Source organism: Novosphingobium sp. CF614 (assembly GCF_900113255.1).
Taxonomy (GTDB): Bacteria; Pseudomonadota; Alphaproteobacteria; order Sphingomonadales; family Sphingomonadaceae; genus Novosphingobium.
Genome location: NZ_FOOR01000003.1, coordinates 1 through 57671, shown reverse-complemented (window position 1 = coordinate 57671; position 57671 = coordinate 1). Strand labels below are relative to the sequence as shown.

Sequence of the window (57671 nt, the reverse complement as noted above, 5' to 3'; positions counted from 1 at the left end):
GACGATCACCGGCAGCCTGAGCGCCGGATATTCCGGCAGCGCCCTGATCGGCGTCGCCCTCTGACCCGCGGCGCCGGTCGCGCGTGGCCGGCGTCCGATACTTCCCCGTCCTTTTGGAAGAGTTCATCCCATGTCATCGCTTCATGCTTCCTCGAGCCTGGGAGCGCTGGTCCTTGCGCTCGTTTCGGCGCCGGCGCTCGCCGACACCAGCGTTTCCAGCGACACCACCACCGCCCTCGCCACGTCGAGCGCCGGCAACGTCACGGTCACCGAGGACGGCTCGATCACGCTGGCGAGCGGTTCGGCCATTACCGTGGACAGTGACGCCGCCGTCGACGTGGAAGGTGCGATAGACCTCGATGATGCCGACGGCGCCACCGCGATCGATGTCGCGGCCGGAACCGATTCGACGATCACCGTGGGCGAGGACGCGGTGATCCACGTTCTGGAGGACTACGTTCCCGACGACGACGATTCGAACTCGATCGCGGACGGCGCCATCGCCGAGGCCAGCGGCCGCTACGGCATCCACGTCAACGGGAGCGCGTCGGGCACCATCCTCAACGAAGGCGTGATAAAGGTGGAAGGCCTGAACTCGGGCGGCATCGTCCTCGACGGCGACTACACCGGTTCGCTCATCAATACCGGCACGATCACCGTGATCGGCGACTATTCCACCGGCATCTCGACACAGGCCGTCGATGGCGACGTGACGGTCGAGGGCACGGTGAACGCCATCGGCGAAGGGGCGAGCGGCCTTGCCGTCAACGGCGATGTCACCGGCGCCGTCACCATCCAGGGCACGGTCAGCCAGGCCGCATCCTATACCGACGACGATGGCGACACGGTCTACTTGTCCCGCGCGGCACTGCGTACCGGAACCGCCGCGGTATCGGTTACCGGCAATGTCGATGGCGGCATCTATGTCGCCGCCCCGCCCGCCGATAACGATGACGACGATGATGACGAAGACAACGACGGAGTCGATGACGACGAGGAGGGCACCGGTTCGGTCGTCGCCTATGGCAATGGTCCGGCGATCCAGGTGGGCGGCGCCAGCGACACCACTATCGGCGCGGTCACCGGCAACGCCGGCGCCTACTCGATCGCCATCGACGGGTCGGTGGCGGGCAATGCCTATTACAGCAATACCGACGCCTATGGACTGGTCATCGGCGGGCAGGGCGGCAACGTTACCCTGACCGACGGCATCGGCGTTACCGGAACGCTGCGGGCGACGACTTACGATTCGACCGCCACCGCGCTGCTCATCAACGCGGGCAGCACTGTCGATCATCTCTACAACAGCGGCACGATCACGGCGACCATCAGCTCGCCGGGCGAGGGCACCACCATCGCCGTCCAGGACCTGTCCGGCACTCTGACCACGATCGAGAACACCGGCTTCATCACCGCCAGCGGATCGAGCACCGACACGCGCGTCGCCATCGATCTTTCCGCGAACACCACCGGCGTCACCATCAGCCAGTATCTCAACGACGCCGACGCGGAGACCAGCGCCGAGTACCTCGAAGACAACGACGTGGACGTGGACCCCACCGTCTACACCAAGATAACCGGCAATATCCTGCTGGGCTCGGGCGACGATACGATCGACGCCTCTTCCGGGGCGATCGCCGGCAACACGCTTTTCGGCGCGGGCGACGACAGGCTCGATCTCTCCGGCGACACTGCCTACACCGGTAACGTCTACTTCGGCACCGGCACCGGCACGGCCACCATGGCCGGCACTTCGAGCTTTTCGGGCACGATGGACTTCGCCGGCCAGGCGGGAAGCCTGACGATCGGCGATTCGGCCACCTATTCGGGGGACTTCGGCAACGCGGCGAACCTTTCGGTCACCGTCAACGGCGGCACCCTGATCGCGGGCGACACCTCCACCGTAAGCTTCGGCAACCTCCATGTCGGTTCCGGCGGCACGCTGGGCATCAACATCGAAGGCGACGAGAGTTCGACTTTCGACGTGACCAGCGCCACGTTCGCGGATGGCGCCGGCATCACTGCCACGGTGAGCGACCTTGCCAGCGCCGAAGGCACCTACACGGTCCTGACCGCCGACACCCTCGATGTGGAAGGCACGCTCGATTCCTCGCTCGACCTGCCCTTCATCTACGACGGCAGCGTCACCAGCGACAGCAGCAGCATCTATCTCACGATCGCCCGCAAGACCTCCGACGAGCTGGGCCTGACCGCTTCGACCGCCGCCGCCTGGGACGCGGTCTACGCGACTGCCCAGAATGACGATTACCTCTCCGAGAGCCTGCTGCAGGTCGAGGATTCGGAAACCTTGCAGACCCAGGTCGCCGGATTGCTGCCCGACCATGCCGGGGGCGTCTTCGATGCGGTGACGCGCGGCGATCGCCTTGCGGCGCGGCATTTGAGCGATGAGAGTTCGCTGTTCGACATCTCGGACGTCGACGGCTGGCTCGAGCCGGTCTATTGGCGCACCACCCATGATGCCGGCGATGCAGCCGCCTACAAAACGAGCGGCTGGGGCTTGTCGGGCGGTTTCGAGCGCCGCACCCCGCTCGGCTATTTCGGCCTCTCCTATGCATGGCTGCAGAGCCAGGTCACCGACAACGGCGGCACCGGCAAGCTCGACGTCGGCCAGCACGACGTCGGCCTGTTCTGGCGAACCGCCAAGGGCCCGCTGATGGCGTGGGCCCGGCTGGGCGGCGCGCGCGTCTCGATCGATTCGTCGCGCACTTTCACGGGCACCATCGACGATACCGACTTCACCTATGGCGCCGACGGCAAGTGGACCGGCTGGCTGATTTCGGGGCTTGCCGGCGCTTCTTACCGCTACCAGGCGTCCCGCCGCTTCAGCCTCAGGCCCAAGGTCGAGCTCGAGCAGATGTGGCTCAAGGAGAACGGCTATTCCGAGGACGCGGACAGCGATGCGATCGCGCTGACGGTGGCCGGCCGCACCAGCAAGACGCTGACCGTCACGCCCACGGTGACGGCGGCTTATTCGCTGGGCACGATCTCGCCCGACTGGCGCCCGCTGACCTTCCAGCTCGAGGCCGGCCGCCGCGAGGTCCTTACCGGAACCCTCGGGAACACCACCGCCTATTTCAGCGGCGGCGACAGCTACGACGCGGGCGACGCCTTCACGATCGTCGCGGACGGCCCGAAGGGCGCGTGGATCGGCGAGGCGAGCGTGTTGGCAGGGGGCTACGACTTCACTTGGAAGCTCACCACCCGGGTCGAGCAAAGCGCCGCGAGCACCGATGTTTCGGCCCGCGCATCGCTCAGTGTCGCTTTCTGAGGCTCTTCTGCCGGCGTTCAACCCCGGTCTCCCGGCCCTGCCGGGAAACCGGGCGCGGGCGGCTGCGTTCCTCCTGGTCATGGTGCTGGCCGGGTTCGTGCTCGGCTGGCGGCTCGATGCGGTGAAGGCGCCGATCTGGGACGAGGCCTATTACCTGACGGCCGAGGCCCGGGTCCACCAGGGCCGTCTTCAGTTCGCCTCGCACCCGCCGCTGGGCATCCTGCTGATCGCGGCGGGCGATGCCGCCAGCGGCCTCAATCGCGACGTCGACTGGGGGAGGATCGCCGCGGCCAAGTCGATCCGCGGTGAGGACATGCCGCCGGGCTTCGACTGGCGTGGGCCTCGCCTTGCTCCTGCGGTGTTCGGCGCGCTGGCCGCCGGCTTGTTCTTCCTGCTGATGGCGGATCTTGCCGGAAGCACCGGCGCGGGCCTGCTGCTGACACCGCTTTTCCTCTGCGATCCCGCGCTTGTCGCGCAGTTCCGGGCCGGGCAGCTCGATGCCTTCCAACTGGTCTTCGTGCTGGCCGCGCTGCTCTGCGCCGTGCGCGCCTTGCACAGTCCCGCGCACGGCGATGGCGGCATGCGCGGCCGGGCGTGGACGGCCGGGTTCGGCGCGGCGGTGATGCTGGCGGCGATGGTCCGGCTCAATGCGCTGATGTTGGCGCCGCTCGGCCTTGTCCTGCTCTGGCCTTGCCTGCGTCAGGGCGACTGGATCCCGGCGCTGGCGCGGGCGGCTTCGGGCCTGGTCGCGACGCTGCTGGCGGCGGGCTGGGTCACGGCGGCGATGCTGGCCGCATCGCCGCTGCCGCCGGACGCCGGCACCGCAGCGGGCCGGATCGATGCGGCCCACGTTTCCCGCGACTATACCCGGCAGGGCCTGATCCCGGCGCTTGCCACTTACGCGGTCGACTACGCCGGGTTCATGCGCGCGGATCTCTCCGGCATGGCGCGCGGCGACGATAACGCCTCGCATCCCGGGCAATGGCTGCTGGGCGGCGGCGCGATCACCTACCGCTGGGACGCCTCGGACGCGCGCGTATCGACCGTGGCGCTGGTTCCCAACCGCGTCGCCTGGCTGATCTCGCTGGCGGGCGTGCTGTGGGCCGCCACGCTGGCCTGCGCGAGCCGGGGGCGCAGCCTTGGGCAAGCACCGGTCGCAGTGCTGCTGCTTGCCGGCTGGCTGCTCAACATGGCCGCGCTCGCCTGGCTGGACGGCCAGCGCGTCATGTACGCCTATCACTACTTCATACCGTTGATGCTCGGCCACGCGCTTGCGGCCTTGGCGTGGCGGCAAGCGCGTTGCAACGAGCGGCTGGCGGTGCCGGCGCTGGTCGGCCTTACGCTCTACGCGATACTCGCCTTGCCGCTGGCGCTGCACCAGCCGGTCTCGCCGGAACATTGCCGGGCGCTGCTCGACGATTGCGGCGGCGCGACCTGATGCCGGCTATTCCCCGCGAAGCCCGGTCAGCTTGCGCTCCCATGCCAGCGCGTGTTCGACGATCGTCGGCAGGTCGGCATAGCGGGGCACCCAGGGCAGGGTCGCCTTGATCCGGCTATTGTCCGAAATCAGCGAATCCGGATCCCCGGCGCGGCGGCCTTCCATGCGCCTTTCGATCGTCTGGTTGGTCACGCGGTCGACCGCGTCGAGCACTTCCAGCACCGAGAAGCCGCGCCCATAGCCGCAGTTCATCGTCAGCGATTGCCCGGGGTTCTCGATCAGCGCCGCCAGCGCGAGGACGTGGGCGTTGGCGAGGTCCGAGACGTGGATGTAGTCCCGCACGCCGGTGCCGTCGGGCGTATCGAAGTCCGTGCCGAACACCGCCACGTGGCCGCGCTTGCCCAGCGCCGCCTCGACCGCGACCTTTATCAGGTGCGTCGCGCCCGCGGTCGATTGGCCCGTGCGTGCCTGCGGATCGGCGCCGGCGACGTTGAAATAGCGCAGCGCGCAGTAATTGAACGGATGCGCCCTGGATACGTCTGCCAGCATGATCTCGGTCATCAGCTTGGACATGCCGTAGGGATTGATCGGCGATCTTGGGCTGTCTTCGGTAACCGGGGACACTTCGGGGACGCCGTAAGTCGCGGCGGTCGAGCTGAAGATGAAATGGGGCACGCCAGCCTTCACCGCCGCTTCGACCAGCGCGCGGCTCTTGGCGGTGTTGTTGTGATAGTACTTGAGCGGGTTTTCCACCGATTCGGGCACGATGATGGAACCGGCAAAATGCATGATCGCGCCGATGCCGTTGCCCATCCCCTGCTCGGCGAAGATGCGCGCAAGCAGTTCGCCGTCCTCGATATCGCCTTCATACAGCGGCACGCCTTCGGGAATGGCGAAGCGAAAACCGGTGGTCAGATTGTCGATCACGGCGACCGGCCAGCCGGCGTCTTTGAGCGCGAGCACGGCATGGCTGCCGATGTAGCCGGCACCGCCGGTAACCAGGACGGGAAGCTTGTCTGACATGGACACCCCTGAGGCTGAATGAACTGCGTTGGCGGCCGCCTCGCAGTCGGGGGAAATATGCCGCGTGCTGCGGTGCGTCAAATAAAAGGGATGGCATTTCCGTTTGAATATTCGTACTTCGCTGTTGCCTGATCCTCGCGTATTCCCCTAGATATCGCTCGTGCGAAGTTTGGGAGCGGGCGTGCATGATCCGGTGTTTCCATGTCTGGCAGGAAGACCCGGGTTCTTGTGCTTGGCGTCGGCTGCAACCCGCCATTCGCGTTGACCGAAATACCGGACAACATTGCCAGCTACCCCGTGAACGATATCGACCTGTCGGAGCCGGATCGCACTATGGTGCCCGTGCTTTATGCGCTGCCGTTCCTGGCCGACAAGTACTTGCCGGAGCTGCCGGCCGATCCGAGAAGGGCCACAACCACCGGCGAAGCGTCGCGGTTACGAACTGTCAGGCTTGGAGTGCGCACGGCGCGATACGTCAGCGGTAGCGGGCGAACTATTGATTGCCCGGCGATGGTTCCGTCTGGGGGGCGAAGTAATTGTCCACCGCATGCGCGAAGGATTGCAGCGTGAACGCGCGTGCCCTCCTGCTGACGGCGGCCTTGGGCGCGATCAGGTCGAAGCCGTGGAAGCAGCCGTCGAAGAGTTGGAATTCGACGGAGACGCCGGCTTCTTTCAGATGTTCCACATAGGCGATCGTTTCGTCGCGAAATGGCTCGAGGTTTCCGACATATGTCATGGTCGGCGGCAGGCCGCTGTAGTCGGTGGCGCGAGCCGGGGCGGCGTCATAGGGAATCGGCTGGCCCCGTTCCTTCAAGCCCCTGAGATAATAGCCCCAGGCCAGCGCGTTGATCTTCGAGTTCCATAGCGGGCCGTCGTTCATTCGCGCGGATTCGCCTTCCATGCGGTCGTCGATCATCGGATAGATCGGCATCTGGAACGCAATCTTCACGTCGCCGCGGTCGCGCGCGCGCAATGTCACCGCGGCAGTCAGTCCGCCGCCGCCGCTATGTCCGCCGACCATCAGTTGATCGGAGCGCACTCCCAATGTCTCGGCGTTGTCCCTGATCCAGAGCAGCGTGTCGTAGCAGTCGTCGATCGCCGCGGGATAGGGCGCGGCGAGCGACTTGCGATAGTCCGGAGCGACCACGACGCATTTGCGCGTCTCGATGAACGATCGAATGATGCTTTCCGATCCCTCCGGCGTCGCCAGTGCATAGCCGCCGGGATGAAGGTAGAGAAGCGCGGGGAGGCGTTCGCCATCGGACAAGGGGCGGTAAACGCAGGTCCGGATCGGCGGTGCGCCGCCGGTGCGCGGGATCGAGATCTCTTCGTGCCGCATGCCTTCGATCGGGCGTTTGCGGCGCGGGGGCTTCGTCGATACGCGGGCAAGCATGCGGACGAACCAGGGTTCGGAACGCATCAAGAGCCAGCAGAGCCGCGCGGGCCAGCGCAGTTCCCGGTCGATACTCGCGAGTGTCACGTGCATGGCGTTTGTTCTCCTGATGCCCCTGTTCCGAGGGCCTTGTTCCGAGAGCCGCACGCGGGCCCGGTCGCCCTCGCCGGATGATGCCACCTGGCCTAGCCGGCCAGATCGAAACCCCTCATGGCGCAGGTTTCGGCGATCTCCTCGTAAAGCGCGCCCGGGATGGAGAAAGTGCCGGTATCCGTTACGGCGCCGAGGTGCGCGGCGATGTCTTCCACGTCCGGCTTGGTGCCTTCCGGCGCCAGCCAGCCTTCGCCCAGGCCGACGAAGACGCGCGAATAGCGTCCCGCGCAGGCGGCGAAATTGTGATGGGTCAGCGTGCAGTCGCGGCTGGCCAGGTAGACCACCAGGGGCATGACCAGGTCGGGATCGATCGCCTGGTAAAATGCCCGCTGACCGGCGGAAATCTCGCGGTCCTGGATCTGGTCGCTGACCAGGCGCGAATAGCCGGTGGGCAGCACGGCATTGGCCAGGATTCCGTGCCGGGCCCCTTCCAGCGCGAGCACGTTGGCAAGACCGACAAGTCCGGCCTTGGCGGTTCCGTAATGGGCATTGCCGGCCATGCCGAACATCCCGGCGGACGACGATATGAACACGAAGCGGCCATAGCCCTGCGCTTTCATCGCCCGGAAGGCGGGCTGGCTGACATGAAAACCGCCGTCGAGATGAACGTTGAGCATGCGCTTCCACGCCTCGACGGTCATGTCCTCGAACGGCGCGAACTCGAAGATGCCGGCGTTGTTGACGACGACGTCCACCCGGCCGAAATTGTCGAGCGCGGCGCGGACGATGGCATCGCCGCCGTCCGGCGTGGAAACGCTGTCGTGCGAGGCTACGGCGCGCCCGCCTGCCGCGGTGATCTCGGCCACCACCTGATCGGCCACGCTTTCGTCCATGCCCAGGCCCCGGCTGGTGCCGCCCAGGTCGTTGACCACCACGGCGGCTCCCCGCCGCGCCATTTCCAGCGCATAGAGCCGCCCAAGGCCCCGGCCGGCGCCGGTCACGACCGCGACTTGTCCCTTGAAATCGATCATCGTCCGCTCTCCCGTTTTTTCCGGCTTGTCGTGGAAGCTTTCGCGCTCCGGCGATTATTCAACGGGCACGGCGACGGCGCCGTGCACCACGCGCCGGCCGCGCGGCAGCAGCATGCCGATGGCCATGGCGACGAAAGTCGTCGCGGCGATCCAGCCCATGGTCAGGCGATAGCTCTCCGCCGTCGGGAACAGCGATCCATCGTCCGGCGCGGCGATGGTGAAGGCCGAAAGCGAGACCGCGATGAGCTGGGCGCCGACGGCCAGTCCGAAGCCACGCACCACCAGCATCGTGCCGATGGCCTCGCTGGTGCGGTCCTCCGGCACGGTATCGACGATCGCGTTCGTAACCGCCGTCACCACCATCGTCGTGCCGTAGGACGTGACGGTCAGCAACAGGATGATCTCGAGCAGATGGCCGGGCAGCAGGATCGCATAGAGCCAGCCCGTCACCGCCACCAGGCACGAGGTCATGACCGCCGCGCGGTGGCCGAAGCGATTGGCCTGCCAGCTGACCAGCGGCCCGGCGGTGACGGTGACCATGTGCGAAGGCAGCTTGGCAAGGCCTGCCGCGGTTGCGCTCATCCCCAGGCCGACACCGGTCCACAGCGGCGACTGGATATAGGCGGACAGGATGTAGACGATCTGCATCGTCCCGGCGGCCAGCAGCACGGTGGCGGCATTGCTGACCGCGAAGTTGCGGATGGTGAACAGCCGCAGGTCGATGAACGGATTGCGCGCCCGCAGCGCCCGGCGCCCCCACAACGCGAAAAAGAACACGCCCGCACCCGCCGTGAGCAGCACTTGCGGGGACAGCAGGCCGTGGTTCTTGGTCATGCCGATGGCGATCATGACGCAGGCGATCGCGGGCATGGGCAGCAGCGCCTCGATCCAGTCGATCCTGATCGGTCCGCGCACGATCTTGCGATTGGGCAACCAAAGCCAGGACAGCAGCACGGCAAGGGCGATCAGCAGCGAACTGGCGACGAAGAGCCAGTGCCAGTTGAAATGATCGACGATCATGCCGCCGAAGATCAGGCCCGATGCCGCGCCCACGCCCTGCGCGGTGGTCAGGAAGCCGATGCTCATGGGCAATCGCTGCATGTCCAGGTTTTCACGCAGCACGCCGATGCCGAGCGACAGCACCGTCACCGAAAGGCCCTGCATCGCCCGTCCGATCAGGACCATCACGAAGTTTTCGGATACCGCGCTGATGACCGATCCGATCAGCGCCAGGGCCAGCAGGATCAGGATCATCGGTTTGCGGCCCCAGAGATCGCCCAGCCGCCCCACCACGGGTGCGGTGGAGGCCGCGACCAGGGGATGGATGGCAACGAGCTGGCCCGCCATGAAGGGGTCGCCGAACGTGCGGATGAGTTTCGGCAAGGCGGCGAAGATCATCGAGGTTTCGAACGTGACGGTCGATTCGGCCAGGCAAAGCGCCAGCAGCAGGCCGATCGGATAGGCTTGGCGTTCCTTCACGGGATGATTGTTCCTCTCATGACGGGCCGCGCGGTCTCTGGAACGGGCAACCCAATGGACAACCCGGCCGGCCGGCGGACCGCCGCCAGAGGTGTAGGAGCGCAAAAGTCTAGTCAATGGTGCGATTCGCGCCGCGGTGTTTTCCCTGCATCGATGCAGGCGGCGAATCGTGCGCGCGGGTGGGCCGCATTTCCGGATCGCGATCGCGCCCGCCCTTGCCCGGGAGGTGCCCGGCGGGCGCGGAAAGCCCAAGTCAGGGGTGTTTCCCCGCAGGTCAGGAGATTCGATCCGGACCTTTGGGCGCGCCGTTGAAGAACCGGCGTGTCGGCGTGACATCGAAGAGCATCGAAGGGCATCGACCGGGGCGGCGGGGCTGGGGCCGGCGGGCCGCGATCCGCGCCGCCCGGCGCCTGTTTCGGGAAGCTGGCGCGGGCGGAAACGGCTGCGAATCCCGCGCGTCAAGGGATTCTTTTCGGGGATTCGAGCGCTGCCGCCTTTGTTCCGTGCAATTCCGGAAAGTGGCTAAATTGCTGGACTTTCGGGCATTGACATGCGGTAATGGCGAGATTATTTAGTCAGTCGACTGACAGTTTTGGGAAAGCAGGATAATCATGCCGGAAACGCTGACTCTGGATAACGCCGGAGAAGCCATGAAGCTTTATCAGGTGAAGCCTCAGGGCGCGATCAAGGGCGCGGTGATCGTCATCCAGGAAGCGTTCGGCATCACCGATCACATCATGGACGTCTGCCAGCGCGTGGCGGACGCGGGCTATCTCGCGGTCGCCCCGCACGTCTTCCATCGCACCGGCGATCCGGTCATCGCGTATGACAAGATGCAGGAAGTGATTCCGCACATCATGCAGCTCAATCGCGAAGGGATCGAGGCGGACGTCAAGGCGTGCCTCGATTACCTCGAGTCGCAGGGCTATTCGGGCCGCCAGGTGGCGATCATGGGTTTCTGCATGGGCGGGACCATCGCTTTCTTCGCCGGCGCGAAGTGGGAACTGGGCGCGGCGGTGACCTTCTACGGCGGCGGCATCGTGCAGGGCCGCTTCGGCCTTCCCACCCTGCTCGAACTGGTCCCCGAACTGAAGACGCCCTGGATGGGCAACTACGGCGATCTCGACCAGAGCATCCCGCTTACCGAAGTGGAGATCCTGCGCAAGGCGGTTGCCGCCGCCGGGATACCGCTGGAGGTCAATCGCTATGCCGATGCCGACCACGGTTTCCATTGCAACGATCGCAGCGCCTACCACGAAGCCTCGTCGAAGGACGCCTGGGCCAAGACGGTGCAATTTCTGGATAGCCACGTCGCTCATGATTGAGTGTAAGGGTCTGAACTGATCGGACGGATCGTCCGCAAGAAATTTTCGCTGGCTGCCCCGGTGTTGCAAGCCTTGGGCCGGATCAGGATGTGGCAGCGAATTGAGGAGAACGAACATGCAGTACAAGTCGATTTCCGCCGATGGCCACATCAATGAGCCGCCGGAGCTGTGGATCAAGAACCTGCCGGCCAAGTTCAAGGATCGTGGTCCGCGCATCATCGAAACGCCCAAGACCAAGGGGCACGCCTGGATCATGGAAGGGCAGAGCCGTCCTTCGCCGATGGGCTTCAGCTCGATGTATTCGCGCGGCGCCAAGCGGTTCGATCGCGGCTCGCTGATCGACAGCTTCAAGCAGATCCGCGATCGCGGCGTGCGCTATGAGGATCTGTTCCCGGGTTCGTGGGACCCGGCCGAACGCGTCAAGGAGATCATCGAGGACGAGACCGACGCCGAAGTGATCTACAACGGCGTCCAGACGGTGTGGAACGGCATCAAGCTGTGCCCGGACAAGGAACTGAGCCTGGCTTGCTACAAGGTCTATAACGACTGGATGGTGGAGTTCCAGGAGCACGATCCCAAGCGCTTCATCTGCAATGCCACGCTGCCCACCACGGGCCTCAAGGATTGCATGGAAGAGCTGCGCCGCTGCGCCGACATGGGCCTGCGCACCGCGCAGCTGGAATCCTACCCGAGCGGATCGTTCACCGACCCTTCGCCCGAGGATGACAAGTTCTGGGCGATGTGCGTGGAGATGGACTTCCCCATCAACATCCACACCCAGTTCTTCTTCCCCAGCGGCGATCTCGGCTCCAAGATTTCGGCCGAAGGCGTCGCCGACCAGAAGAAGCGCGCCGACAAGCGCGGGATCGACATCGCCGCCGGCACTTTCCAGGTGATCCTGTCGAAGCTGATAAGCTCGGGCGTGTTCGAGCGTTTCCCCGACCTCAAGATCATCGGTTCGGAAGTGCACACCGGCTGGGTGCCCTACTACCTCGAGAAGTTCGACGAATCGGTGCTGCGCAACCGCCGCGAATGGAAGCTGCCGCTGCTGCCGAGCGAGTACTTCCGCCGCAACGTGTGGGTCGTCTACATCGTTGACGAGATGGGGGCCGAGAACCGCTATCAGATCGGCGTCGACAAGATCATGTGGGGGCCGGACTTCCCGCACTCGTCGAGCAACTTCCCGCTGGACTACCAGCTCGGCCGCGAAATCCTCGACCGCGTGGGCGCTTCGAACAGCGAGATCGAGCGGATCATGTGGAAGACCTGCGCCGACATCTACAAGCTGCCTTACGAGGAACCGGCGACGTTCAGCCTCGCGGCTTGAACCGCGGCGCCGCAGCGGTGCCGCATTGAATGCGATACTCTAACGATTGGGAGCTGGGATTATGACTGGAGCTTGCGCGGGACTGAGGGTGCTCGATCTGAGCACGCACGACGCCGGTTCGCTCGCGGCCATGGTCCTGGCCGACTACGGGGCGGAGGTTATCCTGGTCGAATCGGCTCGCGAGGGCCATCGGCGCGAGAAACCTTCGTTCCTGCTGCTCAATCGCGGCAAGAAAAGCATCAGTCTCGATCTCGAGACGGCCGAGGGGCGTGCCGCGCTGCACCGGCTGATCCCGGCGGTCGACGTGGTCATCGAGACCATGTCTCCCGCCGAGGCGGCCCGCAAGGGCGTGACTTACGAGGCGCTTCGGGCGCTGCGCGGCGATATCGTGCACTGCTCGATCACCGGGTATGGCCGCAATGGGCCCTTCGCCGAGGTCAAGGCGGATGACGCCCTGGTCATGGCCAAGGCCGGCATCTTCCGCGATCAGCCCGGCTGGCACCAGGACGGTGTCCGTCCGGTGTTTCGCTCCACGCGCGATGCCACCATGTTCTCCGGCATGCTGGCCCTGCAAGGCGTGCTCGCGGCGATCCGCCTGCGCGACCTGACCGGCAAGGGCCAGCACGTGGACCTCAGCATGCTGGCGGCGCTTTCCTGCCGCCAGAATCCCAAGGTCCGCTGGTTGCTGCGCGAGGGCGAGGAACTGCCGGCGGAAGGCAGCGGCGGCACCGAGGTGCAGAGCGAAAAGCACGTGCTTCCCCATCACCTCGATCCGCGCCAGACCAACCTGATCGGCATGCGCGTGGAAACCGCCGACGGCCGCTGGCTGGTCCATTCGCATACCGAGCCGCATTTCTTCCCCGCCTGGATCGAGGCGATCGAGATGACCTGGATCTGGGGCGACGAACGTTTCAAGGGCGCGCCGCACAAGTTCGATAAGGACGCCGACCGCGTCGAGCTGACCGAACTGCTCAAGGCGCGGATGAAGGAAAAGACCGCCGCCGAATGGATCGATGCCTACCTCGCCAATGGCAATGTCTGCGGCGACATGGTGCAGACCACGCAGGACGCGCTGCGCCATCGCCAGTCGGTGGGCGCCAATCTGGTGGTGACGGTGGAGGACCCGCAAGTGGGCGCGGTTCTCCAGATCGGCCCGCTGGCGAAGATCTCCAACGCGCCTGCTTCGGTTCTCCGTTCCGCCCCGGCGGCGGGCGAGCACGACGCGGAAATCCTGGGGCAGGAACTGCAGCCGTTCCCCCGCAGGGAAACCGCGGGCAGCGCCGCGATCGCCCGGCCGCTGGAAGGCGTGACGGTGGTTGAGGCGGCCTATTATTACGCCACCCCGTTCGCCACCGCGTTGCTGGCCGAAATGGGCGCCCGCATCATCAAGATCGAACCGCTGCGCGGCGATCCCTATCGCTCGCTGGCCAATGCCGGCCGCGGCGATCCGGTGCTCAACCTGGGCCATAACAACATGGTCCGCGCGATGCAGGGCAAGGAAAGCATCTCGCTCGATCTCAAGTCGGCGGAAGGCAAGAAGATCCTGCGCGGCCTGATCGAGAAGGCGGACGTCTTCATCCACTGCTTCCGCAAGAGCGTGCCGGAATCGCTCGGCATCGACGAAGCCTCGCTGCGCCAGATCAACCCGGACATCGTCTATCACTACGGCGCCTCCTATGGCGCGATCGGGCCCTATTCGCGGCAGCCCGCGATCGACCCGATCATCGCCGCCTATGCCGGAACCACGGCGCAGCAGGCGGGCCGGGGCAATGCCCCACTGTCCGAGACCGGCGCCGATCCGGTCGCCGCGACCGGCCATGCCTCTGCCATGCTGCTCGGCCTCTTCGCGCGTGACCGCACCGGCAAGGGCCAGTCGGTCGAATCGGCGATGATAATCTCGAACATCTTCCACAACTACGAAGATGCGCTCAGCTATGCCGGCAAGCCCGATCGCCCGCAGCCGGATGCCTACCAGTTCGGCATGAACGCGCTGTACCGGCTTTACGAGACGGCGCCGGCCCCGGCCGGCTCGGTGTTCGCGCCCTATCAGAACCAGAACCCGCGCTGGGTCTTCCTCTCGGCCGAAACCGACGCGGAGTTCAGCCGCTTCTGCACGGCCGCCGGCCGTGACGATCTTGCCGGCGACGCGCGCTTCGCGACGGTCGCCGCGCGCCGCGCCAACGATGATGCATTGGCCGGGGAACTTGCCAAGGTCTTCCAGGCGCGATCGGCGCATGACTGGCAGGAGCTGCTGCTGGCCGCCGGGGTGGGCTGCGTCCAGGCCGACGCGATGTCCAACTTCGCGTTCCTGTACAAGGACGAGCAGACCCTCGCCAATGACTTCACCGTCCTGACCGAGCATCCGAGCATCGGCCGCTACTGGCGCCACGCGCCCTTGCTGCGGTTTTCGGAAACGCCCGGGGCGGTCACCAGCACTTCGGTGCAGGGGGAGTTCACCCGCAGCATCCTTGCCGAGCTTGGTTACGACGAGCCGGCGATGGAGCAACTGCGGACTGACGGCGTGGTTTCCTGGCCCGAGGGGGCGGAGGCGCTGGCTCCGGCTTGAAGCTTGGAATTGAAATGAACTTTGTCAGGAGCGGGCCCCGCAACGGGTTCGATCCGGCTGTTGGAAGGTAACGCACATGGCGGACAAGATTACGTACACTCTCATTTCGGCGGACTCGCATGTCCTCGAACCTGCGGACATGTTTGAAAAGCGGCTTCCGGCGCACCTGCTTGAGCGCGCGCCCAAGCTGAAGCCGTTCGAGGGCGGCAGCGCCTGGTTCATCGGCGATCTCGATCCGGTGCCGCTGCCGCCGACCGCGCGCACCGGTTCGGGCTATCGCCTCAGCAACATGGCGGGCGTCGATGCGGTCGCCTATGAGGACGTGCTGCCGGCGCTGATCGATCCCGCCGAGCGCATCAAGGCGCAGGAAGCCGACAGCGTCGACGCCGAAGTGCTCTATCCGACCCCGTCGCTCTGGGACGCGATCAAGCTGCTCGACGATGCCGAACTGCAGCTCGCCTGCGTCAAGGCCTACAACGACTGGATCGCAGAGTTCTGCGCTTATGCGCCCGATCGCCTGATCGGCATCGGCAAAGTGCCGACCACTTCGGTGGAAGATGCCTGCGCGGAAGTCCTGCGCTGCGCCAATGAGCTGAAGCTGCGCGGGTTCGTGCTCGATTGCTTCCCCAGCGGCGCCAAGGTCGGCGGCAATCCGGCGGACGATCCGTTCTGGGAAGCGGTGAACGAGACCGGCCTGCCCGTCAGCCTGCACATCGCGGTCGGCCCGACGGCGAACACCATGCCCGAAAGCGGGCCGACGCCGGGCATGCGTCCGCAGATGGCCGAAGCGGTCCTGCCGATGGTGGCTTCCGGCCTGTTCGACCGTTTTCCGAACGTGCGGGTCGTGCTGGCCCATGGCGATGCCGGCTGGGCGATGCACTGGCTCGAATTCAACGACATGTATTACCTGCGCCACCGGCACCTCAACGCCTACACCCTCAAGGACGAGAACGCGCTGCCGAGCGAATACATTCGCAGCCGGGTGTGGTTCACGTTCCACCACGACCAGACCGCGGTCAAGAACCGTCACAACATCGGCCCGGCGCATCTCATGTGGGCCAGCCATTTCCCCTATGACGATTCCAACTGGCCGGATAACCGCCAGCAGGCGACCCGCGTGACGGCCGAGGCTCCGGCCGGTGCGCGCGACGGCTTCCTCGCCGCCAACGTGGCGCGGCTCTATGGCCTGCCCGGTTACGAGGCCGGCTTCGAGGACGCGGCGCTCAAGGAATTCGTTCCGCTGGTTCATTACTGAACCGGCACGTTTCCGGACCGGAAGGCAAGACGATGCGCGTGATCGATATCGACCCTGGGCTCCTGCGCGACTACGCCAAGGCGTCCATTCACTCCGGCGTGGAGTCATGGACGCACATGGAGGCGGAGTTCGTCGGGAACATCGACGGGCTGATGGAGACACTGGTGCCCGAGGGCCCCTATGCCTACACGATCGTGCCGCGCGTGGCCGAGGACGGGAGCGTCAGTTCCCCCCTCATCACCACGGCGGAGGAAATCCGCGAATGCTACAAGTTCGTGCGCGGCCGCAGCGACCTGATCTCGGCCGAGCCCCTGGTCGATATCCGGGGGGGGTGGTACAACTTCACCGCCGCCATCAACCGCGGCCGGGTGCGGGGCCAGGACCAGATCACCGAAAGCTTCACGATCGCCATCTTCCCGGTTTCGACCGGCAAGGGGATCACCGGCGAACTGGTCTGGGCCAGGGTCCCGCGCACGAGGCTTGGCGCCGGGCCGGATCCGGTGGAACCGATGCTGGAAGGCGATGCCGGCCGCCGCCATCTCCTGGCGCTGCACAACGCCTATCTCGAGGCCATGCGCCGCCAGGACATCGAAGGCATGCTGGCGGGGATGCACGACGGCGTCCAGGCGAACATCCGGGACTACGTGAACGATACCGGCACCCTGATCGGCATCCAGAGCAAGGATGACTATCGCACCTACCTCAAGGGGTTTTTCGGTAAGTACGAAATCCTTTCGGTCGACTATCTCCATCGCGCGATGGAGGATTGGTATCTGTTCGCGGAAACCCGGGTGACCATGCGCGACCGGGACGGGAGAGAACTGGCGTACAACAGCGCCGATTTCTTCGTTCCGGCGAAAGACAATCGCGTGATCGTCCAGACCGGCCACGGAACCGATCTGGCCTAAAAACAAAACCGCCTGGTCGGCCGCCCAGCCCGCTGGCGGACCGATGAAATGGCGGACCACAGGAGTCTGGAATGCGAGAGCGCCCCGGTCGGGTCGAAGGAAAAGTTGCCGTTGTCACGGGCGCCGGATCGGTGCCGGGGCCGGGGTTTGGCACGGGAAAGGCGATCTCGATCGCGCTTGCGCGCGAAGGCGCCAAGCTGGTGCTGGTCGATCTCTTCCCCGAACGCGCCGAAGACACCAAGCAGGCGATCGAAGCCGAGGGCGGAGAGGCCATCGTCGTAAAGGCGGACTGCACCAAGTGGCGCGACTGCTCCGACATGGTGCTCAAGGCCATGGACGCGTTCGGCACCATCGACATCCTGGTGAACAACCTCGGCCTGGCCTCGCCGGGCACCGTCACCGAAATGTACGAGCGTGACTGGGACCGGGTGTTCGACATCAACTTGCGCACCGTGTTCCTGTGCTGCAAGTACACGATCCCGGTGATGCTGGCGCAGCAATCGGGATCGGTCATCAACCTTTCGTCGATTTCGGCGCAGCGGCCCGGCCGCACGGTAGCCTATACCGCCGCCAAGGCTGGCGTCGAGGCGATGACCTTCGACATGGCCTATACCTATGGCCGCAAGGGCGTCCGGGTGAACTGCGTGCTTCCCGGCAACATCAACACGCCGATCGCGTCCAATGTGCTCAAGGCCTTCCCGGGTCACGAGCAGATGCAGAAGATGCGCGAGAAGGCCGGCATGCTGGGCATCCCGGGCGATGCCTGGGACATCGCGCATGCGGTGCTCTACTTCGCCAGCGACGAATCGCGTTTCGTGACGGGCGTGACGCTGCCGGTCGACGCGGGCGTGCTGCGCACCACCGCGTCCTCGATGGCCGCGGAGATCCGGGCGATGGTCGAGGAAGAACTGAAGGGGGAGGCCTGAGGCCATGGCCGGCGGGGAAACGGAGACGGTAAGCGGCGGACGGCTGGTCACGCGCGAGCTGGCCGAATGGGTCGCGGGCCTGCGGTACGAGGATCTGCCCGCCGAAGTCGCGGCGGAGGCCGGCCGGGCGCTGGTCGACTATCTCGGTGAATGCCTGTTCGTCGGCGGGACCAAGCCGCTCGGCCAGCAGATCGCGCAGTTCTGCGCGGTGAACGGCGGCGGCCAGCCCGAAGCCACGATCATCGCGCTCGGCAAGAAGACACTGGTCTCGCGCGCGGCGCTGGCCAACGGCACCATGGCGCTGGGCTTCGAATATGCCGATTACGGCGCGGGCAGCCGCCCCTATCCTTTCGCCGTCACCGGGCCGCTCTGCCTTGCCGAGTTCCGCAAGCTGTCGGGCAAGCAGCTCGCGCTTGCCATCGTCATCGGCTACGAGGTGATGTGGCGCACCTTCCGGGGCATGCACCCCAAGGGCATGACCGGCTTCTACACCCCGGCGGTCTACGGCACGCTCGGTTCGGGCGCGGCCTGCGCCAATCTTCTGGGCCTCGACGCGGACCGCACGCAAGCGGCGATCGGCTTCGCGGCCGCGTTCACCGGCGGGACGTTCCAGGGGCACGAGGAAGGCGCCTGGCAGCGCTGCCTCAACGGCGGCATGGCCGGCGAGCGCGGCGTGACGGCGGCGATGCTGGCCGAAAGCGGCTACCAGGCGACCAAGATGGGGCTCGAGGGCATCCAGGGATTCGCGGCCATGTTCGGCGACAAGACGATCCGCGCCGACGACATGTTCGAAGGGCTGGGCGAATCGTTCGTCATCACCAACCGGTGGGTCAAGGCCTACCCGATGAACACCACGCTGCACGCGCCCACCGAGGCGCTGCTCAAGGTGATGAAGGCGAACAACCTGCACCACGGCGAGATCGCCGAGATTTCCGCGGCCTGGCAGAAGGTCGAGCCGTTCCTGGCCAAGCACAAGGTTTCCACCGTGGTCTCGGCCCAGGCCAGCCTGCCTTTCGCGCTCGCCATGGCGGCGGTGCGCGGCAAGGTGACCGTGGACGAATTCACCGACGAGACGGTGGCCGATCCCGATATCCAGGGCCTTATTCCCAAGGTCACGGTGACGCAGGATCTGGAACTTTACCAGCGCGTCAAGAATTCCATGCCCGGCCGCGTGACCGTGCGGACCAAGGACGGGCGCGAATTCACCGACGAAGTGCTTTATCCGCGCGGGAATCCCGGAAATCCCTTGAGCGAAGCGGAGTTCAAGCACAAGTTCATGGAAATGGCCGAGCGCGTCCTGGGCAGGGAACAGGGCGAAGAGCTCTATGCGCGGGCGATTGCGCTGACGGACATCGCGGATGTTTCCGAACTGGCGCCGTTGTTCGCCCGAAAATAGGTTTACTCAGGAGTTTGTCCGATGGGCATGAACGCGATTGAAAAGATTCTGGCACGCCGCTCCGGCAAGGACGCGGTGAAGCCGGGCGACGTGGTCGTCGTCGATGTCGATACCGCGGTGTCGTTCGACTACGGCAAGACCAACATCCAGAAGATCCACGATCCCGACATGCTGGTGCTGCTGCACGACCACGTCGTGCCCTCGCCGACGCTTTCCGCCGCCAACGGCGCCAAGGCCATGCGCGAATTCGTCGCCAAGTTCGGGGTGAAGAACTATTTCCCCGTCGGCCGCCACGGCATTTCGCACGTGCTGGTCGCGGAGGAAGGGCTGGCGCTGCCCGGCACCATCCTGGTCAACGGCGATTCGCACACCTGCTCGTCGGGCGCGCTGAACTGCCTCGCGCGGGGCATGGGCCCTTCGGAGATGACGTACATCATCTGCAAGGGCAAGACCTGGTACATCGTCGGCCCGACGACCAAGATCGTGCTCGAAGGCACGCTGCCCGAAGGCGTGTATCCGCGCGACGTGATCCACTACATCGCGGGCCAGTACGGCGATTTCGCCGGGCGCAACCTCGAATGGTATGGGTCGGGCCTGGAGGCGATCGGCATGGACGGGCGCCTGACCATGGCCACCATCTCCGCCGAGCTGTCGGTCGAGTTCTCGCTGTTTCCCTATGACAAGGTGCTGGCGGACTATCTCGACGGCCGCGCCAAGCGTGCGTTCGAACCTTCGTTCCCGGACGAGGATGCGGAATACGAGCAGGTCATCACCATCAACCTGTCGGAGCTGGAACCGCAGGTGGTGCTGCCCAACAAGGTGGCGTGGAACGCCAAGCCGATCAGCCAGGTGGTGGGCAAGCACGTCGACCAGGCCTTCATCGGCTCCTGCGCCAATGGCCGGCTGAGCGACTTCGCGATCGCCGCGCAGGTGGTGAAGGGCAAGAAAGTGGCCGATGGCACGCGTTTCATCATCACCCCGGGCAGCCAGGAAGTGATGCGCCAGGCGGTGCGCGCGGGCTATGTCGAAACCCTGCTCGAAGCCGGCGCGGTCGTCACCAATTCGACCTGCGGCGCCTGCTATGGCGGACACATGGGCCTGCTTGCCGACGGCGAGGTCTGCATCACCGCCTCGACTCGCAACTTCAAGGGGCGCATGGGCAGCGCCGAGGCCGAGATTTACATGGGTTCGCCCGCGACGGTGGCGGCATCGGCGATCGCGGGCGTCATCACCGACCCGCGCACCGTGCTGAAGGTTGAGGAACTGGCATGAGCAACAAGAAAGTCACCGGCAAGGTCTGGAAGTTCGGAAGCGACATCAACACCGATCTCGTCATTCCCAATTTCGCCATCTACATGAAGCGCGAGGAGCAGCCGGCGCACTGCTTCGTGGCCAACCGGCCGGGCTGGGTCGATGAAGTCAAGCCGGGCGATATCCTGATCGCCGGCACCAACTTCGGCGTCGGATCGGGGCGGCCGATCGGCGACGTGTTCGTCGACCTGGGGGTTGCCGCCGTGGTCGCCGAAAGCTTCAACGGGCTGGGCCTGCGCAACTGCGTCAATGCCGGGCTTGCCTCGCTGCCGTGCCGCGGCATCCTCGACGCGTTCGACGAGGGCGACATCGCCGAGGTCGACTGGGGCACCGGGGAAGTGCGCAACCTGACCAAGGGCACGACCCTTACCGGCCAGGCGTTGCCGCAGGAAATCCAGGGCATCGTCGAAGAAGGCGGCGTGGTGGAGAAGCTGACAAAGGAGGGCTTCCTGGCCTGACGGCCCGGAACCCGGAGAAGGAAGCCAGACGATGACGAAGTCCGTTACGGAAACTCTCGCGGAATGGGTCGTTTCCACGCGGTTCGACCAGGTTCCTGAACTGGGGGTCGCGCGGGTCCGGGAACGGTTCATCGATTCGATCGGCGTGGCCTTTGCCGGCATGTCGGTCTCGACCGGCCAGATCATGGCCCGCTGGGTGCGCGAACAGGGCGCGCGCGGGCATTGCACCGTGCTTGGCGCCGATTTCCAGACCAGCGCGTCCTATGCGGCGCTGACCAACGCCGCTTCGGGCCACGCGCTCGAATTCGACGATATCGCGGTCGGCAGCGGGCACTACGCCAACCCGATGACGGCGGCCACGCTGGCGCTCGGCGAAAAGCTGGGCGCGTCGGGCGCCGACGTGATCCTGGGCTGGATGGTGGGCTATGACATCATCGCCCAGACGTCGAAAGTCACCGCCGATCCCAAGGGCAACAGCCTGCTCAATCGCGGCTGGTTCAACCAGGGCTTCCTTCCCGCCATCGGCGTCGCGGCGGCGGCCGCGCGGATGATGAAGTTCGACGTCATGCAGACCCGCATGGCGATGGGCCATGCCGCCTCCACCATGGCGGGCGTGCTGAAGAACCGGGGCAGCGACACCAAGGGCTTCGTCGCGGGCAACGCCGCGATGCACGGCATCATGGCGGCGGAACTGGTCGCGCTGGGCTTTACCGCCAATGACGAGATCATGGACGGGGAAATCGGCGTCGGCCGGCTGCTGGGGCTCGACAATGGCGATCCGCAGAAGATGCTCGATGGGCTCGGCGGCTGGACCATGGCCAAGCTGGGCTCGACGATCCGCCTCCACGCCTGCTGCGGCGCCAGCCACTGGAGCCAGGATGCCTTGCAGAAGATCGTCCGCAAGCGTCCGGTCCAGGCCGGGGAGATCGTGCGGATCGATGTCGAGGTTCCCGAATTCCTGCTGCCGATGATGCCTTATGAGGCGCCCGAGACCGGCCTTGAAGCCAAGTACAGCTTGCAGTACGATCTGGCGACGATCGCGCTCGACGGCAAGGCGGGGCTCTATCAGTACACCGACGCGGCGGTGCAGCGGCCAGAGGCGCGCGCGCTGATGAAGAAGGTGGCGGTCCATCCCACCAATGCCGGGCTTGCGAGCAAGGTCACCGTCACTCTCGCGAGCGGCGAGGTTCTTGAAGAAACCGTCACGAAGACGCATGGCAATCCGGCCGACCCGCTGAACCGCGAAGAGGTTACCGGCAAGTTCCACGAATGCGCCGAGGCGCTGGTTCCGCTCGCACAGCGCGAGCAGGTGATCGCGCTGTGCGACAGGCTGGAAGAGGTTGAAGATATTCGCGAGTTGGGCCGCGCGCTGCGCGTCGCCGAACCGGTCAGTTGAATGCATGCCGGTGTCCGCGGCGCCGATGCGCGCGCGATGCACACCGGCGGCCAGAACGATGAAGGAGTGAAGGACAATGTCATACGACCTGCTCATCAAGAACGGGACCATCGTCGATGGCACCGGCAAGCAGCGTTTCAAGGGGAACGTCGCGATCAGCGGCGGCCGCATTGCCGCCGTGGGTGACGTCGATGGCGAGGCCGCGCGGGTGATCGATGCCGGCGGCCAGATCGTGGCGCCCGGCTTCATCGACTGCCATACGCACTATGACGCCCAGATGTTCTGGGATTCGACGATCGACCCGGCGACCTGGCACGGCATCACCACGATGGTTCTGGGCAACTGCGGCTTCACGCTCGCGCCCGTCCGCCCCGACGACAAGGACTATGCGCTCGGCCTGTTCAGCGCGACCGAGGAAGTGCCGCTCGACGTGCTCGAGGAAAACCTTCCGCTCGAATGGGAGACTTTCCCCGAGTACATGAACCGGATCGAGCAAGTCCCCTGCGGCGTGAACTTTCTCGCGCAGTTCGGCCACGCCGCGGTGCGCCGCTACGTGATGGGCGAGGATTCGCTCAAGCGCGAGGCCACCGAAGAGGAAATCGCCGAGATGGTCCGCCTGGCCGAAGAGGCGATGGACGCCGGCGCCTGGGGCGTGACCACCAGCTTCTCGCCCCATCACATCGACGGATCGGGCGGGCACGTGCCTTCCTATTTCGCGAACTACGAGGAAACCGAGGCCCTGGCCAAGGCGGTCGGCCGTTCGGGCAAGCGCAGCTTCGCGCTCAATCCGAAGAGCAAGCGCGAGGGTATTTCCGACGAAGACAAGACGATGATGACCAATCTCGCCAAGGCTTCGGGCGTGACCATCTCGTGGAACGATTTCGGTGCCGGCGCGCCGAACTGGCTCCAGACGATCGAATACATGGAGGAGGAAATCCGCCAGGGCCGCGACGTGCGCGTGGTCGCTCGCTGCCAGCCCGCTGAATCGCGTTTCACCGCCGGCCAGATCTCGCCGCTCTATTCGGGCGATGCCGACTGGCGCGAGTTCTGCGGGCTCAGCCGCGAGGCGCAACTGGCGGCCATCGCCACGCCTGAATGGCGCGAGCGCCTTGGCCAGTACTGGCGCAAGGTTCCTTACGTCATCAACATCATCGTCGAAAAGGTCAGCACGCCGGAGCTCAAGCCGCTGCTGGGCAAGTACCTGACCGATATCGCCGCCGAGCGGGGCGTGGACCCGATCGAACTGATGTTCGATATCGCGCAGCAGGACGGCATGGGCACGATCTTCCTGCTTCGCGGCCGTCCCAAGACCGACGAATCGGATTTCGAGCGCATTCTCAAGAGCCCGTCGACGCTGATCGGCGTCTCGGACGGCGGCGCCCACCTCCAGACGTTCGCCGGCGCCGACTTCCCGACTTATTTCCTCAAGCACTGGGTGCGCGAGAAGTCGACCTTCACCCTGGAGGAAGGCGTCGCGGCGCTGACCTCGGAAGTCGCCGACTTCATGGGCATCAAGGATCGCGGCGTGCTGGAGCCGGGCAAGGCCGCCGACGTGGTGATCTTCGATGCCGACACGGTTCAGCCCGAGCTGCTCGAGACGCTCCAGTTCCCGGGCGGAAAGGCGATCCGCCTGGCCAAGCGCGCCCGCGCCGTTCCCTATGTCATCGTCAACGGCACGCCGATCATCGCCGAAGGCGAGCGGACCGGAGCGACCCCGGGCCACCTGCTGCGAGCCTGATCGCCGGTGTTTCCGGCCCGGGACATGGGAAACCCATGCCCGGGCCGACCGGCGCTTGGGTTGGAGAGGGCAAGGGCCGTGCCTGAAGCGCGCCGTTCGCGGCAAGGCCCACCCGCCCGCCAACCGCATCGAACTCGGGGAGAGTGACGCCATGAGCCTTTATACCACCATCCACCTGCACAATACCGTCCCCGGGCGCGAGGCGGACTATGCCGACTGGTTCGACGGCAAGCATCGCGGCGACCTGGAGCGGCTGCGCGGTTTCCGCAGTGCCGACCGGTACGAGGTCTCCCCCGAGCAGGTCATGCCCGATATCCCGCAGCCCTGGCGGTTCCTGAGCGTCTACGAATTCGACTACGCCGCGCCGGAAATCGATCTGCCCGCGCTGGGGCCGCTGCTCGCCGAGCCGCGCGACGCGGGCCTTACCGACGATTCCACGCAAAGCGAGCGGATCTACAGCTATCGGCTCTATTCGGACTGGCGGTTCAGCCCGAACCACCAGCCCGGCAAGCCGTTCTCCGGGGTGTCGATCATCCTGGGCAACATCACCGCCGGCCGCGAGGCGGAATATCACAAGTGGTATGACGAAGTGCACGCTCTGGAAGTGACCGGGGTTCCCGGCAAGGTCGCGATGAAGCGCGGCCGGCTTGCGGACCTGCAGATCGAGCCGCGGCGCTATTGCCCGGGCTGCGAGCTGGTGTTCTGCGCGCAGCAGACCGATAACCTGGCTTTCACCGTCCAGGATTTCATCGACCGCGCGCGTGGCAACAGCCCTTCGGGCGTGGTCTTCCAGCCCAGGTCCAAGGCCGGGTCCTTCGCCCGCACGGTGCACTATTTCCGCAAGATCAGCGGCACCGAATTCTGGGACGGCGGGATCGCCTATGACGGGGATCTGTCCGTCTATCCCCTCTGAACGGCGCGTCGAAGGGGCGCCGAAATCCAGGGCGTGGTCAAACCGCTTGCGGAAAGTCAGCCGGACGCCCGGCGATCAGCGTGGCAGGATGCCCTGGCAGACGAACTTGAGCACTTTGCCGTCTTGCGAATCCCAGTGGACGGCCTGGACCGCGTTCGGGGTCGCCCACTCGCCCGCCAGCACGCCGGTGGGGTATAGGATGCGGGTGTGGGTGGTGGCCGCCAGGCTGCCGGCGCAATCGACGCTGCGGTCCTGGAGGACGGTGGTGCCCCTCGGGTACTGGCGCTCGGCCCGGAGCAGCACTTGCGCTTCCCGGAATTGCCGGCCCAGCCCGCCCGCCGTCACGCTCGCGGCATCGACGCTGATGCTGCGGCCGATCGCGCGTTCGATGTCGGGGGCGAAGACCTGATACCACTGGCCGATCTGGATCGAGAGAGTTTGGGCGACAGCCGGCGCGGCGAACGGCAGTGCGATGAACAGGGCGGCGATCGGCAGCGCGCGCCTCACAGCGGGTTTCCGTTCTCGTCGCGGTAGATGTCGCGGCGGCCGACATGGTTGGCGGGGCCGACGTAGCCGTCGTTTTCCATGCGCTCCACCCACTTGGCGGCGGTGTTGTAGCCCACGCCCATCTGGCGCTGGAGCCAGGAGACCGAGATCTTCTGGTTTTCGAACACCAGCTGGCAGACCTGGCGGTACTTGCGCTCCTCGGGCGCGTCGGAGGCGGTGGCGTCCAGATCGTCGAAGCCGAAGCCGCCGTCCTCGGGCTCTTCGGTGACGGCGTCGACATAGTCGGGCTTGCCCTGGGCGCGCCAGTGGTCGGCGACATGCTCCACTTCCTCGTCCGAGACGAAGGGGCCGTGGACGCGCTTGATCGGGTCGGTGTTGGGCTTGAACAGCATGTCGCCCTTGCCCAGCAGCTGTTCGGCGCCTTGCTCGCCCAGGATCGTGCGGCTGTCGATGCGGCTGGTGACCGCGAAGGAGATGCGGGTCGGCAGGTTGGCCTTGATGACACCGGTGATGACGTCCACCGAGGGGCGCTGGGTCGCCATGATGAGGTGGATGCCCGCCGCGCGGCTCTTCTGCGAAAGCCGCTGGATCAGCACCTCGATCTCCTTGCCGACCGTGACCATGAGGTCGGCCAGCTCGTCGACGATGAGCACGATCTGCGGCAGCGCCTGATAGTCGAGCTGGCGATCCTCGTAGAGTTCCTCGCCGGTGTCGGGATCGAAGCCGATCTGGATGCGCCGGCCCAGCGGCTTGCCCTTGGCCGCCGCCGAGCGCACTTTCTCGTTGAAACTGGCGAGGTTGCGCACGCTGATCTCGCTCATCTGGCGATAGCGGCGCTCCATTTCCTCCACCGCCCACTTCAGCGCGCGCACCGCCTTGGGCGGCTCGGTGACGACCGGCGAGAGCAAGTGCGGGATATCGTCGTAGCTCTTCAGCTCCAGCACCTTGGGATCGACCAGGATCAGGCGGCACTGCGCCGGGGTCATGCGGTAGAGCAGCGAGAGCAGGATGCAGTTGAGCCCCACCGACTTGCCCGAACCGGTGGTGCCCGCCACCAGCAGGTGCGGCATGGTCGCGAGGTCGGCGACGACCGGTTCGCCGGCGATGTCCTTGCCCAGGATGATCGGCAGCATCCCCTTGTGGTGGGCGAAGGCCTCGGAGGCGACCATTTCCTTGAACGAGACCATCTGGCGATCGGTATTGGGCAGTTCGATGCCCATCACCGTGCGGCCCGGGATCGAGGAAACGCGGGCGGAGATCGCGCTCATGTTGCGGGCGATGTCGTCCGCCAGGCCGATCACGCGGCTGGCCTTGATGCCCGGCGCCGGCTCCAGCTCGTACATGGTGACGACCGGGCCGGTGCGCACCGCGGTGATATCGCCCTTGACGTTGAAATCGTCGAGCACGGTTTCCAGCAGGCGGGCGTTGCGCTCCAGGCTGAGCTTGTCGACCCGGGGCTGCGAATTGGCGGGGGGATCGGCGAGCAGTTCCAGGCTGGGCAGCTCGTACTGGTCGAACAGGTCCTTCTGCCGGCTGCCGGCACCCAGCCTGGCCGGCGTGGCGGAAGCCTTGGGATCGACGATCTCGGGCGCCTTGCGCGGCTTGTCCGGGGCGAACGGGGTCGCCTCGCCGCGCGGCGCGGGTTCGGGCGCGCCCTTGCCGGCGGCGGGGGCGAAGGGCTGGGCGCCTGGCGGGGGCAGGGCGCGCGGCGCGCGGCCGATGCGGCCGGGCAGGGTGAACAGACGGCCCCAGTCGAAGGCGAAGACCTTGCCGATCAGCGCCGTCCCGGCCAGCAGGCACGCCAGCGCGAGGCCCAGCGTCGCCCAGCCCCGCGCCGACGGCGGCGCCAGCGCGGCGAGGGCGTCGATCGCCCGGGCGCCGAGCAGGCCGGAAATTCCGCCCATCGAGGCCGGCAGCGTGCCGCCCGGCGCGGTGAACCATAGCGAGAGCACCGTCGCGATCAGCACCATGGCGAAGGCCAGCACCCCTGCCGGGCGCCACCAGCGCTGGTTCGAATGCTCGACCTCGCCGTCGTCCTCCTCGACCATCAGCCACAGCTTGCGGGCGAAGACGTAGAGCAGCGGCAGCAGCAGCGCGGAAACCGGCCCGAACAGGAACAGCGCCCGCTCGGCGGCCCAGGCGCCGGTGGGACCCATCCAGTTGCGCACCTCGCCCCCGGCGGCGGTGGAGGCGGAGGGGTCGGTCTGGTGATAGCTGGCCAGCGCCAGCGCCAGGAATACCATGAGCGCGAACAGCAGCACCGCGCCGGAAAGCTCGGTCGCGCGGCGCAAGGACCGCTTCAGGACTGCGCGCCAGTCCGGCTTGGCTATTCGCCGCCCGGGCGCGATGGGCCGTGTCGCCATAGAAATTCCCCTGATTTCGGCCACCGATAATGCGCCGGGGGAGGACTCGCCGTCAAGAATGAAGCGGGAACGTGCCTGTGGGCCATTTTGCAAGACCCCGATTGCCCCCTCCAATGGCGGCCCATTTGCCGGTGCCGATCGCGCGTGCGCGGTGCGCCGTCATGCCGCCCAGCGCGATTACCGGCACCCGCGCGCGGGCCGCCAGCAGCCGGAAACGAACCGGGCCGAGCGTGCGTGCCCCCGGGTGCGACCGGGTCGGGAAAACGGGCGAGAGCACCGCCGCGCGCGCGCGCGCGCGGTGCGCCGCGCCCAGTTCGCGCAGCGAATGGACGGTCGCCAGCCGCGGCAGCGCCGGTCCCCGCGCCAGTTTCCCGGGCGCGCCATAGGCCCCGTCGGCGCCCCAGGCGCGGGCTTCGCGCGCGGCGGCGGACAGCACGACGAGGTGCCGCCGCCGCCGCGCCGCGCGCGCCAGCGCCGCGAAGCGCGCGCGCCGCTCGCCTGGCGGCAGGTGGTAATGGCGGAAGATCAGCCCGGATCCGCGCGGCAACCGGGCAAGGATGCGCTCCAGCGCCGCGTCGTTGCGTTCGTCGCTGACAAGCCAGATATCCGGAAGAGGCGGCTGGCGGTTCGGCATGGGGACGCTATAGCAGCGCGCCATGGATCAGCCAGCCAGCCCGCTCGAAGATATCCGCGCGCGTATCGCGCATGCCGCCCGCCTCGCCGGCCGCGAGCCGGAGCAGGTCGAACTCGTCGCCGTCTCCAAGACCCACCCGCCGGAGCGCATCGCGCCGCTGATCGCGCAAGGCCAGCGCGTCTTCGGCGAGAATCGAGTGCAGGAAGCCCAGGCCAAGTGGCCGGCGCTGCGGGAGGCGCACCCGGACGTGAAGCTGCACCTCGTCGGCCAGCTCCAGTCGAACAAGGCCGAGGACGCGGCGGCGCTGTTCGACTGCATCCACTCGCTCGACCGGCCCTCGCTGGCCGCCGCGCTGGGCAAGGCGATGGAGAAGGCGGGGCGGCGGGTGCCGTGCTTCGTCCAGGTCAATATCGGCGCCGAAGAGCAGAAGGGCGGCTGCGCGCTGGCGGAGGTCCCCGCGCTGCTGGCCCTGGCGCGCGAGGCCGGGATTCCCGTGATCGGCCTGATGTGCGTGCCCCCCGCCGCCGCCGAACCGGCGCCGTTCTTCGCCCTCCTCGCCAAGATCGCCGCCGACAATGGGCTGGCCGGGCTCAGCATGGGCATGAGCGACGATTTCGAAACCGCGGTGATGCTGGGCGCGACCCACGTGCGCGTCGGCTCGGCGCTGTTCGGGGCGCGGGGCGCGAACCGGGCATGACGCAAGGCCGGGACTAGGGCCTGTTTCGCCGGCCTACTTCGGGGCCGACAGCTCGTCGCCGGTCAGTGTCACCACGTGGAGCAGGTTGGTCGATCCCGGCACGCCGAAGGGCACGCCGGCCAGCGCCACCAGGCGCGATCCGGCGCCGCCGAAGCCGTGGCGCAGGGCCATGCGCTTGCCCTTGGCGATCATCTCCTCGAAGCTGCCGATGTCCTTGGTGGTGACGGCATGCGCGCCCCACAGCAGGGCCATGCGCCTTGCGGTCTTGTGCGAGGGCGTGAGCACCAGCATCGGCGCGGCGGGGCGTTCGCGGGCGACGCGGCGGGCGGAGATGCCCGAGCCGGTGAAGATGATGATGCCTTCGATCGTCAGGGTATCGGCGATCGTCGCGCAGGAGGCGGACAGCGCGTCGGCGGTGGTCGCGTCGGGCGGGGTCTCGGCGATGTGGATGCGCGCGCGGTAGGTCGAATCGCCTTCGACCTGGGTGGCGATGCGGTCCATGATCGTCACCGCCTCCACCGGCCACTGGCCCGCCGCCGTTTCGGCCGAAAGCATGACCGCGTCGGCGCCGTCGTAGACCGCGTTGGCGACGTCGGAGACTTCGGCGCGGGTGGGCGAGGGGCTGGTAATCATCGATTCGAGCATCTGCGTGGCCACCACCACCGGCTTGCCCAGGGTGCGGGTCTTCTCGATGATGTGCTTCTGGATCGGCGGCACTTCCTCGGGCAGCAGCTCGACGCCCAGGTCCCCGCGCGCGACCATGATGCCGTCGGACAGCTCGATGATCTCGTCCAGGCTCTCGACCGCGGCGGGCTTTTCGATCTTGGCCATCAGCGCGGCACCGGAAGCGTTCGGGCCGCCCATCAGCCGCCGCGCCTCGGCCACGTCCTCGGGGCGCTGGACGAAGGACAGGCCGATCCAGTCGGCCCCCTGCTCGATCGCGAAGGCCAGGTCGCGCCGGTCCTTGTCGGTCAGCGCCGGGACCGGGACGATGGCGTCGGGCACGTTGACGCCCTTGCGGTCGGAGATCGGGCCGCCCACTTCGGCGGTGCACAGGATCGCGTCCTGCTCGGGCCGGATCACCACCAGGCGCAGCTTGCCGTCGTCGATCAGCAGGCGCTGGCCCTTCCGGAGGATCCCGAAGAGTTCGGGATGCGGCAGACAGACGCGGTTGTCGTCGCCCGGTTCGGGGTTGCGGTCCAGCGTGAAATGGGCGCCGTGGCGGATGAAGGCCTTGCCTTCCTTGAAAGTGCCCACGCGCAGCTTCGGGCCCTGCAGGTCGCACAGGATCGCGACGGGGCGGCCGAGATCCTTTTCTACCGCGCGGATATTGGCGATGGTTTCGCGGTGGGTATCGTGATCGCCGTGGCTCATGTTGACGCGAAAGGCGTCGGCGCCGGCCTTGAGCAGCTTGGCGATCATCTCCCGGTCGCGGCTGGCGGGGCCGAGCGTGGCGAGAATCTTGACCTTGCGCGTGCGCTTGATGCCGCGATGATGGGGCGAGCGGCGATGGGTGCGCGAATTCTGGGGGGTGCTGACCAAGTTTCGACTGCCTTTTTCGGGAACGGGCCGTCATATGGCAAAGTGAAGCTTACAAACCAAGGACGATCGGCAGGAAAATGAACACGAATGACCAGATCGACACGCTCGACGATACCGTGGCGGCGGCGGCTTTCCGCAGGCTGGTGCGCCATTTGCAGCAGCGCCACGATGCGCAGAACATCGACTTGATGGGGCTTGCCGGCTTCTGCCGCAATTGCCTGGCCGACTGGATCCGCGACGCCGGCTTCGAAGGCGACAAGGCCCAGGCCCGCGCGGTGATCCACGGCATGCCCTTCGACGAGTGGAAGGCGGCCTACCAGACCGAGGCCACGCCGGAGCAGATGGCGCGCATGGAGGAAAGCCTGAAGAAGAACGGCGGCGCGCACTGAGCGCGTTTCCCGGCGCGCGCTTTCCGACGGCGTGATGCGCCAGCCTTGTTCGCTGGGGGGCTCGCGGGGGCTGGACATGTTGGAAAAGTGAGAACATAGTAGGAACAAATCTAGTGATTCGTTCCTATGCCGGACTCTCTCATCGAATGGAAACCACCACGCCTTGCCCAGCGGCCCGGCCGGCACATGCCGGACCTCGCAGCCGGCCACCTGCATGAAATCCACGCCGGGGAAGAGGATCGGGCCGCGGCCATGGCCTTCGCGCTTTCCGCGATCCGCGCCGGAAACGGGAAAGCCCCGGCTGAAACTCCGGCCGAAACCTTGGCCGAACCCCTGTTCCTCGTGCGGTGGCGATCCGGATCCTGCCCCGCCGTGCTGTGCGGGGAAGGGCTGGCCATGCTGGGGCTCGCCCCGGCGCGGCTGGTGATTGTCGAGGCGGGGAACGAGCTGGAATTGCTGCGCGCCGGGCTGGAGGCGGCGCGTTGTCCCGGGGTCGGCGCGATCCTGCTCGAAACCCGGGGCCGGCTGGCCGGCTACGACCTGACCGCCAGCCGCCGCCTCGCCCTTGCCGCGGAACGGACGCGGGGGCGCGTGATCGTCCTGCGCATCGCGGCGGCGCCCCGTCCCAGCGCCGCCCAGACGCGCTGGTCGGTGGCGGGCGCGCCGTCCGTCCCGCTGGCGGCGGACGCGCCGGGCTGGCCGGCGATCGACGTGGAGCTGCTGCGCCGCCGGGATGGTCCCGCCGGGGGACGCTGGCGGCTGGAATGGGATGCTGAACAGGGCTCTTTCCGGGAGACAGGCGATGAAACGGCGATACCTGGCACTGTGGTTGCCCTATCTTCCCTGCGAACGGGCGCGGCGGGCGGGCGGAGCTTCGATCCCCGCGCCGCCTGAGCCCTTCGCGCTCGTCGGCCGCAGCGGCAATGCGTTGCGGCTGGCGGCGGTCGATGCCCGCGCGCAGGCGCTGGGGCTTGGCCCGGGCATGGCGCTGGCCGATGCCCGGGCGCGCTGCCCGGGGCTGGCCACCCTGCCGCACGATCCGGACGCCGATCGCGGCGAGCTGGACCGGCTGGTCGCGGGGATGGCGTGCCTGACGCCGATGGCGGCGGCCGATCCGCCCGACGGGATCGTCCTGGACATCACCGGCTGCGCCCACCTGCTGGGCGGCGAGCGCGAACTGGCCGGACGGGCGGCGGAGCTTGCCGGGTACACCGTCCGCCATGCCCTGGCGGACAACGCCGCCGCCGCGCGTGCGCTTGCCCGTTATGGCACTCGCCGTGGGCAGGGGGGCGAGGATGTCCACGCGCTTCCCGTCGCCGCGCTCGAGCTGCCCGGGCCGGCGCTGGTCGCGCTGCGGTGCGCGGGCCTCTACCGCATCGGCGACCTGGCGCGGCGCCCGATGGCGGGGCTGGCCGCGCGCTTCGGGGAAGCGGCGGTGGCGGGCCTGCGCCGGCTGCTGGGCGAAACCGCCGCTCCGATCGCCCCCCATGCCGCCCCCGTCCCGATTCGCGCCGAGGCCCGTTTCGCCGAACCCATCGCCCGCACCGACGATGTGCTCGATGTGATAGAGGACCTGCTGGTCCGGCTGGAGCGCGACATGGCGGCGCGGCGGATCGGCGGGCGGCGCTTCGTGGCCACGCTCTGCCGCAGCGATGGCGCGCGGCGGCGGCTGGCGGTGGAAACCGGCCAGCCGGTGCGCGATCCGGCCACGGTCATGCGCCTGATGCGTGAGCGGATCGAGACCCTGGCCGATCCGCTCGATCCGGGCTTCGGCTTCGATGCGATCGTGCTGGCCGTGCCCCGCGCCGAACCGCTGGGCACCCGCCAGATCGAACTCGACCGGGCCGAAGCATCCGGAGACAGCGTGGCGGCGCTGATCGACCGGCTCGGCGTGCGGCTGGGGGCGGAGCATGTCCTGCGCATGGCGCCCCGCGACCGGCACTTGCCGGAAAAGGCCCAGGCCCTGGTGCCGGCGGCCACGCAAGATCGCGGCTTTTCCCCTCCCTTTGCCTTCAGGGGAGGGGCCGGGGGCGGGGCTGCTCGGCCAGCACGGTGCCCGGATGATGGCCCCCACCCCAACCCCTCCCCCGAAGCGGAGGATCTCTCGGCTTCCTGCTTTGACCTCGCGCCCGTTCCGCGCCCGCTCTACCTGCTCGATCCGCCGCAGCCGGTCATGGTCGTCGCCGGGGTGCCCGATGGGCCGCCGCAGCGCTTCCGCTGGCGCGGCAAGCTCCACGAAGTGCGCCTCGCCGAAGGGCCGGAGCGGATCGCGGCGGAGTGGTGGCGCGCGCGCGGCGGCCATCTTCCCGGCGGGGCGGGGCCGACCCGCGACTATTACCGGATCGAGGACGGGGCGGGGCGGCGCTACTGGATGTTCCGCAGCGGCCTGTTCGAGGAACGGCCGAACCCGCGCTGGTATCTTCACGGATTGTTCCCGTGACCCGGCTGGAGGCGCCGTTCTTCGCCGAGCCGGTCGCGGCCAGCAACTTCAGCTTCCTGCACGGCGCCTCGCACCCGCGGGAGATGGTCGCGCGGGCCCATGCGCTGGACATGGCCGGCATCGGCGTGGCCGATCGCAACACCGTGGCGGGCGTGGTCCGCGCCCATCAGGCATGGAAGGAACTGGGGGGAGAGGCGGCGGGCGGATTCCGATTGATCATGGGGGCGCGGCTGGTCTTTGCCGACGGCACCCCCGACGTGGCGGCCTATCCGGTCAGCCGCCGGGGCTGGGGCCGGCTGACCCGGCTGCTCACGCTGGGCAACCGGCGGGTGGAGAAAGGCGCCTGCGAGCTGCACCTGCCGGACCTTATCGACCATGCCCAGGACATGGCGCTGATCGCCATGGACGCGGATGCCCGGCTGCTGGGCGCCCTGCGCGAGGCGAGCCCGCATCTCTGGCTCGCCGCGACGATGCCGCGCGCCGGGCGGGACGCGCGGCGGCTGGCCGGGCGCATGGCGCTGGCGGCGCAGACCGGCGTGCCGCTGATCGCCACCAGCGATGCGCTCCATGCCCGGCCCGAGGATCGCCCCTTGCAGGACGTGCTGACCTGCATCCGCGAGGGCCTGACGGTGCAGACCGCCGGCCGCCGCCTGGCCGCCAATGGCGAACGCCACCTCAAGCCGCCGGCGGAAATGGCGCGGCTGTTTCGCGATTGCCCGCAAGCCTTGGCGGCGACACGGGATTTGTTCGCCCGCGTGGAATTCACGCTGGACCAGCTCGCCTATGAATATCCGCACGAGCCGGTGCCCAAGGGATGGACCCCGCAAGGCTGGCTGGAACATCTGGTGGAGCAGGGCGCGCGGGATCGTTTTCCCGGCGGATTGCCCCCAGCCTACCGCGCGGTGCTGGCCGAGGAGTTCCGCCTGATCGGGACGCGGAACTATGCCTGCTATTTCCTGACCGTGCATGACATCGTGCGCCATGCCCGCAGCCTCGATCCGCCGATCCTGTGCCAGGGCCGGGGCAGCGCCGCCAATTCGCTGGTCTGCTACCTGCTTGGGGTGACGCCGATCGATCCGGTGAAGGAAAAGCTGCTATTCTCCCGCTTCCTGTCCGAGGAGCGCAACGAGCCGCCCGACATCGACGTCGATTTCGAGCACGAGCGGCGCGAGGAAGTGATGCAGTATATCTACCGGCGGTATGGCCGCGAGAAGGCGGGGATCGCGGCGACCGTCATCCACTATCGCCAGCGCAGCGCCGTGCGCGAGGTGGGCAAGGCGCTGGGCCTGACCGAGGATGTGACCGCGCGCCTCGCCGGCACTGTCTGGGGCAGCTGGAGCGGCAGCGCGATGCCCGAAGAGCGGCTGGTCGAGGCGGGCTTCGATCCCGCCAACCCGGAACTCGTGCGCCTGCGCGACATCGTCGGGCAATTGCTCGAATTCCCGCGCCATCTTTCGCAGCATGTCGGCGGCTTCGTGCTGAGCGAGGGGCGGCTCGACGAACTGGTGCCGATCCACAACGCGGTCATGCCCGAGCGTACCTTCATCGAATGGGACAAGGACGATCTCGACGCGCTGGGCATGATGAAGGTGGACGTGCTGGCGCTGGGCATGCTCACCTGCATCCGCAAGAGCTTCGACCTGCTGCGCGCGCAGGGCCTGCGCGACCTGACGCTGGCCAGCGTCCCGCGGGAGGACGAGGCGACTTACAAGATGCTGCAAAGGGCGGACAGCATCGGCACTTTCCAGGTCGAAAGCCGCGCCCAGATCTCGATGCTGCCGCGCATGAAGCCCAGGTGCCTCTACGACCTTGTCATCCAGGTGGCGATCGTGCGGCCCGGGCCGATCCAGGGCGGCATGGTCCACCCCTACCTGCGGCGGCGCAACCAGGAGGAGATACCCGAATATCCCGGCCCGCCGGACAGTCCGGACGAGCTGAAGGACGTGCTGGAAAAGACGCTGGGCGTGCCGCTGTTCCAGGAACAGGCGATGAAGCTGGCGATCGTCGCCGCCAGGTTCACTCCCGCCCAGGCCGACGGGCTGCGCCGCGCCATGGCGACTTTCCGGCACCACGGCACCGTGCATCACTACCAGTCGCTGATGATCGAGGGCATGGTCTCTCGCGGATACCCGCGCGATTTCGCCGAGCGCTGCTTCGAACAGATCAAGGGCTTCGGCGAATATGGCTTTCCCGAAAGCCACGCGCAGGCCTTCGCCTGGCTCGCCTATGTCTCGTCATGGCTGAAGTGCCATTACCCGGCGGCTTTCACATGCGCCCTGCTCAACAGCCAGCCCATGGGCTTCTACGCGCCTGCCCAGCTCGTGCGCGACGCGCGCGAGCATGGGGTGGAAGTGCGGCCGATCGACGTCAAGGCCAGCGGCTGGGACAACGCGCTGGAAGGCGAACGCGTGCTGCGCCTGGGCCTGCGCCAGATCGACGGGTTCCGCGAACCGTGGGCGGAGGCGCTCGTCGCCGCGCGGGCCCGGGCTCCGATCGCGGGCCTGGAGGATCTCGCCCGCCGCGCCGGCCTGCCTTCGCGCGCACTGCACCTGCTGGCCGATGCCGACGCGCTCGGATCGCTGGGCCAGAGCCGGCGCGAGGCGGGCTGGGAAGCGCGGCGGGTGCCGCCGGCCCAGCTTCCCCTGTTCGCGGCCGGGGATCTGCCGGAACTGGGCCGCGAAGCCGATGCCGCCCTGCCGCCGATGCCGCCTTCGGAGGAAGTCGCCGCCGATTACCAGACCCACCGGCTCTCGCTCAAAGGCCACCCGATGCAGTTCCTGCGCGATCACTTCGCGGCGCGCGGCGTGCTCGATTGCGCCTCGGTCAATGCCGGCAAGGACGGCAGCAGGGTGCGCGCGGCCGGCGTGGTGCTGATCCGCCAGCGCCCCGGCACCGGCAATGCCGTGTTCATCACCATCGAGGATGAGACCGGCGTGGTCAACGCGCTGCTCTGGGCCCGCGATTTCGAACGCCAGCGCCGCGCGGTCATGGCCGCGCGGCTGATGGTGATCGAAGGGGAGATCCAGCGCAGCAAGGAAGACGTGGTGCACCTGATGGCCCGCCGCGTCACCGATGCCAGCGAGGCGCTGGCCCTGCTTTCACCGGGCGAGCACGGCACGTCCCCCGTCGCCCCGGCGGCCCATCGCCATCCGCGAAACGTCCGCGTCCTGCCCCGATCGCGGGATTTCCATTGAGACGAAGCCGATTCTCCTCCCTTCTTCGTCGTTGCGAGGCGAAGAGGCCGCCGAAGCAATCCAGGGCGCCGTCAAACTGTCTTGCAACAGACATTCCACCGTTACCATTCCGACTCTGAACTGCCCAAAAACTGACCGCAGGAGGTCAGAAAACTGGACCACATGCCCCCTTCGAAACGCCAATAAGGGGGCATCACGCATGCGATTCCAAGTCATTCGCAATTCCTGCATTCTCGGCACCTGCCTCGCCGCGATCGCCTTGGCCTCGCCGGCCACGGCCGATGAAGCGGGCGATGTTGCCGATGCCGCCGATGCCATCATCGTCACCGGAACGCGCACCACGTACAACAACGCCGCTGTCACCCCGGAGATGATCGCCGAGCAGCCGCCGATCGCCTCGGTGCTGGACTTCGTCGATATCCTGCCGGGCGTGCAGGTGCAGGAAGGCGATGCCTTCGGCTTCGACGACTGGTCGACCGCCGTATCCATTCGCGGTTTCCAGACCAACCTTGACCAGCAGCAGGTCGGCATCACCATCGACGGGCTGCCCAACGGCGGATCGAACTACGGCGGCGGATCGAAGGCCAACCGTTTCATCGACAGCATGAACTTGCGCACCGTCGAGGTTTCGCAGGGCACCGCGGACATCGGCTCGCTTTCCAACGAGGCGCTCGGCGGCACGCTCAACTTCGTGACGTCCGATCCGCTCGACGAGAGGCGCTTGCGTCTTTCGGCCTCGCTCGGTGACTATCAGGCCAGCCGCTATTACGGCCGGTTCGACACGGGCGCGGTCCTGGGCGGCGTGGCCAGGGCGTGGATTTCCTACTCGCACCAGGAAGCGACCGACTGGGTCGGCGCATCCGCGCAGAACCACCGCGACAACTTCGCGGGCAAGTTCATCATCGATACGCCCGTCAAGCTCACCGGCTATGCCAGCTATGACGACGCGCATGAGGACAACTACGATCAGGTCTACTCGGCGGCGCAATTCGCGGCCGATCCGCACACCGATGGCCTGACCGCAGGCTGGACCGGCGTGCCCTACCAGGACCAGGCCTACCGCCGCGCCTGGTCGACGCTGCGCAAGAACTTCCTGGGCTATCTCAAGGCGGACACCACGATCGCCGACGCGATCGACCTGCACGCCTCGGTCTATTATCACGACATGGCCGGGCGCGGCGACTGGGTGCCGCAATACGTCGTGGACGTCATCAGTGACGGCACCGGCAATCCGCAGAGCGAGCTTTCCGGCGGCCATGCCGACGGCGGGTCGCCGCTTGGCCGGATCTACTTCGTCGATGCCGACGGCGTTGCGCTCAGCCCGGCGGCGGGCTGCACCGGCACGCTGACCTTTCCCTATGGCGGCACCACCGATCCGCACTACGATCCCAGGTGCTATCCCGCCGGGGCGATCGGCGCGCAGTCCTATCGTCATACGCACTACCGCAAGGACCGTCTCGGCGGAGCCTTCGATGCCGCGTGGCGCGCGGACTTCGGCGCGGTGAAGAACACCCTGCGCGGCGGTCTCTGGTATGAGGACACGCATCGCCAGGAATGGCGCGACTGGCACAACGTGATCGACACCACGGTCGGCCCCGAATACGAATCGACGCCGTACTGGACCCAGTACAGCCGCAAGTATCCGCAGGACACCTTCAAGTGGTACGTGCAGGACACGGTCGAGTTCGGCCCCGTCACCGCCAACGTCGGCGCCAAGCAGTTCATCAACCACATCAAGCGCATTGACCTGTTCGGCGAGACGGACAACACGCGCCTCAAGTCGACCTCCAAGGTGCTGCTTTCGGGCGGTATCCAGGTCGAGCCGATCGACGGGCTCAACCTGTTCGGCGGCTATGCGGAAAACTTCAAGGCGCTCAGTGACGCCGTGCTCGAATTCAGCAACGCCGACCTCTCGCAGCTCAAGCCCGAGACCTCGGAGAACTGGGAAGCCGGCGTGCGCTATGCCAACGGCTGGTTCCGGGGCTCCGCCACGTGGTTCAAGGCGAAGTTCTCCAACCAGGTGATCTTCGTTTCCAGTTCGACGGGAGCGGGCCCCGACTACATCGGTGAAGGCGACGGCACGTTCTTCAACGCGGGCGGCATCGATTCCGAAGGCTTCGAACTGCTGGCCAACGTCAAGCCCATGACGGGGCTGAACCTCTACGGAGCCTTCACTTATACCGACGCGACGTATCGCGGCACCGGCAGCGCGGTGCTCGACGAGGAGCAGGGCATCACCCCGGGCAACGGCGTTACCGGCATTCCCAAGACCATGTGGGTGCTCTCGGCCAATTACCAGTACGGCCCGGTCCGCGTGGGAGTTACCGGCAAGTACACCGGCGATCGCTTCGTCAACGCCGGCAACAGCTGGGTCGCGGAAAACTACTTCCTCACCGATCTCAACGTGGGCGTGAAGGGCGAAGCGCTCAGCGACTGGCTCAAGACGGTCGATTTCTCGCTCACCGTCAACAACCTGACCGATGAAAGCTACCTTGGCGGCATCTCCGGCGGATATGCCTGGATCGGGGCGCCGCGCACGATGATCTTCACTGCCACCGCCGATTTCTGATCGGCGTTTCACCGAGATTCACGGGGGAGTGCCCGAAGGCGCGCCGGCGTCCAAAGCCGGTCCGCCTTCGGTTTCCCGAAACCGCAATGTCCGCATGACATAGGGCATTTTGAAGTCGGGCGGAAGCGCCCGGCGACTTCAAAATGCGGAAAGCAATGAACAAATGGAGCGGGATCCGCCTCTACCCGGGCGCATCCCGCTCCAGAATTCCGCGCCGAAGCCGACAGGAGCGCCAAGCCATGACACGCACTTTCCGTCACGCCGAAGTCTCGCGCCGCGCACTGCTTGCGGGCATGGCCGGGAGCGCGGCCTTCCTGGCGCTTCCATCCGCGCTGCTGGCGCGGTCCGCGCCCGCCAATCCGACCTTCCGCCACGGCGTGGCGAGCGGCGATCCCGATGCCACCAGCGTGGTCCTGTGGACCCGCGTGAGCGCCGGTGCCGCCGCCGAAGGCACCTGGGAACTGAGCGCCACGCCCGGCTTCGCGCAAGTGCTCAGGTTGGGTGCCTTCTCCACCGACGCGGGCCGCGACCATACGGTCAAGGTCCTGGCCGGCGACCTCGCGCCCGGCGGCACCTATTACTATCGTTTCCGCCTGGGCGGGGCCACGTCTGCCGTCGGCAGGGCGCGCACGCTGCCCCGGGGCAAGCTCGACCGGCTCGGCATCGCGCTGATGTCATGCTCGAACTATGCTTTCGGCCTGTTCAATGCCTATGACGCCATCGCCCGCGATGCCGACGTCGACTTCGTGCTGCATACCGGGGACTATATCTACGAATACGGCGGCAAGGACGGCTGGGGTGCCGATGTCGCGCGCACGATCGGCCGCACCCATGATCCGCTGCACGAAATCGTCTCGCTGGCCGACTATCGCGCGCGCCATGCCCAGTACAAGACCGATGCCGGTTCGCAGGCGATGCACGCCAACCATACCCTGCTTGCCTGCTGGGACGATCATGAGAGCGCCAACAATCCCTGGACCGGCGGTGCCCAGAACCACCAGCCGGCGACCGAAGGCGACTGGGCGGCCCGCCGTGCCGCCTCGATCCAGGCCTACTACGAATGGATGCCGGTGCGCGAACCCGCGTGGCTGCCGGCCAAGGGCCGCACCCGGATGCAGTTCTGGCGCGGATACAGCTTCGGCGACCTGGCGCTGCTGCACACGCTGGAGACCCGGCATAGCGCGCGGGCCAGGCAGATCGAATACCTGGATCATGCCGAGGGCATAACCGACCAGGCTTCCGCCGACCGGTTCCGCAAGGAAGTGCTCGGCGCTCCTGGCCGCCCGATCCTGTCCGCCGAACTGGAGGCGGACCTCGAGGCGGCGCTTTCGCGTTCGGTGAAGGATGGGCAGCCATGGCGGATCATCGGCTGTCCGATGGTGATCGCCCGGGTCGACGTGCCTGACGTCGCGAAGCTCGGCATCGTGCCCGATCCCTTCGCGAAGCTGGCGGCGGCGAAATCGAAGGACGAGCTTGCGAAGCTCGCCGCCGATCCGGCGGTGTCGCTGGCCTGGAGGGGCCGCTTCAACCTGCCCGACTACACCGACGCCTGGGGCGGCTATCCCTGGGCGCGCGAGCGGCTCTACGACTTGTCGCGCCGGGCCGGCGCCGGCGATCTCGTGTTCCTTTCGGGCGACAGCCACAGCTTCTGGGCGAACCGCCTGGCCGATGACGCGGGCCGCTCCGCCGGCATCGAATTCGGCACGGCGGGCATTTCCTCGCCGGGGGACTTCGTCGACAGCGGCTTCGGGGATGCCACCGTGCGCGCGCTCGACAAGGCCTATGCCGAGCACATTCCCGAGGTTGCCTGGACCGACGACAGGCACCAGGGCTATGTCCGCGTCGAATTCGGGCGGGAACAGGGAATGGCCACCTTCGTGGCCGTCGATACCGTGCTCTCGCCCGATTACCGCACCCTGGTGCTGCGCCGCGTGCCCTTCGCGCGCCGGAATGGAGGCGTGGAGATCGGCGCCTGAGGGCGCCATCGCGGGGGCGATCGGGCCGTTGTCTCGCCGTCCGTGGCCGAGCGTGGCGGCGAACGGTGATTTGTGGGGGTTATCTCGGGTCTTCTTCATGAACGTGTAACATGGCCGGCAAATACCCGTCGGCATGCATAGTTCCGCTTTCGGCTCCGCATCGGCCTTGCGCATGCCCGCCCGCCGGGCCCTCCCGCCGGAACGGATCACGGCCTGATGCCTTCTCCGCGTCCCTTGCGGGTGATCGTCCTGGCGGGGCAGTGTCGGAGCGTGGCGGATCCCTTCGCCGAACGCTTCGGCATGCGGCACAAATATCTGGTCCCGCTCCACGGCCGGCCGCTCGTCGCCCATCTCCTGCGGATGCTGGCCGCGCACGATCGGGTCGCGAGCCTCGTCATCTGCGTCGAACGCGAGGCTTTCGACGCGATCTATGATCTGATGGCGGGGATGCCGGGGCACCGCACCGTGCGCCTGCTGGAAGCGCGGGGCAATGTCACCGACAGCGTGCTGGCCGCCGCCGAGGGCTGGCAGGGGCCGCTCATCGTCACGACGGCGGACCATGCGCTGCTGCGGCCCGAAGCGATCGACGCGGTGGCGGATGCGCTGGAAGGCGCCGACGCGGCCGTCGCCGTGGCAAGACGCGAAGACGTGATCGCCGCGGACCCCGAAACGCGGCGGCGCTTCCATCAATTTCGCGATGACGCATACGCCGGCTGCCATCTCTACGGATTGAATCTCTACGGATTGACTGGCCCCCAGGCGCTGCGCGCGGCGGGCCTGTTCAGGGACGGTGGGCATTCCGCGCGGAACGCCGTGCGTGTCGTGCGGGCGTTCGGGGTGGTCAATCTGCTGCTCCTGCGTTTCCGGCTGGTTTCGCTGGCGACCGGGCTGGGGCGTATCTCGCGGCGCATCGGGCTGCGCATCGCGCCGGTGGTCCTGCCGGACGGAACGCAGGCGATCGCCGTCGACAATGACCGCGCTTACGCGGTGGCGGCCGGACTGATGGCTCCGGCCGAGGAACCGCGCTCGGAACCGTTGCCGCACGCGATCGGCACACCGCGCGTTCTTGCGCCCATCGTTCCGAAAGTCGCCCGAACCAGCGGATGATCGGCGGCCGATCGCGCCGCCAACCGGGTCTCGACCGATACCAAGTCCGTTGGAGCGCGACCCATCTTCTCCTTTCATCGTCGCAAGGCGGCGCCGAACGATCTTGCCAAGCCGGCCTCGACGCGTCACTATCATAACAAATGGTAGAATAGGAGAGGGCGATGGGCGCGTTTCCGCGGCATCCGAAATATCTTGGGCTCAATACGCCGCAGAGCGAGGAATACACGGTCGGCGACCTTGCGGTCGATGGCGTCATCCCGGCGGACGTGGAAGGCGTGTTCTTCCGCGCCGTGCCCAATCCCGCCTACCCGCCGTTCCTGGAGGACAGCGCGGCTTTCCTTTCCGCCGACGGCATGATCGGCGCGATCCGCTTTGCCGGCGGCAAGGCCAGCATCGATCTGCGCTGGGTGCAGACCGCGCGGCATAGGGCCGAGACGGCCGCCGGGCGGGCGCTTTTCGGCAAGTACCGCAATCCCTTCACCGACAGGCCGGAGGCACGCGGGGTGGATCGCACCGTGGCCAACACCACGCCCGTGTGGCATGCCGGGCGGCTGCTGATGTGCAAGGAAGACGGCCGGCCGTACCGTATCGATCCACGCACGCTGGAAACGCTGGGCAGCTTCGATTTCGACGGCGCGCTCAAGTCCGAGACGATGACCGCGCATGTGCGCGTCGATCCCGGGACCGGAGAGCTGTTCTTCTACGGCTACGAAGCGAGCGGCCTCGCCTCGAAGACGGTTGCGTACTGCGTGGTCGGCGCGGACGGCAAGCTGAAGTCCGAACAGTGGTTCGACGCGCCGTATTGCGCGATGATGCATGATTTCACGATCACCGAGCGCTACGCGCTGTTTCCGATCTATCCGACCACTTGCGAACTCGATCGGCTCGAGGCCGGCGGCGATCACTGGATCCATCACCAGGATATGGATTCCTGGCTCGGCATCATGCCGCGTTACGGCGATGTATCCGAACTGCGCTGGTTCAAGGGGCCGAAGGGCGTGTCATGCTATCACATGATGAACGCCTGGGAGGACGAACGCGGGCTGGTGCATTTCGACCAATGCCTGTCCGACAGCAATGCCTTCCCCTTCATTCGCCAGGCTTCGGGAATCGCGCTCCAGCAGTGGGAACTGAACGGACGGCTGGCGCGCTGGACGATCGATCCCAAGGGCACGGACGACACCGTTGTCGAAACCGTCATCGGCCCCCCCGGCGATTTCCCCGTGATCCCGGCGGCGCGGCAGGGGCGGCCCTACGATCACGCCTGGATGCTGACGATGAACCCCGATCGGCGCGGACCGCCGGTGTTCGGCGGACCGGTGGATGCCATGTTCGACCTGCTGCTGCGGCTCGACATGGCGGGTGGCCCGCCCCAGGCGCTCGCGCTCGATCCGGGCATGTGCTTCAACGAGCCGGTTCATGTGCCCGCGCGCGAGGCGGGGCATGAAGGCTGGCTCGTCACCGTCGTCGACCGGCAGACCGGGCCGGAGTCCTTCGAGCATGAATGCTGGATCGTCGATGCCGGCAAGATCGCGGCCGGACCCGTCGCCAGGGTCGGGATTCCCCGCCGCCTGCGCCCGCAGGTCCATGGCTGGTGGGTGAGTGCGCGGCAGTTGGAAGGCGCGGCGTGAGCCGGATCGTCATCACCGGGGCGTCGGGCCAGTACGGCCGTTCGCTGACGGACAAGCTCATCGCGCTTGGCCGCGCGGCGGACCTGATCCTCATCACCCGCGCCCCGGACAAGCTGGCCCACCGCGCGGCGCAGGGCTGCACGGTGCGCCACGGCGATTTCGACAGGCCCGAGACGCTGGAAACCGCGGTGCAGGGGGCGGAGCGGATGCTGCTGATTTCCGGCACCCGCGTCGGCGCGCGCGTCGTCCAGCACCAGGCGGCGATCGACGCCGCCGCGGCGGCCGGCATCCGGCATATCGCCTATACCAGCTTCATCGGCATCGACGATCCCGCCAATCCCGCCGAAGTGCGCCATGACCATATCGAGACCGAACGCCTGATCCGCGCTTCCGGGATGCCATGGACCATGCTGCGCGATGCGCACTATGCCGATGCCATGATCCTGATGGCCGGCCCCGGCGTCATGGCCTCGGGCCAATGGGTGAGCAATGCCGGCCACGGCCGCGAGGCGATGGTCTGGCGCGAGGACTGCGTCGATTGCGCGCTCGCCGTGCTCACCGGGGAAGGGCACGAAGGGCGGACTTACGATATCACCGGGCCGGACTTGCAGACTTTCGGCGAAGTCACCGCGATCATGGCGGATGTCACCGGCGTGCCGCTGGCCTACCTGCCGGTCGATGACGACGCGCAATATGCGATCTTCGACGCCATGGGCATTCCGCGCCGGCCGATCGACGACCAGCCGGTGAACGGCATCCCGTGGAACAGCGACGACATGGTGAGCTTCGGCCGCGCCATCCGCGAGGGGTTCCTCGCCATCCGCAGCGACCACGTCGAACACCTCACCGGCCGACCGGCGCGTAGCGTGCGGCGGATGATCGAGGAGAATGCGGCGATGCTGCGGGGGGCGGCGGCTCAAGCAGTTTGATGAGGGGCGCGCCATCCAGGCGGCCTCACGTCACCGCGTAATACCGCACGAAGTTCCCATCCGGTTTCCGTTCGCCCACGCCGATGAAGACGTGCCGCGTCATCCAGTCGTATTTGCCCTTGGGCGTTTCGAAGACGGGCTGGGCGCGCAGGTAGTAGTCCTCATGGGGGACCGGTTTCCCGCCTTCGAAGGCCCAGGCGCGCAGGCGCGCCATGGCGTCCGGCTTGCGGCCCCACAGATAGCCCCGGTTCTGCATGTAGATCACCGTCCCGTCATCCACTTCCAGCAGATAGCGGGCATCGAACACGGCGGTGTCGTCATCGCGGAAATGGGCATAGTCGCCGCCCGAATTGGGGATCGTGCGGCCCTTGAGGCAGGGGCCCTCGAACTGTCCGCCGTCGACCAGCACCGCCGAACGGAAGCCGCCGTTGTGCACGCCCGGCACGGTGAAGACGCGCGTGAATTGCAGCCGGCACTCGAAGGCGAATTCGAGGTGCGGGCGGTCCATCGTCGATAGGGTGGTGAATTCCATCGGGGCTTCCTTGTTGGAGCGGCCATGCTCCTCGATCTTGTATGAAACGGGGCCGAGGCCCCCGGAAAAAGTGTCGCAGCCGGCCGGCGCGCGCGTCGGTCATGCCAGGGCCGTTGGAGCGAGCCTCATTTTCTCCCTTCGTCGCCCGCGAGGCGGCCACGCTGAAACTGCCCTGGATTGCCGCACCGCTCTCGGCGGCTCGCAATTGACGGAGGGAAGGGGAACATGAGTTTCGATCAACGAGACTTGGTCTCAGTCCTTGAATCCTTCCCGCGCGCGGCTGTTGTCGCACACGATCGGCTTGCCGGTGACGGGATGGTCGTAGGGAAAGGGCACGATATCGGTCGCGGGCCAGAGGCGCGGCTGGGGCTGGAGAATGAAGTCGGGGCCGAGCGGATCCTCCGGATAGCACACCGAAGGCGCGGGGATGAAATCGATCGGCGTCTTTGCCCAGCCATCCGCGAAAGTGCCATGCCAGAACGGGAAATAGCCCAGGCGCGAGATCTTCCAGACGCCGTCCTCGCGGACATAGCGATTGTCGTAGATGCCGCCTTCCCACCAGGCGCGCTGCTGGCCCTCGGCGGTTTCGTGCAGGCCGGCCTGCATCATCGAACGGCCGCGAACGGTGGCGGTGGCGCGATCCGGTGCTACGTCGACCACCATCTGCAACTGCGGATGATCGAGCAGCCAGCCATAGCGCGGGCCGTTGTGATCTTGCGTGAAGGTCTTGCGGAAGCGCTCGATATAGAGGCGGCGCAGCCCTTGCCGGCCTTTGTAGACGCCGCCGAGAAACCAGACTTCGGCATCGTCCGAGAACAGGTCGACAGTCTCGTCGTACTGCGATTTGTCGATGAAATAGCCGTAGGTATACTGGATGCGGCGGATCTGGTGGATGTCCTGTTGGATGGCGAGCTCGTGTTCGAGCCGGGCGATCCGGGCTTCCAGGGATGCAATATCGCTCATCGCTGTGTTTTCCTCTCCGATCGATGTTTGGATTAGAGCTTTTGAAGTGAGGCTCATTTCCTCCCTTCGCCGGTCGCGAGGTGGCGAAGCCGCCGAAGCAATCCGGGGCGCCGCCAAACTACCCTAGGCTTGCCAGTTCGGCCGGCGTGTTTGGCCTGGCGCATCAGGACGCGCGCGCCCTGGATGCGACTGTGGCGCGCGAAAGGCCCATGCGGCTTCTCTCCCAGCTTGTTGTTCGCAAGATTGCACTTGCCTTGGGTGCAACTTTGTTTGTAACACTTACAAAAAGCAAGAGGCAAAAAGCAAAAGGGCAAATCGCCTGGCTTGAAATGGGGGAGTGAGATGACGCGAATCGCGACGACCCATGTCGGTTCGATGCCGCGCGGCGGGGAGCTGACTCCGCTGCTGCGCGCCCGCGATGCCGGCGAGCCGTTCGACGCGGCCGAATTCGACGCCAAGGTTTCCGCCGCGGTCGATCACGCGGTGGCCATGCAGGTGGAATGCGGGGTGGACATCGTCAGCGATGGAGAGATCGGCAAGATCGGCTATTCGACCTACATGATCGAGCGGCTGTCCGGCTTCGGCGGCCATGTCGACCGCAAGCCCGCCGCCGACCTTGCCGAACATCCCGACCTGGCGAAGAAGCTCTCGGCGATCATGGGCAGCCAGGACTTCGTGCGCGCCAGCTGCGTCGACAAAGTGCGCCTCGTCACGCTCGATCCGCTGTGGGAAGACATCAACCGCTTCAAGGCGGCGCTGGCCAAGGGCGCGAAGCCCGGGACGCAGGCGTTCATGAATGCCGCTTCGCCGGGTCTCATCACCGCGTTCCAGGTCAACAAGCACTATCCCAGCCATGAGGCCTATCTCGCCGACCTCGCCGATGCGATGCGCGAGGAATACGAAACGATCGTTGCCGAGGGCTTTCATCTCCAGCTCGATTGCCCGGACCTGGCCATGTCCCGGCACACCGGCTACCAGGATCTGACTGAGGAGGCGTTCCTGAAAGTCGCCGCGGCCAATGTCGAGGCGCTCAACGCGGCGACGGCCAACATCCCGGCCGAGAAGATGCGCATGCACGTCTGCTGGGGCAATTACGAGGGCCCGCACGATCACGATATCCCGCTTGAAAAAGTGATCGACATCGTGATCGGCGCCCGGCCGGCGACGGTGTTGTTCGAAGCCGCCAATCCCCGTCACGAGCACGAGTGGAAAGTCTGGAGGGACGCGAAACTGCCGGACTGGAAGGTGCTGGCGCCGGGCACGATCGATACCTGTTCGAACTATGTCGAACATCCCGAACTGATCGCCCAGCGCATCGAGCGCTTCGCGGGGATCGTCGGGGCCGACCGCGTCGTCGCTTCGACCGATTGCGGCTTCGGCACTTTCGCCGGCTACGGCAAGATCGATCCGGAAGTGACCTGGAAGAAGCTGCGCGCCCTCGCCGAGGGTGCACGGATCGCCTCGGGCAGGCTTTGAGGGCGCGCGTTGAAACTGGCCGGGTGCAAGGCCGACGCCGGTGGAGCGCAATCGGGAGGAACGCCAAGTGATCGAACGATTTTCGACCTGCCGTATCGAACCGTCGAAACGGCTCGACTTCTGGAATGAATTGATCGGTTCGACTTACGACGGCCTGGTGATGGATTCGCCGAACCCGTTCCTCAACGCCGAACTGCTGCGCTGGCGGCTGGGTGACAACACCCTGATCTGGCCGAAGTCCCCCGCCGCCTCGGTCGAACGCTTCAGCCAAGGGGTTCGCCGGACGAGCGAGCGCAAGGTCGTTGCCCATGTCGTTCATGCCGGTTCCGGCCGGCTGATAAGCCGGGGCCGTGAAGTGCCGGTCGCGGCCGGGGACCTGGTGGTCTGTGCCTCGGACGAATGGTATCGTTTCGACATGCCAGGCGCGCACGAGATGCTCGTCCTGGAATTCGCCCGCGGCGGTATCGAGGACCGTATCCCGATGCTCGACGACCGTATTGCCCACTGCGTGTCCGGGAAGCATTCGACAACCCGGCTGCTTCACCGGTTCGTGCTGTCGTTGTGGAACGAAGGACAACTCAACCTCGGGAGCCACGCCGAGCAGGCCTATGGCGCGATCGTCGAGGATATGTTCGCCGCCAGTCTCCTGGCCCCGGCCGGGGATGGAGGGCGCGCGAACGGTCTGTTCCAGCGGCTTCGGCATCTCATCGAACGGCGTTTCTCCGATCCTGAGGTCACGGCCGCGATGCTTGCCGAGGAACTGGGCGTTTCGATGCGGACCATGCAACTCGCGGCGGCGGCGGCCGGCACCACTCCGGTCGCGTGCCTGATCGACCGGCGGCTCGATCACGCGGCCCTCGAACTGCGCACCGATCCCCGGGCCTCGGTCACCCTGGTGGCCTTTCACAGCGGCTTTTCGGACAGCGCCTATTTCACCCGACGCTTTCACGAACGCTACGGGATGAGTCCGAGGCAATATCGGCGGATCAATTGAGGCGGGAGCGATGGCGGCGGCGTGAAGTGACGGAACTCGGCAACACCGTTTCGCTTGCGCGTCCGTCCATATGATCTTCGCGTTTGTCAAAGAAGACAGGGGAACAAAGGGCTAGCATCGACGGCAGACCAATCAAAACCAAAGGGAGGGAAATTGCCATGAAGAGTTCTATCAAGAACCGAACCCGGGTATCGAATTCGGCGCTGGCCTGCGCGAACATGTTTGCGATTCTAGCGCTTTCGGCGGCCCCTGCGCTGGCACAGGACGCGAAGACGTCCGGCGGTTCGGACGAGGCGTCCGACGCGAACACCACTCAGGAGATCATCGTCACCGCGCAGTTCCGCGAGCAGAAGCTGCAGGACACGCCGCTGGCGATCACCGCCGTCGATTCGGCGTTGCTCGAGGCGCGCGGGCAGACCGATATCGCCCAGATCGCGGGACAGGCGCCGAACGTGACGCTGCGGCCGCAGCAACAGTCGAACGGCATCGGCCTGATCGCCTTCATCCGCGGCATCGGCCAGACCGACTTCAATTATGCGCTCGAGCCCGGCGTGGGCATCTATGTCGACGACATCTACATCCCCACCCTGTCAAGCTCGCTGCTCGATCTGATGGACCTTGAGCGTATCGAAGTGCTGCGCGGGCCGCAGGGCACGCTGGCGGGCAAGAACTCGATCGGCGGGGCGATCAAGCTGTTCTCGAAACGGCCCGATGGTTCCGGGCGGGGTTCCTTCGCGGTGACTTATGGCTCGTTCAACCGCATCGATGCGCGCGGTGTGGCGGACCTCAAGATCGCCGACAACCTTTTCGCGCGCATTTCCGGGGCGACCAAGAACCAGGACGGCTATGTCACCCTGCTCGATTATGGCGTGACCCATCCCAGTTCGAACGTCCTGGCGAATACCAGTATCGGCGATGGCGGCCGGGCCGGGACGCTGGGCGGCAAGTCCTACGCCGCGGGCAAGCTGGCGCTGCGCTGGCTGCCCACACCGGATATCGAGGTGAACCTTTCGGGCGACTACACGCATGAGCGCAACGATGCGGGCGCGCAAGTCCTGCTCTATGCCAGCAATGCCGCGACGACGCCCGACGGCATCCCGTTCCTGGCCGGCAAGAACGGCGCCGCGGTTCCCTACGACTGCGCCTTCGTGCCCTATGGCGCGAACAGCTGCGACACGACCCCGGCGGGCTATGATCCGCGCTTCATCAACTACGGCAACTTCCTCGACGCGCGCACGCCGACCAGCCAGGCGCCGTACAAGCCGTTTTCCGCCCCCAACCGCCAGGTGTTCGATGGCTGGGGCGTGATGGGCAACGTGACCGCGCAGATCGCCGACAAGACCGAACTCGTCTGGATATCGTCCTATCGCAAGTACCATTCGGCCTGGGGCGAGGAGCAGGATGGCTCGCCCGTGCCGATCTCCACGCTCTATCAGACGCTGCGGCATCATGCGTGGAGCCAGGAACTGCGGCTCAATGGATCGCTCGGCAAGGGCCTGTTCGACTATACCCTGGGCGGATTCTATTTCGATCAGAACGGCTCGCTCAACGCGCGCGTCGATCTGAACTACGCGGGCATCGACTTCATCCACGGGCCGGATACCACGCCCTCGACCTCGAAGGCGCTGTTCTTCAACGGCACGCTTCATCCGACCGACGCCTGGAGCATCAACGGCGGCATCCGTCAGTCGTGGGACAAGAAGACCTACACCTACTTCCGGTCCAATCCGGACGGAACAGTGCCGGGGCCATTGCCCTGCGAATTCTTCCTCGGTGCGCCGACCGCCGGGCCGACGGGTATCGGCAATTCCCCGAACTGCCTGCTTGTCGGCCTTTACGGCGTCGAGGGCCGGTTCAAGGGCAAGCGGACCGACTGGCGGATCGAGACCGACTATCGTTTCAGCCCCGAATTCTTCGTCTATGGCTCGATCGCGACCGGCTACAAGGGTGGCGGCGTCAATCCGCGCCCCTTCTTCGGCCCGTCGGCGGGTGAATGTTCGGATCTGCCGGCAGGCGTGATCGCGCCGTGCAACCAGATCAAGTCGTTCAAGCCCGAAACGCTCACCACTTACGAGATGGGCTTCAAGTCCGACTTGTTCGGTCGCGGCCTGCGCGTGAACGGCGCGGTGTTCTTCAACAAGTACGACAACATCATCCTGACGCTGACCCAGTGCCCGGGCGCGCCGTGCCTCCAACCGGCGAATGTCGGCAAGGCCGATGTGTGGGGTTTCGAACTTGAAACCACCGCGCATCCGGTTGACGGACTCTCCCTCGACGGCTCGCTGAGCTATCTCCACTTCCGGTACAAGGACACCGGCACCTCGGGCGTGCCGCTGACCGATGTCACGCCGTACACGCCCGAGTGGAACTACAGCTTCGGCATCCAGTACGACTGGGAGATGAAGGCGGGCACGATCGGCGCACGCTTCGACGGGTCCTACCAGTCGACGATGTACACCGATGCGTTCAATGGCCCGACCAACAGGATCGACGGACGATTCCTGGGCAATGCGCGCCTGTCGTACACCACCAGCGACAAGGACTGGATGATCTCGCTGGAAGTCCAGAACCTGTTCGACAAGTACTACTACCAGACGGTGGAGGACGCCGCCGCTGCCTTTGGCACGATCACCGCCTCGCCGGGCATGCCGCGCACCTGGGCGGTGACGGTCAAGCGCGAGTTCTGACGAGCCGGCCCTGTCGGATCCCCGTGCGCGACCGCACGGGGCCGTTTCCTTCCGTCTGAGGAGATATCGAATGACACCCCCCTTTGTCAGGCCCGATGTTCGCGCGTTCCTGGATGCCGGGCAGGCATCCGGCGCGCCGCCCCTGAACGAGCTGCCGGTTGAACTCGCCCGTGCGGGCATCCGGCAATTGGGAACCGCGGCGGACGCCGATCCGCGGCCCCTGCCGCTCGTCCGCGACCTGGCATGCCCCGGTCCGGGCGGCGCGATCGCCCTGCGGCTCTACGATTCCCGGCTCGAACGGGACGAGGGCCCCGCGATCCTCTATTTCCATGGCGGCGGCTTCGTTTTCGGCGATCTCGATTCGCACGATTCGTTCTGCCGCCATCTGGCCGCGGAACTCGATCTTCCCGTGCTGGCCGTCGATTACAGGCTCGCGCCCGAGCATCCGTTTCCGGCGTTCGTCGATGATGCCGAAGCCGCGGCGCGCTGGCTGGCATCGTCCCCGCCGGAAATCGGCCGGGCCGTCAGCGGCATCGCCACCTGCGGGGACAGCGCGGGCGGCCACCTGGCGATCGCGGTGGCCCAGCAGCTGGCCGAAGTCCCGGCGGCGGTTCCCGTGATCGCCCAGCTGGTGGTCTATCCTTACCTGGGCGGTGGCACCGACTGGGAATCGGTGCGCCGCTTCGGTGAGGGCTTCATGGTCACGCGGGCGGTGATGGACTGGTTCGACGGTCTTTGCGGAAATCCGGGCGACGATCCGCGCTACTGCCTGCTGCGCCGCACCCCGCCGGCGACGCCGCTGCTGGTCCAGACGGCCAGCCTCGATCCGCTGCGCGACCAGGGCGCCGCTTATGCCGATGCCGCGCGCGAGGCAGGGGCCAGGGTGATCCACATCGAAGCGGAAGGCATGATCCACGGCTTCGTCAATCTGCGCAAGGCGCTGCCCTCGGCCCAAGCAGACGTCGACGCCTTCATAAGCGCCGCGCGCGCGATGCTGAAGGCTGATGTGGATCGGCCTTGACCCGCACGGGCATAGTTGTATGTATTACATACAAAATAATCAGACGGGAGAGGCGCGGACATGGCGGAAATCACGCTCTACCATTGGGAGCCCAACGCCAATTCGGGCAAGCCGATGCTGGCGCTGATGGAAAAGGGCGTGCCCTTCACCAGCCACTACATAGACATGCTGCAATTCGATCAGCACAAGCCGGAATACCTTGCGATCAACCGGCAGGGCACGATTCCGGCGATGACTCACGGGGATCGCGTGCTCGTCGAATCGACCGCGATCATGGAGTATCTCGACGAGGCGTTCGCCGGCCCGGCGCTGATGCCCGCGGGCGCGCGTGACCGCTGGCGCATCCGCTGGTGGATGAAGTTCATGGACCAATGGCTGGCCCCCAGCTTCTCGATGTTCGGATGGAAGTTCTTCGTCGGCCCGAATGCCATCGCCGCGCACGGCAAGGACGCGCTTGAGGCGGCGATCGGCCGCATCCCGCTACCCGAACGTCAGGTCGCCTGGCGCAAGGCGGTCTATGGCCTGTTCGGTGAAGAGGAGATGGCGGAATCGGCGCGACGTATCGACGTCGGCATCCGGATGCTGGAGGCGGAGCTGGGCAAACGCGAATGGTTGGCCAGCGACCAGTACAGCCTTGCCGACATCAACGGCTTCAACCTGGCCTACGCGATGCCGCTGTCGCAGCCGCACCTCGCCAATGACGACCTGACGCCCAACATCATGCGCTGGCTGCGCGCGATCTATCGCCGCCCCGCCACGCGCGAATGCTGGAAGCTTGGGCGGACACCGATGGCTGCGCGCGTCGATATTCTCGAGCAGGACTATATCGGACAGGGAGCGGGGGCATGAGTGGGGACATGATCCTCTACCATGGGGAACCCAACGGTCCCTCGCTGGCCGTGCTGGCGGTACTCGCCGAAACCGGTCTCGACATCGAATGCCGCTGGATGGACCTTGCCGGCGGGGAGCGGCACCGGCTTTCCGGGATCGGCGAGCCGCTGGCACGCGACATGGGCGTCGAGGGCGAGGGGCCGGTCCTGGTGATCGACGGCGAGGCGATGACGGAAAGCGTGTTCATCGCCCAGTTCCTTGACGAGAGCGGCAATGGCGCGCTCCAGCCGCAGGACGCATATGGTCATTGGCAGATGCTGATGTGGTGCCGCCGCATCACCGAACGCTGCGCGCCGGCGGCGGCCTTTCTCGGCTGCCGGGCGCACGCGCATGCGGGCCTGGCGGCGATGGAGGATGCCGCCTTCGCCGACCTGCGCGGCGCGATCGTGAGCGAGGATCTCGCCTCGCGCTGGTCGGCGGTCCGGTCAGGGGATTTTCCCGAGGCGCAAGTCGCGGACAGCAAGGCCAAGGTGGCCGCCGCGGTCGGGCTCGTCGAGGAACAGCTCGAGGATGGGCGCGCATGGTTGATGGGGCCGCTGACCATCGCCGATTTCGAAACCTATTGCTGGCTGGCGGGCATGGTCGAACTGGTGCCCGATGCTTTCGCCGGAAAGGCGCGTGCTGCCGGATGGATGGCGCGGATGCGTGCGCGGCCATCGGTGCGGGGCGCTCTGGCGCGTGCGCGGCGTGCGGACCCCGAGCACGCCTGGGCGCCCGGACCCGAGATCAACCGCTGGGGGTGAGGCTCGCGGAAACCGAGGCACCTGAACGGAACCCGTCGTCGGCGGGCGGAGAGAGGATCGAGAACATGACGTTGAAGCCGGCGCTGGCCCTGTCGCTCCTGACGCTGACGGCCGGATGCAGTGAAAAGTCCTCGTCGGAGCTTCCCGGTGCGGTCAACGCCGTGCGGATCGTCGCGGCCGATCCGGGCGAATGGCTGTCCTATGGCCGCACTTATGACGAACAGCGCTTCAGTCCGCTCGACGCGATCAACCAGGACAATGTCTCGCGGTTGGGCCTGGCATGGTATGCCGATCTGGATACCGCGCGCGGCCAGGAAGCGACGCCGCTGGTGATCGACGGCAAGATCTATGTCACGACAGCCTGGTCGAAGGCCAAGGCCTATGAGGCCGTCTCTGGCAAGTTGCTGTGGGAATTCGATCCCAAGGTGCCTGGTGAGACCGCCGTCAAGGCATGTTGCGACGTCGTCAACCGCGGCATGGCGGCTTGGGGCGACAAGCTGTTTTTCGGCACGCTCGACGGCCGTCTGGTCGCGCTCGATCGAGCCAGCGGCAAGCCGGCATGGACAAAAGTCACCGTCGATCAATCCCGCCCCTATACGATCACTGGCGCGCCGCGCGCGATCAACGGCATGGTGATTATCGGCAATGGCGGAGCGGAAATGGGCGTGCGCGGCTATGTTACCGCCTATGATGCCGACAGCGGCCGGGAACTCTGGCGGTTCTACACCGTACCCGACAAGCCGGGCCGCAACGATGAGGAATATCTTCGCAAGGCCGAAGCGACCTGGAAAGGCGAATGGTGGAAGCTGGGCGGCGGCGGCACGGTGTGGGACGCGATGGCTTACGACCCGGAGTTGGACCTGCTATACATCGGCGTCGGCAACGGCTCGCCATGGAACCAGGCCATTCGATCGCCGGGCGGCGGCGACAATCTCTATCTCTCCTCGATCGTCGCGATCAGGGCGAGGACTGGCGAATATGTCTGGCACTTCCAGGAAACACCCGGTGAAACCTGGGATTTCACCGCCGCGCAGCATATCATCCTGGCCGATCTCCAAATCGGCGGCGCCAAGCGAAAGGTTCTGATGCAGGCGCCGAAGAACGGCTTCTTCTATGTCTTGGACCGGACCACCGGCCAGTTCATCTCGGGCCGCAACTTTGTGCCGGTGAACTGGGCCAGCGGGCTTGATCCCAGAACCGGGCGACCGATTGAAAACCCCGATGCGCGCTATGACCGCACCGGCAAGCCCTTCATCGGCTCGCCGGGAGCGGGCGGTGCACACAACTGGCAGCCAATGGCCTGGGATGCAAAGCAGAAGCTGGTGTTCATCCCCGCCAATCTTGCCGCCTATCCCTATTTTCCGGAGAAGGATTGGAAGCCGGCGGCGCAGGGCTTCAACACCGGCGGCAACATGGCCGCCGGCGCCATGCCCGCGATCAAGGCCGCGCGCGACGCGGCCAGGGCGGCGACGACAGGCGCGCTCATCGCCTGGGATCCGGTGGCGCAGAAGGAACGTTGGCGGGTAAGCTATCCCGGCCCATGGAATGGCGGCCTGCTCGCCACGGCGGGGAATCTGCTGTTCCAGGGCACAGCATCGGGTATGTTCAACGCCTATTCCACGCACGATGGCAGGCAGCTTTGGTCGTTCCCGGCGCAGACCGGCGTGATGGCGGCGCCGGTCACGTTCAGCATCGGCAAGGAGCAGTATGTTGCCGTCATGGCTGGCTGGGGCGGTATCTGGTCGCTGGCGACTGGCGTGCTGGCACAGAAGTCCGGTCCGGTGCGCAACATCAGCCGGCTGCTGGTATTCAAGTTGGGCGGCGAGGCGAAATTGCCCGATCCGCCCCCGTTCAACGCCGTCCCGCTCGATCCCCCGTCCTTGACCGCGAAACCCGAAGTGGTCGAGCGCGGGAGCTATCTCTATGGACGTTATTGCGGAGTTTGCCACGGCGATGCGGCCGTAGGTGGTGGTGTTCTACCCGATCTCAGGCGAAGCGCCGTTCTGGCCGATGGCGGTGCGTGGCAAATGATCGTCCATGATGGCATGCTGAAGGAAAACGGCATGGTCGCGTGGTCGAAGGTCATGTCGGCCGGAGAAATCGAGACGATCCGTCACTACGTGATAAAGCGCGCCAACGAGGACAAGGCCCTGGGCGACAAGTAGGCAGGAAGCGCGCGCCACGGCGCGACCGGCACCTTGCATGGGCTTGAGCGCTTCGAAGGCCCAGCCGTTGCGGCAAGGCCATGGCGGCGCGCCGATCACAGGTAGAGCTTGGTGTTGACCGGAATGCCATGCTCGCGGCAGTGGTTTTCGTAGTGTTCCATGAACCACCAGACATCGGCGGTCATGACGAACTTGGCCTCGGCGTCGTAGAACTCGATCGGTCCCTGCATCCAGCCGAACAGTTTCACGCCCTGGGGGTGTTCGGTGACGAGCGTGTGGCTTTCGCCTGGAACTTCCAGGATGAGCCCGCCCGGTGTCGCCACCCAGTCGTACTCGAGGTAGCGCACCGAACCTTCAAGGCAGACCATGGTAATCATGCCGCGATGCAGGTGCGTGCCGATCGCACCCGGACCACGGACCCACAGGATATTCGAAAACAGGTTCTGCCGCACGTCGAAGGCGAGGTGCTTGATCGCGGCATTATCGCCGAAAGGCACCCAGGGGCTGTCGATGTCGGTCTGCGCATCGATATAGCGGCCGCCAGGGCTGTACTTCTGCACCAGCGCGCGCTGGGCGAAGGGAACCTCGACGATCTCGGCGAGATTGGACGGGGGCGCGGTCATCGTGGTCATGGCAGTTCTCCCTTGCTTCAGACGGTAACGATTGCGGCACGGCGCGCCGGCGCGCGCGGAGCGGTTCCACGCGGGCCCAGCGCCAGGACCGCGCGGATATCCATGCACAGGCCGAGCGACGTGGCGCCCTTGCTGACAATCCCCTGTGGCATGGTGCCCCTGCCGCATGGTGGTTGAACTCTCCGGTTGTGCCCGGCAGTTGTGAGTATGGCCGGATGCTTGTGAGATGGCAGGAGAGCCTTTTCGGTTTGCATCGGCAAGTGATTTTTGTATGCATTGCCTACAAACAGCGCCTAAGCGCGAAATGGCGGATGCAGGCCGGGG

The 57671-nt window shown here is 66.5% G+C and carries 45 protein-coding genes (1 of these 45 running past the window's edge); 33 read left to right on the top strand and 12 right to left on the bottom strand.

What is annotated here, in order from left to right:
* From BM052_RS05170 to BM052_RS05160, 3 genes are all read left to right on the top strand, one after another.
* Nucleotides 1-64: the 3' portion of a dioxygenase family protein gene (locus tag BM052_RS05170; protein ID WP_091144075.1), read on the top strand. The gene continues 851 nt to the left of window position 1, outside the view; only the last 64 of its 915 coding nucleotides appear in the window; the start codon falls outside the window, past its left edge; its stop codon occupies nucleotides 62-64.
* A gap of 66 nt (nucleotides 65-130) precedes the next feature.
* Nucleotides 131-3289 (top strand): autotransporter outer membrane beta-barrel domain-containing protein, encoded by a 3159-nt coding sequence (locus BM052_RS05165; protein ID WP_091144073.1) that lies wholly within the window; start codon nucleotides 131-133, stop codon nucleotides 3287-3289.
* Nucleotides 3276-4727 (top strand): phospholipid carrier-dependent glycosyltransferase, encoded by a 1452-nt coding sequence (locus BM052_RS05160; RefSeq protein ID WP_177198337.1) that lies wholly within the window; start codon nucleotides 3276-3278, stop codon nucleotides 4725-4727. The genes BM052_RS05165 and BM052_RS05160 overlap by 14 nt, the downstream gene beginning before the upstream one ends.
* Before the next feature lie 6 nt (nucleotides 4728-4733).
* On the opposite strand, the gene galE is transcribed toward BM052_RS05160, so the two are convergent.
* The 4 genes from galE to BM052_RS05140 form a co-directional block, all read right to left on the bottom strand.
* On the bottom strand, nucleotides 4734-5750 hold the full coding sequence (gene galE, locus BM052_RS05155; RefSeq protein ID WP_091144069.1) for a UDP-glucose 4-epimerase GalE: 1017 nt from the start codon (nucleotides 5748-5750) through the stop codon (nucleotides 4734-4736).
* Between the two features lie 493 nt (nucleotides 5751-6243).
* Nucleotides 6244-7236, bottom strand: coding sequence for an alpha/beta hydrolase (locus BM052_RS05150; RefSeq protein WP_091144066.1), 993 nt, complete (start codon nucleotides 7234-7236; stop codon nucleotides 6244-6246).
* 92 nt (nucleotides 7237-7328) lie between these two features.
* Nucleotides 7329-8267 carry an SDR family NAD(P)-dependent oxidoreductase gene (locus tag BM052_RS05145; protein WP_091144065.1) on the bottom strand — a complete coding sequence of 313 codons (939 nt, stop codon included), beginning with the start codon at nucleotides 8265-8267 and terminating at the stop codon, nucleotides 7329-7331.
* Nucleotides 8268-8321: 54 nt separating this feature from the next.
* A complete protein-coding gene (locus tag BM052_RS05140; protein WP_177198336.1) occupies nucleotides 8322-9746 on the bottom strand; it encodes an MFS transporter in 1425 nt (474 codons plus the stop codon).
* A 650-nt stretch (nucleotides 9747-10396) separates the two neighbouring features.
* On the opposite strand from BM052_RS05140, the gene BM052_RS05135 reads away from it, so the two are divergent.
* The 12 genes from BM052_RS05135 to BM052_RS05080 all read left to right on the top strand — a co-directional run bounded on the left by BM052_RS05135 (nucleotide 10397) and on the right by BM052_RS05080 (nucleotide 25265).
* Nucleotides 10397-11071, top strand: a complete 675-nt coding sequence (locus BM052_RS05135; protein ID WP_091144445.1) for a dienelactone hydrolase family protein — start codon at nucleotides 10397-10399, stop codon at nucleotides 11069-11071.
* A 115-nt stretch (nucleotides 11072-11186) separates the two neighbouring features.
* Entirely contained in the window at nucleotides 11187-12398 is a 1212-nt protein-coding gene (locus tag BM052_RS05130) for an amidohydrolase family protein (protein WP_091144061.1), read from the top strand.
* Nucleotides 12399-12459: 61 nt separating this feature from the next.
* Nucleotides 12460-14964 carry a CaiB/BaiF CoA transferase family protein gene (locus tag BM052_RS05125; protein WP_091144058.1) on the top strand — a complete coding sequence of 835 codons (2505 nt, stop codon included), beginning with the start codon at nucleotides 12460-12462 and terminating at the stop codon, nucleotides 14962-14964.
* A 76-nt stretch (nucleotides 14965-15040) separates the two neighbouring features.
* Nucleotides 15041-16219, top strand: a complete 1179-nt coding sequence (locus tag BM052_RS05120; RefSeq protein ID WP_091144057.1) for an amidohydrolase family protein — start codon at nucleotides 15041-15043, stop codon at nucleotides 16217-16219.
* A gap of 38 nt (nucleotides 16220-16257) precedes the next feature.
* Complete coding sequence (locus BM052_RS05115; protein ID WP_218151518.1) at nucleotides 16258-17127, top strand: nuclear transport factor 2 family protein; 870 nt, start codon at nucleotides 16258-16260, stop codon at nucleotides 17125-17127.
* Nucleotides 17128-17198: 71 nt separating this feature from the next.
* The gene (locus tag BM052_RS05110; RefSeq protein WP_091144053.1) at nucleotides 17199-18053 is read left to right on the top strand and encodes an SDR family NAD(P)-dependent oxidoreductase; all 855 of its coding nucleotides are present in this window, start codon (nucleotides 17199-17201) and stop codon (nucleotides 18051-18053) included.
* 4 nt (nucleotides 18054-18057) lie between these two features.
* Nucleotides 18058-19449 (top strand): MmgE/PrpD family protein, encoded by a 1392-nt coding sequence (locus BM052_RS05105; protein WP_091144050.1) that lies wholly within the window; start codon nucleotides 18058-18060, stop codon nucleotides 19447-19449.
* Nucleotides 19450-19476: 27 nt separating this feature from the next.
* The gene (locus BM052_RS05100; RefSeq protein ID WP_218151517.1) at nucleotides 19477-20721 is read left to right on the top strand and encodes a 3-isopropylmalate dehydratase large subunit; all 1245 of its coding nucleotides are present in this window, start codon (nucleotides 19477-19479) and stop codon (nucleotides 20719-20721) included.
* A complete protein-coding gene (locus BM052_RS05095) occupies nucleotides 20718-21218 on the top strand; it encodes a LeuD/DmdB family oxidoreductase small subunit (RefSeq protein ID WP_091144046.1) in 501 nt (166 codons plus the stop codon). Before BM052_RS05100 ends, BM052_RS05095 begins: the two co-directional genes overlap by 4 nt.
* 31 nt (nucleotides 21219-21249) lie before the next feature.
* The gene (locus BM052_RS05090) at nucleotides 21250-22614 is read left to right on the top strand and encodes an MmgE/PrpD family protein (protein ID WP_091144044.1); all 1365 of its coding nucleotides are present in this window, start codon (nucleotides 21250-21252) and stop codon (nucleotides 22612-22614) included.
* 76 nt (nucleotides 22615-22690) lie between these two features.
* Nucleotides 22691-24352 (top strand): N-acyl-D-amino-acid deacylase family protein, encoded by a 1662-nt coding sequence (locus tag BM052_RS05085; protein WP_091144042.1) that lies wholly within the window; start codon nucleotides 22691-22693, stop codon nucleotides 24350-24352.
* Nucleotides 24353-24503: 151 nt separating this feature from the next.
* On the top strand, nucleotides 24504-25265 hold the full coding sequence (locus BM052_RS05080; RefSeq protein WP_091144040.1) for a hypothetical protein: 762 nt from the start codon (nucleotides 24504-24506) through the stop codon (nucleotides 25263-25265).
* A 75-nt stretch (nucleotides 25266-25340) separates the two neighbouring features.
* Here the strand turns inward: BM052_RS05080 and BM052_RS05075 are convergent, their stop codons facing one another.
* From BM052_RS05075 to BM052_RS05065, 3 genes are read right to left on the bottom strand one after another with little or no spacing between them, the layout of a single operon-like run.
* A complete protein-coding gene (locus BM052_RS05075; protein WP_091144037.1) occupies nucleotides 25341-25772 on the bottom strand; it encodes a hypothetical protein in 432 nt (143 codons plus the stop codon).
* Entirely contained in the window at nucleotides 25769-28135 is a 2367-nt protein-coding gene (locus BM052_RS05070) for a DNA translocase FtsK (protein ID WP_091144034.1), read from the bottom strand. The genes BM052_RS05075 and BM052_RS05070 overlap by 4 nt, the downstream gene beginning before the upstream one ends.
* A 52-nt stretch (nucleotides 28136-28187) precedes the next feature.
* A complete protein-coding gene (locus BM052_RS05065) occupies nucleotides 28188-28769 on the bottom strand; it encodes a thiamine phosphate synthase (protein ID WP_255405977.1) in 582 nt (193 codons plus the stop codon).
* 22 nt (nucleotides 28770-28791) lie between these two features.
* On the opposite strand from BM052_RS05065, the gene BM052_RS05060 reads away from it, so the two are divergent.
* Entirely contained in the window at nucleotides 28792-29466 is a 675-nt protein-coding gene (locus BM052_RS05060; RefSeq protein WP_091144030.1) for a YggS family pyridoxal phosphate-dependent enzyme, read from the top strand.
* Between the two features lie 33 nt (nucleotides 29467-29499).
* On the opposite strand, the gene pyk is transcribed toward BM052_RS05060, so the two are convergent.
* Nucleotides 29500-30951 (bottom strand): pyruvate kinase, encoded by a 1452-nt coding sequence (gene pyk / locus BM052_RS05055; protein ID WP_091144442.1) that lies wholly within the window; start codon nucleotides 30949-30951, stop codon nucleotides 29500-29502.
* A gap of 134 nt (nucleotides 30952-31085) precedes the next feature.
* Here pyk and BM052_RS05050 point away from each other — a divergent pair, with 134 nt between their 5' ends.
* The 9 genes from BM052_RS05050 to BM052_RS05010 all read left to right on the top strand — a co-directional run bounded on the left by BM052_RS05050 (nucleotide 31086) and on the right by BM052_RS05010 (nucleotide 45243).
* Nucleotides 31086-31397 (top strand): DUF1244 domain-containing protein, encoded by a 312-nt coding sequence (locus BM052_RS05050; protein ID WP_091144027.1) that lies wholly within the window; start codon nucleotides 31086-31088, stop codon nucleotides 31395-31397.
* 126 nt (nucleotides 31398-31523) lie between these two features.
* Entirely contained in the window at nucleotides 31524-32291 is a 768-nt protein-coding gene (locus BM052_RS05045) for an ImuA family protein (RefSeq protein ID WP_177198335.1), read from the top strand.
* Nucleotides 32200-33837, top strand: coding sequence for a Y-family DNA polymerase (locus BM052_RS05040; protein WP_091144022.1), 1638 nt, complete (start codon nucleotides 32200-32202; stop codon nucleotides 33835-33837). Before BM052_RS05045 ends, BM052_RS05040 begins: the two co-directional genes overlap by 92 nt.
* Complete coding sequence (locus tag BM052_RS05035; RefSeq protein ID WP_255405976.1) at nucleotides 33834-37031, top strand: error-prone DNA polymerase; 3198 nt, start codon at nucleotides 33834-33836, stop codon at nucleotides 37029-37031. The genes BM052_RS05040 and BM052_RS05035 overlap by 4 nt, the downstream gene beginning before the upstream one ends.
* Before the next feature lie 199 nt (nucleotides 37032-37230).
* The gene (locus BM052_RS05030) at nucleotides 37231-39600 is read left to right on the top strand and encodes a TonB-dependent receptor domain-containing protein (protein WP_091144019.1); all 2370 of its coding nucleotides are present in this window, start codon (nucleotides 37231-37233) and stop codon (nucleotides 39598-39600) included.
* 239 nt (nucleotides 39601-39839) lie between these two features.
* Entirely contained in the window at nucleotides 39840-41576 is a 1737-nt protein-coding gene (locus tag BM052_RS05025; protein WP_091144017.1) for an alkaline phosphatase D family protein, read from the top strand.
* Nucleotides 41577-41792: 216 nt separating this feature from the next.
* Entirely contained in the window at nucleotides 41793-42683 is an 891-nt protein-coding gene (locus BM052_RS05020) for an NTP transferase domain-containing protein (protein WP_091144014.1), read from the top strand.
* 161 nt (nucleotides 42684-42844) lie between these two features.
* The gene (locus BM052_RS05015) at nucleotides 42845-44314 is read left to right on the top strand and encodes a carotenoid oxygenase family protein (RefSeq protein ID WP_091144012.1); all 1470 of its coding nucleotides are present in this window, start codon (nucleotides 42845-42847) and stop codon (nucleotides 44312-44314) included.
* Nucleotides 44311-45243, top strand: coding sequence for an NAD(P)H-binding protein (locus tag BM052_RS05010; RefSeq protein ID WP_091144009.1), 933 nt, complete (start codon nucleotides 44311-44313; stop codon nucleotides 45241-45243). The genes BM052_RS05015 and BM052_RS05010 overlap by 4 nt, the downstream gene beginning before the upstream one ends.
* 25 nt (nucleotides 45244-45268) lie before the next feature.
* On the opposite strand, the gene BM052_RS05005 is transcribed toward BM052_RS05010, so the two are convergent.
* Nucleotides 45269-45775 carry a DUF3237 domain-containing protein gene (locus BM052_RS05005; RefSeq protein ID WP_091144008.1) on the bottom strand — a complete coding sequence of 169 codons (507 nt, stop codon included), beginning with the start codon at nucleotides 45773-45775 and terminating at the stop codon, nucleotides 45269-45271.
* A gap of 252 nt (nucleotides 45776-46027) precedes the next feature.
* Nucleotides 46028-46738: a nuclear transport factor 2 family protein gene (locus BM052_RS05000; RefSeq protein WP_091144005.1), complete on the bottom strand. Its 711-nt coding sequence runs from the start codon at nucleotides 46736-46738 to the stop codon at nucleotides 46028-46030.
* A gap of 209 nt (nucleotides 46739-46947) precedes the next feature.
* On the opposite strand from BM052_RS05000, the gene BM052_RS20215 reads away from it, so the two are divergent.
* From BM052_RS20215 to BM052_RS04965, 8 genes are all read left to right on the top strand, one after another.
* The gene (locus BM052_RS20215; protein ID WP_255405975.1) at nucleotides 46948-47079 is read left to right on the top strand and encodes a hypothetical protein; all 132 of its coding nucleotides are present in this window, start codon (nucleotides 46948-46950) and stop codon (nucleotides 47077-47079) included.
* Nucleotide 47080: 1 nt separating this feature from the next.
* On the top strand, nucleotides 47081-48214 hold the full coding sequence (locus BM052_RS04995; RefSeq protein WP_091144004.1) for a cobalamin-independent methionine synthase II family protein: 1134 nt from the start codon (nucleotides 47081-47083) through the stop codon (nucleotides 48212-48214).
* 67 nt (nucleotides 48215-48281) lie between these two features.
* Nucleotides 48282-49208, top strand: a complete 927-nt coding sequence (locus BM052_RS04990) for a helix-turn-helix domain-containing protein (RefSeq protein WP_143084742.1) — start codon at nucleotides 48282-48284, stop codon at nucleotides 49206-49208.
* A 158-nt stretch (nucleotides 49209-49366) separates the two neighbouring features.
* On the top strand, nucleotides 49367-51895 hold the full coding sequence (locus BM052_RS04985; RefSeq protein ID WP_255405974.1) for a TonB-dependent receptor: 2529 nt from the start codon (nucleotides 49367-49369) through the stop codon (nucleotides 51893-51895).
* A gap of 70 nt (nucleotides 51896-51965) precedes the next feature.
* Nucleotides 51966-52916, top strand: a complete 951-nt coding sequence (locus tag BM052_RS04980; protein ID WP_091143998.1) for an alpha/beta hydrolase — start codon at nucleotides 51966-51968, stop codon at nucleotides 52914-52916.
* A 60-nt stretch (nucleotides 52917-52976) separates the two neighbouring features.
* The gene (locus BM052_RS04975) at nucleotides 52977-53765 is read left to right on the top strand and encodes a glutathione S-transferase family protein (RefSeq protein ID WP_091143995.1); all 789 of its coding nucleotides are present in this window, start codon (nucleotides 52977-52979) and stop codon (nucleotides 53763-53765) included.
* On the top strand, nucleotides 53762-54550 hold the full coding sequence (locus BM052_RS04970) for a glutathione S-transferase family protein (protein ID WP_091143994.1): 789 nt from the start codon (nucleotides 53762-53764) through the stop codon (nucleotides 54548-54550). The genes BM052_RS04975 and BM052_RS04970 overlap by 4 nt, the downstream gene beginning before the upstream one ends.
* Nucleotides 54551-54615: 65 nt before the next feature.
* Nucleotides 54616-56715: a PQQ-dependent dehydrogenase, methanol/ethanol family gene (locus tag BM052_RS04965; RefSeq protein ID WP_091143991.1), complete on the top strand. Its 2100-nt coding sequence runs from the start codon at nucleotides 54616-54618 to the stop codon at nucleotides 56713-56715.
* A gap of 95 nt (nucleotides 56716-56810) precedes the next feature.
* On the opposite strand, the gene BM052_RS04960 is transcribed toward BM052_RS04965, so the two are convergent.
* Nucleotides 56811-57347, bottom strand: a complete 537-nt coding sequence (locus BM052_RS04960) for a 2,4'-dihydroxyacetophenone dioxygenase family protein (protein WP_091143989.1) — start codon at nucleotides 57345-57347, stop codon at nucleotides 56811-56813.
* A 17-nt stretch (nucleotides 57348-57364) separates the two neighbouring features.
* Nucleotides 57365-57499, bottom strand: a complete 135-nt coding sequence (locus BM052_RS20210) for a hypothetical protein (RefSeq protein WP_255405973.1) — start codon at nucleotides 57497-57499, stop codon at nucleotides 57365-57367.
* Between the last annotated feature and the right edge of the window lie 172 nt (nucleotides 57500-57671).

What these genes read in the sequence shown, in the direction of transcription:
- BM052_RS05065 (WP_255405977.1), bottom strand. Translation starts at nt 28,769, where the DNA reads ATGCCGAACCGCCAGCCGCCTCTTCCGGATATCTGGCTTGTCAGCGAC.
- BM052_RS05135 (WP_091144445.1), top strand. Translation starts at nt 10,397, where the DNA reads ATGAAGCTTTATCAGGTGAAGCCTCAGGGCGCGATCAAGGGCGCGGTG.
- BM052_RS04965 (WP_091143991.1), top strand. Translation starts at nt 54,616, where the DNA reads ATGACGTTGAAGCCGGCGCTGGCCCTGTCGCTCCTGACGCTGACGGCC.
- BM052_RS05015 (WP_091144012.1), top strand. Translation starts at nt 42,845, where the DNA reads ATGGGCGCGTTTCCGCGGCATCCGAAATATCTTGGGCTCAATACGCCG.
- BM052_RS05110 (WP_091144053.1), top strand. Translation starts at nt 17,199, where the DNA reads ATGCGAGAGCGCCCCGGTCGGGTCGAAGGAAAAGTTGCCGTTGTCACG.
- BM052_RS04970 (WP_091143994.1), top strand. Translation starts at nt 53,762, where the DNA reads ATGAGTGGGGACATGATCCTCTACCATGGGGAACCCAACGGTCCCTCG.
- BM052_RS05165 (WP_091144073.1), top strand. Translation starts at nt 131, where the DNA reads ATGTCATCGCTTCATGCTTCCTCGAGCCTGGGAGCGCTGGTCCTTGCG.
- BM052_RS05045 (WP_177198335.1), top strand. Translation starts at nt 31,524, where the DNA reads ATGCCGGACTCTCTCATCGAATGGAAACCACCACGCCTTGCCCAGCGG.
- BM052_RS05005 (WP_091144008.1), bottom strand. Translation starts at nt 45,775, where the DNA reads ATGGAATTCACCACCCTATCGACGATGGACCGCCCGCACCTCGAATTC.
- galE (WP_091144069.1), bottom strand. Translation starts at nt 5,750, where the DNA reads ATGTCAGACAAGCTTCCCGTCCTGGTTACCGGCGGTGCCGGCTACATC.
- BM052_RS20215 (WP_255405975.1), top strand. Translation starts at nt 46,948, where the DNA reads ATGCGGCTTCTCTCCCAGCTTGTTGTTCGCAAGATTGCACTTGCCTTG.
- BM052_RS05100 (WP_218151517.1), top strand. Translation starts at nt 19,477, where the DNA reads ATGAACGCGATTGAAAAGATTCTGGCACGCCGCTCCGGCAAGGACGCG.
- BM052_RS05080 (WP_091144040.1), top strand. Translation starts at nt 24,504, where the DNA reads ATGAGCCTTTATACCACCATCCACCTGCACAATACCGTCCCCGGGCGC.
- BM052_RS05040 (WP_091144022.1), top strand. Translation starts at nt 32,200, where the DNA reads ATGAAACGGCGATACCTGGCACTGTGGTTGCCCTATCTTCCCTGCGAA.
- BM052_RS05020 (WP_091144014.1), top strand. Translation starts at nt 41,793, where the DNA reads ATGCCTTCTCCGCGTCCCTTGCGGGTGATCGTCCTGGCGGGGCAGTGT.
- BM052_RS04960 (WP_091143989.1), bottom strand. Translation starts at nt 57,347, where the DNA reads ATGACCACGATGACCGCGCCCCCGTCCAATCTCGCCGAGATCGTCGAG.
- BM052_RS05025 (WP_091144017.1), top strand. Translation starts at nt 39,840, where the DNA reads ATGACACGCACTTTCCGTCACGCCGAAGTCTCGCGCCGCGCACTGCTT.
- BM052_RS04980 (WP_091143998.1), top strand. Translation starts at nt 51,966, where the DNA reads ATGACACCCCCCTTTGTCAGGCCCGATGTTCGCGCGTTCCTGGATGCC.
- BM052_RS05060 (WP_091144030.1), top strand. Translation starts at nt 28,792, where the DNA reads ATGGATCAGCCAGCCAGCCCGCTCGAAGATATCCGCGCGCGTATCGCG.
- BM052_RS05145 (WP_091144065.1), bottom strand. Translation starts at nt 8,267, where the DNA reads ATGATCGATTTCAAGGGACAAGTCGCGGTCGTGACCGGCGCCGGCCGG.
- BM052_RS04995 (WP_091144004.1), top strand. Translation starts at nt 47,081, where the DNA reads ATGACGCGAATCGCGACGACCCATGTCGGTTCGATGCCGCGCGGCGGG.
- BM052_RS05120 (WP_091144057.1), top strand. Translation starts at nt 15,041, where the DNA reads ATGGCGGACAAGATTACGTACACTCTCATTTCGGCGGACTCGCATGTC.
- BM052_RS05095 (WP_091144046.1), top strand. Translation starts at nt 20,718, where the DNA reads ATGAGCAACAAGAAAGTCACCGGCAAGGTCTGGAAGTTCGGAAGCGAC.
- BM052_RS05030 (WP_091144019.1), top strand. Translation starts at nt 37,231, where the DNA reads ATGCGATTCCAAGTCATTCGCAATTCCTGCATTCTCGGCACCTGCCTC.
- BM052_RS05090 (WP_091144044.1), top strand. Translation starts at nt 21,250, where the DNA reads ATGACGAAGTCCGTTACGGAAACTCTCGCGGAATGGGTCGTTTCCACG.
- BM052_RS05050 (WP_091144027.1), top strand. Translation starts at nt 31,086, where the DNA reads ATGAACACGAATGACCAGATCGACACGCTCGACGATACCGTGGCGGCG.
- BM052_RS05000 (WP_091144005.1), bottom strand. Translation starts at nt 46,738, where the DNA reads ATGAGCGATATTGCATCCCTGGAAGCCCGGATCGCCCGGCTCGAACAC.
- BM052_RS05130 (WP_091144061.1), top strand. Translation starts at nt 11,187, where the DNA reads ATGCAGTACAAGTCGATTTCCGCCGATGGCCACATCAATGAGCCGCCG.
- BM052_RS20210 (WP_255405973.1), bottom strand. Translation starts at nt 57,499, where the DNA reads ATGCCACAGGGGATTGTCAGCAAGGGCGCCACGTCGCTCGGCCTGTGC.
- BM052_RS05150 (WP_091144066.1), bottom strand. Translation starts at nt 7,236, where the DNA reads ATGCACGTGACACTCGCGAGTATCGACCGGGAACTGCGCTGGCCCGCG.
- BM052_RS05125 (WP_091144058.1), top strand. Translation starts at nt 12,460, where the DNA reads ATGACTGGAGCTTGCGCGGGACTGAGGGTGCTCGATCTGAGCACGCAC.
- BM052_RS04985 (WP_255405974.1), top strand. Translation starts at nt 49,367, where the DNA reads ATGAAGAGTTCTATCAAGAACCGAACCCGGGTATCGAATTCGGCGCTG.
- BM052_RS05105 (WP_091144050.1), top strand. Translation starts at nt 18,058, where the DNA reads ATGGCCGGCGGGGAAACGGAGACGGTAAGCGGCGGACGGCTGGTCACG.
- BM052_RS05070 (WP_091144034.1), bottom strand. Translation starts at nt 28,135, where the DNA reads ATGGCGACACGGCCCATCGCGCCCGGGCGGCGAATAGCCAAGCCGGAC.
- BM052_RS04975 (WP_091143995.1), top strand. Translation starts at nt 52,977, where the DNA reads ATGGCGGAAATCACGCTCTACCATTGGGAGCCCAACGCCAATTCGGGC.
- BM052_RS05085 (WP_091144042.1), top strand. Translation starts at nt 22,691, where the DNA reads ATGTCATACGACCTGCTCATCAAGAACGGGACCATCGTCGATGGCACC.